This is a genomic window from Streptomyces lateritius (genome assembly GCF_014649715.1).
In the GTDB taxonomy this organism is placed as follows: Bacteria; Actinomycetota; Actinomycetes; order Streptomycetales; family Streptomycetaceae; genus Streptomyces; species Streptomyces lateritius.
In genome coordinates this window covers 290,129-337,261 of record NZ_BMTO01000010.1, presented here as the reverse complement: position 1 = coordinate 337,261, position 47,133 = coordinate 290,129, and the positions used below count along the sequence as shown (strand labels likewise).

The following is a 47,133-nucleotide window of genomic DNA, read 5'->3' as shown; positions in this document are numbered from 1 at the left end:
TTAGGGAAACGCCCGGTTACATTCCGAACCCGGAAGCTAAGCCTTTCAGCGCCGATGGTACTGCAGGGGGGACCCTGTGGGAGAGTAGGACGCCGCCGAACAATTTTTAGCCTCAACCCCCGGACTCCGTCCGGGGGTTGAGGCATTTTTGCGTTCACGGGCGAGTGGTCGACCCCTGTGCAGCCCTCCCTCATGACGGAAGGTAAGGTCAGGGGGCATCGTTGGCACGTTCCCACAGGAGGCCCCCGGGTGGAGGTCCAGGAGACTCGCGTTCAGACGGACCGGGTGCTCACCATCCCCAACATCCTCAGCATGGCTCGCCTCTTGGGCGTGCCCCTCTTCCTGTGGCTGATTCTCCGTCCCGAGTTCGGTGGCCCCAAGAGCGATGGCTGGGCGCTGTTGGTGCTGATGCTGAGCGGTGTCAGCGACTATCTCGACGGCAAGCTGGCCCGGCGCTGGAACCAGATCAGCAAGCTCGGCCGGCTCCTCGATCCCGCCGCCGACCGGCTCTACATCCTTTCCACCCTCGTCGGGCTCACCTGGCGGGAGATCCTGCCGCTCTGGCTCGCCCTGGCCCTTTTGGCGCGCGAGCTGATGTTGCTTGTGATGGTGGGAATCCTCCGTCGGCACGGCTATCCGCCGCCGCAGGTGAACTTCCTCGGGAAAGCCGCGACATTCAACTTGATGTACGCCTTCCCCCTCCTGCTGCTCAGTGACGGAACGGGCTGGCTTGCGTCACTCGCTGAAGTTTTCGGGTGGGCCTTCGCCGGATGGGGTACAACTCTGTATTGGTGGGCAGGGATCCTCTACGTGGTCCAGGTCCGCCGACTCGTCAAGGCGGATACCGAGGCCGATTGAGCCCGTCCGTTCCCGTGCCTGCAACGTCGCCGGCATGAAAGAGGACGCCGCAGGGGTCACTGAGCGGACAGGGTGAAGTCGGCAGGACCGTCGTCTCTTGAAGGAGGACGCTTCCGACATGAAGGCCGTCGTGATGGCCGGTGGCGAAGGAACCCGACTTCGCCCCATGACCTCAAGCATGCCCAAGCCTCTTCTGCCGGTGGCAAACCGGCCGATCATGGAGCATGTCTTGCGACTGCTCAAGAGGCACGGTCTCAACGAGACCGTTGTCACCGTGCAGTTTCTCGCCTCGCTCGTCAAGAACTACTTCGGTGACGGCGAGGAGCTCGGTATGGAGCTCACGTACGCCAACGAGGAGAAACCGCTCGGTACCGCGGGGAGCGTCAAGAACGCCGAGGAGGCACTGAAGGACGATGCCTTCCTCGTCATCTCGGGCGACGCGCTCACCGACTTCGACCTCACCGACCTGATCGCCTTCCACAAGGAGAAGGGCGCCCTGGTCACCGTCTGCCTGACCCGTGTGCCGAATCCGCTGGAATTCGGCATCACGATCGTGGACGGGGAAGGGAAGGTCGAGCGCTTCCTCGAGAAGCCGACCTGGGGGCAGGTCTTCTCGGACACGGTGAATACGGGCATCTACGTCATGGAGCCCGAGGTCTTCGACTATGTCGAGGCCGACGTTCCGGTCGACTGGTCCGGTGACGTCTTTCCGCAGCTCATGAAGGAAGGCAAGCCGATCTACGGCTATGTCGCCGAGGGCTACTGGGAGGACGTCGGCACCCACGAGAGCTACGTCAAGGCGCAGGCCGACGTGCTCGAGGGAAAGGTGCAGGTCGAACTCGACGGCTTCGAGATCTCGCCGGGTGTCTGGGTCGCGGAGGGGGCCGAGGTCCACCCCGACGCCGTTCTCCGCGGGCCGCTCTACATCGGCGACTACGCCAAGGTCGAGGCCGGCGCGGAGATCCGAGAACACTCCGTGATCGGCTCGAACGTGGTCGTCAAGACCGGCGCCTTCCTTCACAAGGCGGTCATCCACGACAATGTCTACATCGGCCCGCAGAGCAATCTGCGCGGCTGCGTCGTCGGGAAGAACACCGATGTCATGCGGGCCGCCCGGATCGAGGACGGCGCTGTCATCGGGGACGAGTGCCTCGTCGGTGAAGAATCGATCGTGCAGGGGAACGTACGCGTCTACCCCTTCAAGACGATCGAGGCGGGCGCCTTCGTCAACACCTCCGTCATCTGGGAGTCGCGCGGCCAGGCGCATCTCTTCGGAGCACGCGGGGTCTCCGGCATCCTCAACGTGGAGATCACGCCAGAGCTGGCCGTGCGGCTGGCGGGCGCGTACGCGACCACGCTGAAGAAGGGGTCCACGGTCACCACCGCGCGTGACCACTCCAGAGGTGCCCGCGCGCTGAAGCGTGCGGTGATCTCGGCGCTGCAGGCCAGCGCCATCGACGTACGCGACCTGGAGAACGTACCGCTGCCCGTGGCGAGGCAGCAGACCGCGAGAGGCAGCGCGGGCGGGATCATGCTGCGGACCTCGCCCGGTGTTCCCGACTCCGTCGACATCATGTTCTTCGACGAACGGGGAGCGGATCTCTCGCAGGCAGGACAGCGGAAGCTGGACCGGGTCTTCGCGCGTCAGGAGTACCGGCGGGCGTTCCCGGGCGAGATCGGGGACCTGTCCTTCCCGGCGAGCGTCTTCGACTCGTACACGGGATCGCTGCTGCGGAACGTCGACACCTCCGGCATCGCGGAGGCGGGCCTCAAGGTGGTCGTCGACGCCTCCAACGGCAGTGCCGGGCTCGTCCTTCCCAGCCTGCTCGGCCGACTGCAGGTCGACTCGCTGACGATCAACCCGGGGCTCGACGAGTCGCGGCCCACCGAGTCGATCGAGACGCGGCGGGCAGGACTCGTGCGGCTCGGGGAGATCGTGGCCTCGGCGCGGGCGGCGTTCGGTGTGCGGTTCGACCCGGTGGGTGAGCGGCTCTCGCTCGTCGACGAGCGGGGAAGGATCATCGAGGACGACCGTTCGCTGCTCGTCATGCTGGATCTGGTGGCCGCCGAGCGGCGCTCCGGGCGGGTGGCACTGCCCGTGACCACCACGAGGATCGCCGAGCAGGTCGCCGCGTACCACGGCACTCAGGTGGAGTGGACGACGACCTCTCCGGACGATCTGACCCGGGTCGGCCGCGAGGAGTCCACCATCTTCGGCGGTGACGGTCGCGGTGGCTTCATCATCCCCGAGTTCAGCAGCGTCTTCGACGGTGCGGCCGCCTTCGTCCGGCTGATCGGTCTGGTGGCACGGACGCAGCTCACGCTGAGCCAGATCGACGCCCGTATTCCGCGGGCCCATGTGCTCAAGCGGGATGTCGCCACGCCGTGGGCGGTCAAGGGTCTGGTGATGCGCAGGGTGGTGGAGGCGGCCGGCGACCGGTCCGTGGACACCACCGACGGGGTGCGGGTGGTGGAGGCCGACGGGCGCTGGGTGATGGTGCTGCCCGACCCGGCCGAGGCCGTCACCCACCTGTGGGCGGAGGGTCCGGACGACACCTCGGCCCAAGCCCTGCTCGACGAGTGGTCGAGTGTGGTGGACAGCGCAGGTCACTGACGGTCCGAGCCGATGAGCGGGGAGGCGCCCCCAGCGCGCCTCCCCGCTCATCGGTGGGGCCATTCGGCGGTAGCCCCGCCGACGTGCGACGATGTGCGGCATGTCGCAGCAGCACCCCGTTCGGAGCACCGGAACACCGCCCGCGCGTCCGGACGCGTCCATGTCGCTGCTGAACAACGTGATGGACCACGCTCTCGACGACGGTTACGCGGAGGCGTCGGCCCGGCGTGCGGCGGAGGGCGGCGGACTGCCGCGTACCCTGCGCGCCAAGCTGGGACTCGCCGCCGGCCTCGTCCTCGCCGCGGCCGTGGTCACCGTGGGCGCGGCCGAGGCGAGGATCTCCGCGCCGGTCGTGGCCAAGGAGCGGCAGGAGCTCATCGACCGGATCGAGGCGGAGACGACGGCGGCCGACAGGCTGGAGCAGGACGTCGAGAAGATCCGCGACGAGGTCGGGGAGCGGCAGCGCAAGGTGCTGGAGCAGCACGGCGGCGACCAGACCGAGCTCGTGGCACTCCTCTCGGGTGCGACGCCCGTACGCGGGCCGGGCGTGAAGCTCGTCGTCGACGACGCCAAGGACACCGAGCAGGGCGGCGGGGGGCCGCGCGAGAGCAGCGGGTTCTCCGACACCGGCCGGGTGCGCGACCGGGACATGCAGCGGATCGTCAACGGTCTGTGGGAATCCGGCGCGGAGGCTGTGGCGATCAACGGCCAGCGGCTGACGTCGCTCTCCGCGATCCGGGCGGCGGGCGACGCCATACTGGTCGACAACAAGCCGCTGGTGCCGCCGTACACCGTGCTCGCCGTGGGGGACGGCCGGCGGCTGAGCACCGCGTTCCAGGACAGCGCCGACGGACAGTACCTGCACGCGCTGCAGGAGAACTTCGGGATCCGCACCAGCATCTCGGCCGAGGCCGAGGTGCGGCTGCCGGCCGCGCCGAGCCTGATCGTACGTACAGCAGTGCCGAGGGGAGCCGGGGCGGCCAAGGCCACCGGACAGGCCACGGCCGACACAGGGAAGGGCACATCGTGATCGCCGTACTGGGCCTGATCGTGGGAGTGGTGGTCGGACTGTTCGTCCGGCCCGAGGTGCCGGCGGTGGTCGAGCCCTATCTTCCGATCGCCGTGGTCGCCGCCCTCGACGCGGTCTTCGGCGGCCTGCGGGCCATGCTCGACGGGATCTTCGTCGACAAGGTCTTCGTGGTCTCCTTCCTGTCGAACGTGGTCGTGGCGGCGCTGATCGTCTTCCTCGGCGACAAGCTGGGCGTGGGCGCGCAGCTGTCGACCGGCGTCGTCGTCGTGCTCGGCATCCGGATCTTCTCCAACGCGGCCGCCATCCGGCGGCACGTCTTCCGGGCGTGAGGCCGATGAGCGACGACGACACGCCTCAGAACGAGAACGCCCAGAACGAGAACGCTCGGAACGGCACGCCTCAGAACGAGGTGCCCGCGAACGGGACGCCGACGAGCGGTGAGACGCCCGTGGGCGAGAAGCAGGAGCTGACCGGACGGCAGCGGCTCGCCGCCGGGCTGTGGCCGCCGCGGGTGAGCAGGGCCCAACTCATCGTCGCCGTCCTGCTGTTCGTCCTCGGTCTCGGTCTCGCCATCCAGGTCCGCTCCACCAGCGACAACAGCGCGCTGCGCGGAGCCCGGCAGGAGGACCTGGTGCGGATCCTCGACGAGCTCGACGACCGCACGCAGCGCCTGGAGGACGAGAAGACGCGGCTCGGGACCCAGCGCTCGGAGCTGGAGACCAGCTCCGACCAGGCCGAAGAGGCGCGCAAGCAGACCCAGGAGAAGGAGCGGCAGCTCGGCATCCTGGCCGGCACGGTAGCCGCCGAGGGTCCCGGCATCACCCTGACCATCTCGGACGGCGCGGGAGCGGTCGAGTCCGACATGCTGCTCGACGCGATCCAGGAGCTCAGGGCGGCAGGCGCCGAGGCGATCCAGGTCAACGACGTACGAGTGGTCGCGGACAGTTATTTCTCCGGCGGCGACGGTTCGATAGAGATCGATGGAACGAAGGTGGCCGCTCCGTACGTCTTCAAGGTCATCGGCAAGCCCGAGGATCTCGAGCCCGCGCTCAACATCCCCGGTGGAGTCGTCCAGACCCTGGAGAAGGAGCAGGCCACGGCCTCCGTGGCCCGTTCCCAGAAGATCGTTGTGGACGCCTTGCGACCTGCGAAGCGGCCTGACTACGCTCAGTCGTCCTCGCAGTGACGCGGGGGCGCATGGCGGTCCCGCGACAAGGGCAAGACGTTGCGGGGGGTCGCCGCACCACAAGCGTGGTGCGTGGTGGAAACTGTCGGGAGGATACGGACGTTGTGAGGATGTCCGGGTCGGCAGGTGTGTTCATTCAGGGTTCGTCCTGCCCCACGGGCGGGTCTGTTTCGGTCAAGGGGAATCGCCCGTGAGTTTTTTTGCGAAGTTGTTCGGCAAGAGCGCACGCGAGGACGGCGGCAACGCCAAGCACCGCGCGCCGCGCCATGCCCAGAGCGAGGAGCCGGGCGGCGAGCGCCCGCTCTTCCGCGACGAGGTCGGTGAACAGGGTGGCGGTGACATTCCGGGCACACAGGGCGCGTCGTCTGTTGACCCTGCCGGTGCCGGCCGCATAGGTTTCGGAGAACCATCAACCTCAAGTGCGGGTGGAGGGTTCACCCCCGACCCGTATGCGACCCAAACCTCCGCGGGTCAGCCGCGGCAGGAGGATGCGTCCATGCCGGTGTGTACGAGGTGCGGTCACCGCAACACCGCGGACAGCCGTTTCTGCTCTCACTGCGGTACGCCGCTGCGGGGCGGGGCGCCCTCGGAGCGCGCGTCCGAGACGACGTCGACGATCTCGATCTCCGGTCTCGAGGCCTACGACGCCGAGGTCACCGGCCAGACCTCGCTGCCGTCCCTCTCTCCCGAGGCGCTCGCGGCGGTCGAGGCGCTGCCGGCCGGTTCGGCGCTGCTCGTGGTGCGGCGCGGTCCGAACTCGGGCAGCCGTTTCCTGCTGGACGGTGAGCTGACCACGGCCGGCCGTCACCCGCAGAGCGACATCTTCCTGGACGACTTCACCGTCTCCCGCCGCCATGTGGAATTCCGCCGGGCGCAGGACGGCAGCTTCACCGTCGCCGATGTCGGCAGCCTCAACGGCACGTACGTCAACCGCGAGCCGATCGACTCGGTCGTCCTGTCCAACGGCGACGAGGTGCAGATCGGCAAGTACCGCCTGGTCTTCTACTCGAGCCAGCGGGGCGTGTAACGCCTCGGAGAAGCCTTCAGGGAAGGTCCATGCTGCGATCACCGACGGGCGGTGCCGGACACGGCACCGCCACCGCGGGCGACCGGCTGGTCAGCATCGGTACGGTGCTGGGCCAGCTGCGCGACGAGTTTCCCGAAGTGACCATCTCCAAGATCCGTTTCCTGGAGGCCGAGGGGCTCGTCGAGCCCCGGCGTACGGCCTCCGGGTACCGGAAGTTCAGCCCGCAGGACGTGGAGCGGCTCGCTCAGATCCTGCGGATGCAGCGGGACCACTATCTTCCGCTGAAGGTCATCCGTGAGCATCTCGACGCCATGGCCCGGGGCGAGCAGGTCAAGCTGCCGTCCCCGAGCCCGCAGCGGGATCTTCTCGACGGCGCCTGGGACCCCGAGAGCGACCGTCCCACCGCCGCACGGGTGGGCCGGGCCGAGCTGCTCGCGGCCGCGGAGGTGACGGAGGAGGAGCTCGCGGAGTGGGAGTCGTACGGGCTCCTGGCCCCGGGAGCCGAGGGCGGCTACGACGCCGAGGCGATCACTGTCGCCCGTCTGGTCGCGGATCTGGGGAGATTCGGTCTGGAACCGCGGCATCTGCGGGCGGTCAAAGCGGCCGCAGACCGGGAGGCGGGACTGGTCGAACAGATGGTCGCGCCGCTGCGTCGGCACCGTAATCCGCAGACCAGGGCCCATGCGGAGGCCACGGCCAAGGAGCTCGCGGGGCTCTCCGTACGGCTCCACGCGGCACTGGTCCAGACCGCGCTGGGACTCCGGGTGCAGTGACCTTGAGGGGGCCCGACTACCCAAACCGGCCGAGCACGTCCTAGGGTTGCTGTGTGAACGAGCTCGACGTTGTGGGTGTCCGGGTGGAAATGCCCTCCAACCAACCGATCGTGCTCCTGCGTGAAGTGGGAGGCGATCGGTACCTCCCCATCTGGATCGGACCAGGTGAGGCGACCGCGATCGCCTTCGCCCAGCAGGGAATGGCGCCTGCCAGGCCGCTGACGCACGACCTCTTCAAGGACGTCCTTGAAGCCGTGGGCCAAGAGCTCACCGAGGTCCGCATCACGGATCTCCGTGAAGGTGTCTTCTACGCGGAGCTGGTCTTCGCCAGCGGTGTCGAGGTGAGCGCCAGGCCGTCCGACGCCATAGCGCTTGCCCTGCGCACCGGCACGCCGATCTTCGGCAGTGACGGTGTCCTGGACGACGCCGGTATCGCGATTCCAGACGAGCAGGAGGACGAGGTGGAGAAGTTCCGCGAATTCCTCGACCAGATCTCTCCGGAGGACTTCGGTTCCAGCAGCCAGTGATTTCAAGCCGCCCGTGACACGCTCTCCGAGGGTGCGTCAGCGCATTCGAGCAGCCTTTCCCCGAAGAGGGATACGGGAAACCACTCTCAGGGTGATTATCACTCGGCGTGCCGAGTGTGGCGATCGTTGACGCACCCCGAGTGACTGCCTACCTTCGTGTGGGCAGGTCAAGGACGGAGGGTCGGCGTGATGAGCAGCGGCGACGGTACGGCAGGGGGCTCCCTCGGGCGAGCGCCCGGGGAGAGCGGTCCGTATCCGCTCCACGGCAGTGTGGGCGACCTCGGGACGAACGCGGGCGAGGGCGCGGAAGCCGGCACGGACACGGTGGGGTACCGCGGCCCGACCGCGTGTGCGGCGGCGGGGATCACGTACCGCCAGTTGGACTACTGGGCGCGTACCGGGCTCGTGGAGCCGAGCGTCCGGCCGGCGTACGGATCGGGGACGCAGCGGCTGTACAGCTTTCACGACGTCGTCGTCCTCAAGATCGTCAAGCGTTTCCTGGACACGGGTGTCGCGTTGCAGAACATCCGGGCAGCGGTACAGCACCTGCGTGCCCGCGGTTTCCGTGATCTGGAACGGATGACGCTGATGAGCGACGGGGCGACGGTCTACGAGTGCTCCTCGCCGGACGAGGTCGTCGACCTGCTCCAGGGTGGGCAGGGGGTGTTCGGCATCGCCGTGGGCGTGGTCTGGCGGGATGTCGAGGCGGCCCTCTCCCAGCTGCACGGCGAGCGCATCGACACCGGCGAGACGCTGATCGGGCACAACCCGGGGGACGAGCTGGCGCGACGGCGGCGGGACCGGGCGGTCTGAGGGGCGCGGGGTTCGTGGCGCCCAGGGGTGCGGGTCGCGGTCGTACGGGTGTGCTGGTCGATTGTCAGTGGCGTAGGGCAGCATCGGAGTTGTGAGAGCCGCGCCGACGATCCTGCATCTCGACATGGATGCCTTCTTCGCCGCCGCCGAGCAGGCGGCGAAGCCGAGTCTGCGCGGGAAGCCGGTGGTCGTCGGAGGCCTCGGTCCGCGGGGGGTCGTCGCCACCGCCTCGTACGAGGCTCGGCGCTTCGGGGTGCACTCAGCGATGCCGATGGGGCAGGCGCGGCGCCTGGCACCGAACGCGGCGTACCTCGTCCCGCGCTTCGCGTTCTACCGGGCGATCAGCGAGCAGGTCATGGAGCTCCTGGGGCGCCTGTCGCCGCTGGTGGAGCCACTGAGCCTGGACGAGGCGTTCGTGGACCTGGAGGCCGGGGGAGCGGCCGACGACGGTGCGAGCGCGCGTGCGACCGGCGAGCGGCTGCGCAGGGACATCCTGGCCGCGACGGGGCTGACCGGGTCGGTGGGACTGGCCGGGTCCAAGATGATCGCGAAGATCGCCTCGGAGGAGGCCAAACCCGACGGGCTCGTGCTCATAGAGCCCGGGACGGAGCGGGAGCTGCTCGGGCCGAAGTCCGTGCGCATCCTCCCCGGGGTCGGGCCGGCGACGGGCGAGCATCTGCGCCGAGCCGGGATGACCACGGTGTCGGACCTCGCGGAGGCGGGCGAGGACGAGCTCGTACGGCTCCTGGGGCGGTCGCACGGGGCCTCGCTGTACAGGATGGCCCAGGGATACGACGACAGAGCCGTGGTGGCCGAGAGGGACGCGAAATCGGTTTCCGTCGAGGACACGTTCGACGTGGACCTGCACGACCGCGTGCGGATCCGGACCGAGGTCGAGCGGCTGGCGGAACGGTGTGTGCGCAGGCTGCGGGGGTCCGGGCACTCGGGGCGGACGATCGTGCTGAAGGTGCGAAGGTTCGACTTCTCGACGCTCACCCGCTCGGAGACGCTGCGGGGGCCGACGGACGATCCCGTGGTGGTGCGGGAGGCGGCGGCGCGGCTGCTCGAGGCGGTGGACACGACGGGCGGGGTGCGGCTGCTGGGAGTGGGTGTGAGCGGCCTCGCGGACTACACGCAGGAGGATCTGTTCGCCCAGGCGGCGGAGCCTTCGTCTGGCGCCCACGTGGAGGTGGAAGCGCCCGAGGCGGAGGCCCCGGCGCCGGAGGCGCCCGCCGAGCGGCGGTGGGTGCCCGGGCACGACGTACGGCATGCCGTGTACGGCGCCGGGTGGGTGCAGGGGAGCGGGGTGGGGCGGGTCACCGTCCGTTTCGAGGTGCCGGGGTCGGCGCCGGGTCGGGTGCGGACGTTTCTCGTGGACGATCCGGAGCTGGAGGTGGGGGAGCCGCTGCCATTGGTGGGGCGTGCGGACGGTGCGGCGGCGGTCGCCCAGCAGGGCTGCGCCCGGCCTTCGGCCGGGCTGGGGGTCCCGTAGCGGCACAGCGCCATCGGCGGCAGCGCCGACGGCGCTCGGGGGCGGGGAAACGGCGGAAGGCCCTCAGGCCTCTTCCCGGCCTGCCAGGCGGCCGAAGTCGTGGTCCGGGGGTGGGGGCGCGGGGAGGGCGATGTCGTAGTGGCGGTACAGCTGGAGTTCCTGTTCCGGGGACAGATGGCGGCCCACACCGAAGTCCGGGGCGTCCTTGATCAAGGAGCGCTCGTACGGGACGTGAAGGCCGTCGTCGATCAGTTCGCTCGGCTCCAGCGGGACGAAGGCGTCCCTGCCGAACAGCCCCGTGCGGACCGCGGCCCACTCCGGTACGCCGGTCGCGTCGTCCAGATACACCTCGTCCACAGTGCCGATCTTGTTTCCGTCGCGGTCGTACGCCTTGCGGCCGATCAGGCTGCGCGGATCGATGTCGGTCTGCACGGTCCCTCCAACAGGTCGCGACTGCTTGTCAAAGACTACGAAAGTGCACATCTGGGATGTCGGCCACTTGAGCGATGGCAGCGGGAACCGCGCTGGTAGGCTGGTTGTGGCTGTCGACCCCGTGCGGGAGAGTCCTCCGGAGAAACCTTTCGGAGGCGCCGAAGGAGCAAATCCTCCCCGGAATCTCTCAGGCCCCCGTACCGCACGGACGAGGTCACTCTGGAAAGCAGGGCGGACGCTGCGACGGCATCCGCTCTCACCGACGGTGAAAGTCGGCGTGCCCTCAGGCGTGCGCCGGTGAAGCTCTCAGGTTGAGATGACAGAGGGGGAGGCCGTCCGGGCACCCGCGCCGTGGTGCCCCTCGCAGGTCGTGACGACCAGGAGGCCTCCGTACATGACCGCCAACCGCACCCCGCTCTCCGAACTCGAACAGGGCATCCCGTTCGAGCAGCGGCACATCGGGCCCGACGCCGAAGCACGGGCCAAGATGCTCGCGCAGGTCGGCTACGGCTCCCTCGACGAGCTCACGGCCGCCGCCGTGCCGGACGTGATCAAGAACGCCGAGGCGCTGGGTCTGCCCGCCGCCCGCACCGAGGCCGAGGTCCTCGCCGAGCTGCGTACGCTCGCCGACCGCAACCAGGTCCTCGCGCCGATGATCGGCCTCGGCTACTACGGCACCTTCACGCCGCCGGTCATCCTCCGGAACGTGATGGAGAACCCCGCCTGGTACACGGCGTACACGCCCTACCAGCCGGAGATCTCCCAGGGCCGTCTGGAGGCGCTGCTCAACTTCCAGACCATGGTCGCCGACCTCACCGGTCTGCCCACCTCCGGCGCCTCGCTCCTCGACGAGGGCACGGCGGCCGCCGAGGCCATGGCGCTGTCCCGCCGGGTCGGCAAGGTCAAGAACGGTGTGTACCTCGTCGACGCCGACGCCCTGCCCCAGACGATCGCCGTGATCGAGACCCGCGCCGAGCCGACCGGGGTCGAGGTCGTCGTCGCGGATCTGAGCGACGGCATTCCGGCCGATGTCGCCGAGCGCGGCGTCTTCGGCGTGCTGCTCCAGTACCCGGGCGCCTCCGGTGCCGTACGGGACATCAAGCCGGTCATCGACGCCGCCCACGAACTCGGGGCGATCGTCACCGTCGCCGCAGACCTGCTCGCGCTGACCCTGCTCACCTCGCCCGGTGAGCTCGGCGCCGACATCGCCGTCGGCACCACCCAGCGGTTCGGCGTGCCGATGGGCTTCGGCGGTCCGCACGCCGGCTACATGGCCGTCCAGGACAAGCACGCCCGCTCGCTGCCCGGCCGCCTGGTCGGCGTCTCGGTCGACGCCGACGGGAACCGGGCGTACCGCCTGGCGCTGCAGACCCGCGAACAGCACATCCGCCGGGAGAAGGCCACCAGCAACATCTGCACCGCTCAGGTGCTGCTCGCCGTCATGGCCGGTATGTACGCCGTCTACCACGGCCCCGACGGTCTGAAGCAGATCGCCCAGCGCGTCCACCGGTACGCCACCGTCCTCGCCGCGGGCCTCACCGCCGGTGGCGTCGAGGTCGTGCACGGTTCGTACTTCGACACCCTCACCGTCCGCGTGCCGGGCAAGGCCGCCGAGGCCGTCGCCGCCGCCCGTGAGGCGGGGGTCAACCTGTACCTCGTCGACGCCGACCACGTGTCGGTCTCCTGTGACGAGACCACCGGGCGTGCCCAGCTCCGTGCCGTCTGGGGCGCCTTCGGTGTCGACGCCGACATCGAGGCCCTGGACGCCGCCACCGAGGACGCGCTGCCCGCCGCGCTGCTGCGCTCCGACGCGTACCTGGCCCACCCGGTCTTCCACGCGCACCGCTCCGAGACGTCGATGCTGCGCTACCTGCGCAAGCTCGCCGACCGCGACTACGCGCTGGACCGCGGCATGATCCCGCTCGGCTCCTGCACGATGAAGCTGAACGCGACGACCGAGATGGAGCCGGTGACCTGGCCCGAGTTCGGCCAGATGCATCCCTTCGCCCCGGTCGACCAGGCGCAGGGCTACCTGACGCTCATCACCGAGCTGGAGGAGCGCCTCGCCGAGGTCACCGGCTACGACAAGGTGTCGATCCAGCCCAACGCCGGTTCGCAGGGCGAGCTGGCCGGTCTGCTCGCCGTCCGCGCGTACCACCGCGCCAACGGCGACCTGCAGCGCACGGTCTGCCTCATCCCGTCCTCCGCGCACGGCACCAACGCCGCGAGCGCCGTGATGGCCGGCATGAAGGTCGTCGTCGTCAAGACCGCCGACGACGGTGAGGTCGACGTCGCGGACCTGCGCGCCAAGATCGAGCAGTACCGCGACGAGCTGTCCGTGCTGATGATCACCTACCCGTCCACGCACGGTGTGTTCGAGGAGCACGTCGCCGACATCTGCGCCGAGGTCCACGAGGCCGGCGGTCAGGTGTACGTGGACGGCGCCAACCTCAACGCGCTGGTGGGCCTCGCCAAGCCGGGCAAGTTCGGCGGCGACGTCTCGCACCTCAACCTGCACAAGACCTTCTGCATCCCGCACGGGGGCGGCGGTCCGGGTGTCGGTCCGGTCGGCGTCCGCGCGCACCTCGCCCCGTACCTGCCGAACCACCCGCTCCAGCCCACCGCGGGCCCGGAGACAGGCGTGGGCCCGATCTCGGCGGCTCCGTGGGGTTCCGCCGGCATCCTGCCGATCTCGTGGTCGTACGTGCGTCTCATGGGTGGCGAGGGCCTCAAGCGCGCCACGCAGGTGGCCGTCCTCGCCGCGAACTACATCGCCAAGCGCCTGGAGCCGCACTATCCGGTGCTCTACACCGGGCCGGCCGGTCTGGTCGCCCACGAGTGCATCGTCGACCTGCGCCCGCTGTCCAAGGCGACCGGGGTCAGCGTCGACGACATCGCCAAGCGTCTGATCGACTACGGCTTCCACGCGCCGACGATGTCGTTCCCGGTGGCCGGCACGCTGATGATCGAGCCGACCGAGTCCGAGGACCTGACCGAGCTGGACCGCTTCTGCGACACGATGATCGCGATCCGCGGCGAGATCGAGAAGGTCGCGTCGGGCGAGTGGCCCGCCGAGGACAACCCGCTCCGCAACGCGCCGCACACCGCGGCCGCGCTGGGCGGCGAGTGGAACCACGCGTACAGCCGTGACGTGGCGGTCTTCCCGGCCGGTGTGTCGGCGGCGGACAAGTACTGGCCGCCGGTCCGCCGGATCGACGGGGCCTTCGGCGACCGCAACCTGGTCTGCTCCTGCCCGCCGCTGGACGAGTACGACAACTGAGCATGAACCGGGCATGAGTCAGGGCCGGTTCGGAGGTCTCCTCCGGGCCGGCCCTTTGTCGTGTACCTCGTACGTGCTCGCTCGTCGGTGCTCGCTCGTACCCTGATTCGCTCCGGCGCCTCCGCCTCAGGCGGCGGTCGTGACGCGTCCCGCCGTCAGAGGGCGGTGCGGGGCGATGATCTGGCCGTCGGGCAGCAGTTCACCGGTGTCCTCGAAGAGCAGGACCCCGTTGCACAGCAGGCTCCAGCCCTGCTCGGGGTGGTGTGCCATCAGACGGGCCGCCTCCCGGTCGGCGGAGTCGGCGGTGGGACAGGCTGGCTGGTGCTGGCACATGGGTGGGTTCTTTCGCTGCGTCGTGGTGAGTGGTGTCCTGCGGCTCGGTGTGGTGCTCATGGCCGCCCCCCGTTGTCGGTTCGGTTGGTCCAGTGTTCCCCCACGGACGTCGATCCGCAGGTATTTCGCGGCAGCTCTTCCTACTGCATGAAGACGTATCACCCGCGCGGGCGGTTCAGCTCAACTGGGCGGTCTCTTCGGGTGGTTCGGGGTAGCCCCAGTGGGCTAGTCCGTACGGGGCGGGGTGTTCGACGCGAGCGTTCGGACAGCATCGCGCCCCGCGGCCCGGTCGGCCGCGGGGCGGGAGGCGTGCGCGTGTCCGGGTGAGACGGATCAGGCCGGCGCCGGGGAGCCCAGCAGAGGCGGCGACGTGACGCGCAGGGTCAGGACGGGCAGGAGGTCCGCGACGCGGTGCGGGCGGTGGGCGGCGATGCCCGGCGGCGCGGGAGCGAGCGGGACGAGCAGGTCGGCCGGGTCCAGTGTGGCCGAGGCGCCGTCCGCCTCCGTGTCGCCGTGGAGCCAGAGCGTGAGCATGTACAGCTCCGGTACGGAGAGCAGACGCGGCTGGTACGGGGTGGGCAGCGCCTCCGCGTGGAGCAGGGCCCGCTCCGTGGCGGTGATGTAGGGACCCTCGAAGAAGTGCGAGAAGGACCAGCCGTCGGGGGTGAGCATCGTGTCGGCGGCCGCGACGGTCCGGTCGGTGCTCCGGATGAGGAATCGCCAGGCGGCGAGCCGTGTGCGCGGTGCCTGCCCCGGCGGCACGACCTGGTCCCGTACGTCGAGGACATGGACGGGCAGGGGCAGCTCGGGGCTCAGCGGCCCCTGGGCGGACCTGAGAGCGGGAGTTCGCGCCTCGCGGACGGCGGTGGGGGAACCGAGGGCCGCGAGAACACTGCGCAGGGCCGGCGCAGGGGCCGGGGAGGGTCGGAGCATGGTGGGTCGCCTCTCACTCAGGAGACACGGTGACGCGTGGGCAGGTACGACGGCGCTGTCAGCTGCCGGGCCGGAGGGGCCATGAGGCCATGGCCGGGCGCCAACACTCTGCCTCGTCAGCGGAGTTTATACGAGACGTGTTCACGCATTGTTTCCGCTAGCGGTCGCCGATATTGCGGGCAAGACCTCATCCGGCCTTGTTTATGGGGTGATTCGGTGGCTTCCGGGCGGGTGCGCCTCGTCTGCCTGCGGCGTCGTCACGGATGCGGACGGCCGAATAGCGATCCCACCCTTCCGGCAATTATGACTCTGGAATATGTCTTTAGCCAGGTGCCATCGGGATGTGCCGGGCGGGTGCTTCCTCCAGCCTATCGCTCGACGGGGTCGCCCCGCAGGCGTTATGGATCAATCGTGCTGGGCATCATCGTCCGAGACGCGCGCGGCCGTCGCCGCTGCCGAGAATCGGGAGGGACGCTTCGATGGGCGAGAAGGTCGTGGCAGACGGGTTCGGCCTGTCCGATCGCCAGCGATACCGGAGAAAGCTCCAGCAGTGTCTGGCGGGGCTCGCGAGGCTCTTGGCGGACAAGAGGTTCGACCGGCCGAGGAATCTGATGGGCCTGGAGATCGAACTCAATCTGGCGGGAGCCGACGGCATGCCCCGGATGGTGAATGGGGAGGTGCTCGACCGGATCGCGAGTCCGGATTTCCAGACGGAACTCGGAATGTTCAATCTCGAAGTGAACATCGCTCCGCACCGTCTCGGCGGCCGGGTTTTCGACCGGCTCGCGGAGGAGCTCAGAACCGGTCTGGGATATGCCGACCGCAAGGCCCGCGAAGTCGACGCGGGCGTGGTCATGATCGGAATTCTTCCCACGCTCGCGCAACGGGATCTCGTCTTCGAGAATCTCTCCGCCGTCGACCGCTACACCCTTCTCAACGACCAGATCGTCGCCGCGCGGGGCGAGGACTTCGTGCTCGACATCCAGGGCGTGGAGCGGCTGACGTGCACGTCGACGTCGATCGTTCCCGAGGCGGCGTGCACCTCCGTGCAGCTGCACCTCCAGGTCACGCCCGCCCGGTTCGCCGCGGTGTGGAACGCGGCGCAGGCCGTGGCGGCGGTCCAGATCGCCGTCGGCGCCAACTCACCGTTCCTCTTCGGTCACGAGCTGTGGCGGGAGTCGCGGCCGCCGCTCTTCCAGCAGGCCACGGACACCAGACCGCCCGAACTCCAGGCACAGGGCGTACGGCCCCGGACCTGGTTCGGGGAGCGGTGGGTGGACTCCGCGTACGACCTCTTCGAGGAGAACCTGCGGTACTTCCCCCCGCTGCTCCCGATCTGCGACGAGGAAGACCCGCTCCTCGTCCTCGACCGGGGCGGGGTGCCGCGGCTGCAGGAACTCGTCCTCCACAACGGCACGGTCTACCGCTGGAACCGCCCGGTGTACGGGTGGGTGGACGGCGTCCCGCACCTGCGGGTCGAGAACAGGGTGCTGCCGGCCGGGCCGACCGTCACCGACGTCGTCGCCAACGCGGCCTTCTACTACGGGCTCGTCAGGGCGCTCGCCGAGGAAACGCGACCGGTGTGGAAGCGGCTGCCGTTCGAGGACGCCGCCGCGAACTTCGACGCCGCCTGCCGCCACGGGATCGAGTCGGAGCTGCGCTGGCCGCGCCCGGGCCGGTCGGGCGGGGTGGCGAGCATCCCCGCCGTACGCCTCGTCCTCGACGAACTGCTGCCGCTGGCCGCGGCGGGGCTCGACGCCTGGCACGTCGAGGCCGCCGACCGGGACTTCTACCTCGGGGTGATCGAGGAGCGCTGCCGGGCGCGGGTGAACGGCGCCTCCTGGCAGGCCGACACCTTCCACAAGGCGCTGGAGGCCGGCCTCGACCGTGACGCGGCCCTCGCGGCGACGACCCGCCGGTACGCCGAGCTGATGCACGCGGGGGAGCCGGTGCACACCTGGCCGGTGGGGATCGACTGAGGCGGCGCGAGGGGGGCGGGAGCGGCACCCCTTGCCGGGGAACGGCGGCCGGGCACCGGAATGGCGTCCGCACAGGCTCGTCGCGCATGATCTCCGTACCCGGAAAGCGATGGGGAAGTGGAGACAGGTGTGGTGTCGGATCAACGAGTGGTCGCCGATTCTCTTCCCCCCGAGGGCATGCCGCGCAGGATCCTGCGCTCCGAGACGGTGCTCGTGCTCGCGCTCTCGCTCGGGGCCAGCGGCGTCTCGGCGCTCATCAGCTTCCTCGGCTCGCTGACCAAGCCGGGCGGTCTCAAGGATCAGGCGGCGACGCTGAACGGCTCGTACGCGCCCGGCCGGCCGTGGCTCGACCTCGCCTGGCAGCTCTTCGGGATCGCCTCGGCACTGATCCCCGTCCTGCTCGTCGCGCATCTGCTGGTGCGTGAGGGGGCGGGGCTCAAGGTCATCGGCTTCGACCGGTCCAGGCCGTGGCCGGACCTGGCGCGCGGCGCGCTCGTCGCCGCCGGGATCGGCAGCGCCGGCCTCGCCTTCTACCTGGTGGCGCGAGCGGCGGGCTTCAACCTGACCGTGGTGCCCGAGTCGCTGCCGGATGTGTGGTGGAAGTACCCCGTCCTGATCCTGTCGGCGGTGCAGAACTCCGTACTGGAGGAGGTCATCGTCGTCGGCTACCTGCTGCGCAGGCTGGGGCAGTTGGGGTGGACGCCGATGGCCGCCCTGGTCGCGAGCTCGGTGCTGCGCGGCTCGTACCACCTCTACCAGGGGATCGGCGGCTTCATCGGGAACGTCGTCATGGGCGTCGTCTTCGTATGGCTCTACCGCAGGTGGGGGCGGGTGGGGCCGCTGGTGGTGGCGCACGCGCTGCTCGACATCGTGGCCTTCGTCGGATACGGGCTGCTGGCCGGGAAGGTCGGCTGGCTGCCCACCGCGTAGGCGGGAGCGAGAGCGGGAGTGCGAAGCGAAGGGGCGTACGGCGACGGCCGTACGCCCCTTCGTCGTGTGCGGGGTGCGGGGGGTGGGGGTGCGGGCCGGGTCAGGCGTGCAGCTCGCCGTCGATGACTGTGACCGCGTGGCCGGTCAGCAGGGTGCGGTCGCCGTGCAGGCGGGTGCGGACGATGCCGGTGCGGGCGCCGCCCTGGAAGCCGGTGAGCTCGTCGCGGCCGAGGCGCGCCGACCAGAACGGGGCGAGGGCGGTGTGGGCGCTGCCGGTGACCGGGTCCTCGTCGATGCCGACGCGGGGAAAGAAGCAACGGGAGGCGAAGTCGTAGCCGCGCTCGGGCCGTTCGGCGGCGGCGGTGGTTATGACGCCCCGCTCCGAGAGGTGCGTGAGGGCGGCGAAGTCCGGGTCGAGGGAGCGGACGGCGGCCTCGTCGCGCAGCTCGACGACGAGGTCGCCGATGTGGGCCGCGGTGCCGTGGACGGACACGACCTCCGTGCCCAGCGCCTCCGCCAGGCCGTCCGGAGCCGTGACAGGCGTCAGCGACGAGGTCGGGAAGTCCATGGTGATGGTGGAGTCGTCCTCGGCGGTGGCGCCGAGGATGCCGCAGCGGGCGGCGAACCGGACCGTCCCGGTGGCGAGCCCGGTGGTGTGCAGGACGTGCGCGGTGGCGAGCGTGGCGTGGCCGCACATGTCGACCTCGGTGGACGGGGTGAACCAGCGCAGGGCCCAGTCGGCCTCGCCGCCCGCCGGGAGGGGGTGGGCGAAGGCGGTCTCGGAGAGGTTGACCTCGGCGGCCACCTTCTGGAGCCAGTGGTCGTCCGGGAAGGAGTCGAGGAGGAGAACCCCTGCCGGGTTGCCGGAGAAGGGACGGTCGGTGAAGGCGTCGACGATTCGGATCCGCATGTCAGGGACCGTACCGGCGGGGCGAAGCCGCAGGCCAAGGCCAATTCCGGGGGAGTGGACCCGGTCCGGGGTCGGCTCGTCTCTGGACCGGTCCGGGGGCCGTCTCTGGGTCGCTCCTGAGGTCGATCCCGTGGTGCGGGACACTTGGCACAAGAAGTGTTCCGATATATCGTTGAGGCATCGCGACAGTTCGACGATGTACCCGATGGAAGGAGCGTTGCGATGCGTTCACATGGACACGAACACGGACATGGAGACTGCGGACCCGGCCCTCGCGGTCGGGGCGACTTCGGACGCGGCGCGTTCGGCCGCGGGGAGTTCGACCGCGGTGACTTCGAGCGGCGGCGCGCCGCCTTCGGCCCCTTCGGGCCGGGCTTCGGCGGCGGACCCTTCGGGGGAGGCCCCTTCGGGGGCGGGCGTGGCCGCGGCGGGGGCAGGGCGCGACGCGGAGATGTGCGCGCCTCGATCCTCGCCCTGCTGAAGGATCGCCCGATGCACGGTTACGAGATGATCCGGGAGATCGGCGAGCGCAGCGGCGGGGCGTGGAAGCCCAGCCCGGGCTCCGTCTACCCGACCCTGCAGCTCCTCGAGGACGAGGGCCTCATCGCCAGCGAGAGTGAGGGCGGCAAGAAGCTGTTCACGCTCACCGACGCCGGCCGCGCCGAGGCCGAGTCGGGGCCGGAGGCCCCCTGGGAGGACGCCGGGCGCGGTGTCGACTGGGAGGCGCTGAACGAGATCCGACAGGCCGGCTTCGGTCTGATGGAGGCGTTCGGGCAGGTCTGGAAGACCGGCAGTGCCGACCAGCGGCGGAAGGCGGTCGAGGTCATCAACGAGGCCCGCAAGAAGCTGTACCTGATCCTGGCCGACGAGCACTGACCGGACGGGACGAGACGGCGAGGAGGGGCCCTGCGGCGACGCGCCGCAGGGCCCCTCCTCGTACGGAGCCGGTCGTCGCTCGCGCGCGGGGGTCAGGTCACCAGGCCGGCCAGTTTGCGCAGCGACTCGTTCAGCGCCGCGGTGGCGGAGTCCTTCAGCTTGCCCGCCATCAGCGAGACGGCCGCGCCGGTGAACTCCCCGTCGATCCGGAGGGTCGTGGCCTCCCCGTCCGCCGCGAGCGAGTAGCGGGTACCGACGTTGACGCCCATCGGGCCCTTGCCGCGGATCGCCAGCACCCGGGTCGTCTCGAGTTCCTCGACCGTCCACGTCACCTCCGCGGGGAACCCCATCAGCTTCATGTTCTCGGCGAAGGTGGCGCCCTCCTCCAGCGTGGCGGGGCCGCCGTTCGGGAAGTTCGTGTGGGTGGCGTTCCACTCGCCGTACGAGGTGAAGTCCGTCAGCTGGGCCCAGACCTTCTCGGTCGGCGCGTCGATCCGCGCCTCGGCACTGACTTCGGCCATGCGACCACCCCTCCACGCGTTCACGTGTCGTCGTCGGGATCCGGTGTCGCGGAACGTAGCCGGGTGGTCGTCAACATTCAATACTGATGAACCGTCAGTTCTTCTGTGTCACCGATCCACCACATCCGCGCGGCGTCGAACCGGTCGGAGGCCCGGGGCCCGCCGGTCTCCTCGTGGCAGTGGAACGCGGCCCAGAAGAGGTCGGCCGGCAGCGCTTCCCGCGGCGCGTACACGCGGTAGACGTACTGCCGCCCGTCGAATGCGAGCAGCGCGACCATCCAGAACATACCCGGGAGGCGAAACGGGAGGGGGCGTGGTTGCGGCCGGGGTGTGAAGCAAGGCGGCGCGCGCCCCGAGGCCGAAGCCCCCCGATCTCCTCCGCGAGGAGGAGAACCGCACGTCCGTGCCCGACTCCGGTGGGATGCGCACGTGCTTCTCCACGGTGATGTTCCGGCCGCCCCGACCTGATGAGGTGGGAGGGTGCAAAGTCCCGTCCCCTGTCCCGCCCCTCTTCCCGGCGGCGCGCCTGCCGCGGCAGACCGTCGCCGCCCGGCGCGCGGACGTCGAGGGGGCCCGGCCGCTACCGCCGCGCTCGCCACCGCCGCTCTCGCCGTGGTCGCGGCCGGTGCGCGCCGCAGAGCGCTGCGGGGCGGGGACCGGCAGATCGACACCGCCCACCTGCTGCACTCCCTCGTCGAGTCCGACCCCGAGGTCGGCCCCGCCTTCGGTGGCCAGGCCCAGCCGGCGCGCGTGCTCGGCTACCTCGTCCAGCGGTCCATCGGATACGGGCTGCGCTGGCAGCGCTCGGTCGAGGACTCAGGGGCCCGCTGCGTCGTACGGGAAGCGGAGGCGGCCGCGGCCGGCTGGTCGCCCTCGGCGGCCACGGCGCTGGCCCGCGCGCGGGAGCGAGCCGCGCTGCGCGGTGACCCACGCGTCCGCGGTCTCGATCTGCTCGCCGCACTCACGGCCGATCCGGACTGTCGCGCCGTCGAAGTCCTGCGCCGCGCGGGCGTCGACCCGCTCGTCCTGGCCGATCGGATCGGCGAGCTGTCTCAACAGGTGTAACGGGGGTTACGCACCTGACGGCGCCCTGCCATCATGTCCGGATGCACGCGCAGGGAAGAAGCGCCGGCCTGGGACTAGCCCTGGCCTCGGCCTTCGCATTCGGTGGTTCAGGTGTGGCGGCCAAGCCGCTCATCGAGGCGGGCCTCGACCCGCTCCATGTCGTATGGCTCCGGGTGGCCGGAGCCGCCCTCGTCATGCTGCCCGTGGCCTGGCGCCACCGGGACCTGCCGCGGCGCAAGCCCGCACTTCTCGCCGGCTTCGGCCTGCTCGCCGTCGCGGGCGTCCAGGCCTGCTACTTCGCGTCGATCTCCCGGATCCCGGTCGGCGTCGCCCTGCTCATCGAGTACCTCGCCCCCGCCCTCGTCCTCGGCTGGGTCCGCTTCGTCCAGCGCCGGCCCGTGACGCGCGCCGCCGCGCTCGGTGTCGTGCTCGCCGTCGGCGGCCTCGCCTGCGTCGTGCAGGTGTGGTCGGGGCTGAGTTTCGATCTGATCGGGCTGCTGCTCGCGCTCGGCGCCGCCTGCTGCCAGGTCGGCTACTTCGTCCTCTCCGACCACGGTGGCGACGAGTCCGACCCGGCCGACCCGCTGGGCGTCATCGCGTACGGACTGCTCATCGGCGCCCTCGTGCTCACCGTCGTGGCCCGGCCGTGGGGGATGGACTTCTCGGTGCTCGCCGGCGACGCCGCCATGAACGCTACGGGCGTACCCGCCTGGCTCCTGCTCGGCTGGATCGTGCTGATCGCCACCGTCCTCGCCTACGTCACCGGCATCGTCTCGGTGCGGCGGCTCTCACCCCAGGTGGCCGGTGTCGTGGCGTGCCTGGAGGCGGTGATCGCCACCGTGCTGGCGTGGGTGCTCCTCGGGGAGCACCTCGCGGCCCCGCAGATCCTGGGTGGCGCCGTGGTCCTGATCGGTGCGTTCATCGCCCAGTCGTCGGCGCCGAAGGTGGCGGTGGCGGAGCCGGTGGCGGGCTCGGAGGCGCTTTCGGGGCCCGCGGCCGGGCGTGGCGGGTCAGTATCCGAGTTGTCCGGAGACCGGGCCGCCCCCTAGGGTGACGATCATGCCTTCGACCGTACTCCCGCCTCCCGTCGCCTAGCGCGGGCGGCCACTCTCCCTGACGAAGACCGGGCTCGGGCAGTTCCCCGAGCGGTTCGTCGCTGCCCGCCTGCGGAGTCGAGCGACCACATCACCCCGTCTTCACACGGAGAAGCACGTGTCGAATTCCTCCTCCGCGTCCGCGGCAGCCATGCCTGCCGTCGGGCGGAGTCTCCTTTATCTGATCGTCGCCGGAATCGCCTGGGGCACGGCCGGTGCCGCGGCCTCGCTGATGTTCCGGATCAGCGACATGGGTCCGCTGGCGCTGTCCTTCTGGCGCTGCGCCGGTGGCCTGGTGCTGCTGCTCGGGGCGCGGGCGCTGCGGCCCCGCAGGGTCGTCGTGACCCTGGAACCGCGCCGGCGGCGGCTCCTCCGGATCCTCGGTACGGGGACCGGGCTGACCCTCTTCCAAAGCGCGTACTTCGCCGCCGTCCAGGCGACGGGGCTGGCCGTCGCCACCGTCGTCACGCTCGGTGCCGGACCCGTCCTGATCGCGCTCGGCGCCCGGCTCACCATGGGCGAACGGCTCGGGCGCGGCGGCGCGGCCGCCGTCATCGGCGCGCTCGCCGGACTCGCCGTCCTCGTCCTGGGCGGGGAGTCCGGCGACGTCCGGCCGCTCGGCGTGGCCCTCGCGGTGGTCTCCGCGGCCGGGTACGCGGCGATCACGCTGCTCACCCGGTGGCTGGGGCGGGACGGCGGGGCGTCCGACGCGCTGTCGACGACGACGTGGGCCTTCGCGATCGGCTCCGTCGGGCTGCTGCCGATGGCGGCGGTGGAGGGGATCCTGCCGCACACGGCGGAGCCGATGCAGGTCGTCGGACTGCTGGTCTACGTGGCGGCGGTGCCGACGGCGCTCGCGTACGCCCTGTACTTCGCGGGCGCGGCCGTGGTCCGCGCGGCGACCGTCTCCGTGATCATGCTCCTCGAGCCGGTGAGCGCGGCGGCCATCGCCGTCACGCTCCTGGGCGAACAGCTCACCGGCGCCACGGTGACCGGCACGCTCCTGCTCCTGGCGGCAGTGTCCGGCCTCGCCACGGCCGAGGCCCGCGGGGCGGCGGAGCGGCGGAGAGAGGCGGTCGTGGCGGTGTAGAGGGCGGTTCGGGGACGCGCTCGGCTCCGCGGCGGGGCCGCGGGGCCGGGGGCGCGGGCGCCGGTGTGGGTGGCCCTCGGGGCCCCGCCCGGCTTGCGCGGGTCGCCGCCCCTCGGGGCCCCTCCGGCCCGGCGGGGCACTTCGGGCGCCGCCGCACCCTTGCGGGGCGTCGCCGATCTGCGGGGCCATCAGCTCGTGCGGCCGGCCGGTCGTGTGGGGGCGCGGGCCTGTGGGGCGCTGGCCTGTAGGTCTTTGGCCAGTGTGGCGGCCTCGGCCCTGCGGGGGTCAGCAGCTCGTGCGGCCAGCCGGTCCTGTGGGGCGCGGGCCTGTGGGCCCTTGGCCCGTGTGGCGGTCCCGGCCCCGTGGGGTCACAGCTCGCGCGGCCACCCGGTTCTCCAGGGCTGGTCTGGGCGGGCACCGGGCCGTGTGGGCGCCCCGGCACTGCGGGGCGGCGGGCCGTGTGGCCGCTGCTGCCGTCCTGCACCCCTCGCGGGGGCGGACAGCTGGGGGGGAGGGGCGGACGCGCGCTGCCGGAGGCGGCCCAGGTCAGCGGGGTGGGCGGCGGCGGAGTTGGTGGGTGTGGGCTTGGAGGTCGCCGGGGGCGTTGCGGTGGGTGAGGGCCTCGGCGATTCGGTGCTGGACGAGCTCCGGCTTCTGGTTGGCGTACTTGAACTTGGCGCGGACGCCGGTCACGTCGAGGCGCAGGCCCCGCAGGCCCGGGAGGAGCCGGCCGAAGGGGGACTCCCCGGGCGTGACCGGGGCCGTACCGCCCTCGGGCTGGAAGTGGGCGACCTGGCGGTTCAAAAGTTCCGCCTTCTCCGCTGGGTCGTCCACCACGTGGGCCGTACAGACCAGTTGGACCGCCGCGTAGAAGGACGTCGGAGTCCCGTGTTCGGGCGGGGTCCCCTCGGGGGCCGACCACGGGCCCGGGATGAAGGCGTAGTCGTCGACCACGCTCAGGACGACCGCCCGGTTCTCCTCCAGCGCGCGCCACAGCGGGTTCGGGCGCGCGAGGTGGGCGAGCACGGTTCCGTACGGGCCGGGCCCGGAGTCGTAGCGGAAGTGCATCGGCTGGACCCACGGCGGTTCGCCGGGCAGTCCGTTGACGGCGAGCTGGCCGAAGTCGTGGCGGGCCAGCCAGTCGCGCCACTCGCCGGCGTCATGGGCGGCGTCCCAGGGATGGATCAGCACGGCGGGGCCTCAGACGGCGGAGAGGTAGGCGGGCAGGGCGACGGACGGGTCCAGGTCGTCGGCCGGGATCGGCGTGCCGTAACCCTTGCGTACGGGGACGACACCGGTCCAGTGGGGCAGCGCAGCGTCCTCCGGGTCGTCGTTGGGGCCGCCGGTGCGGACCTTCGCCGAGACCTCCTCCAGGTCCAGGCGCAGCACCGCGGTGGCGGCGAGCTCCTTGGCATTGGCCGGGCGGGAGTCGGAGGACCGGCCGGGGACGACGTGGTCCACCAGGGCGTCGAGGGCGGTGCGCCGCTCCTCGGGGTCGGTGACCTGGTGGGCGGTCCCGTGGACCACCACCGAGCGGTAGTTGATCGAGTGGTGGAACGCCGAGCGGGCGAGCACGAGACCGTCGACATGGGTCACGGTCAGGCAGACGGGGAGGCCCGGCGCCTCGGTGCCCGTGCCCGCCGTCCGCAGGGGGCGCGAGCCGGTGGAGCCGTGCACGTAGAGGCGGTCGCCGGCCCGGGCGTACAGGGTCGGAAGCACGACGGGAGCTCCGTCGCGGACGAAGCCGAGGTGGCAGACGTATGTCTCGTCGAGTATCGAGTGCACCAACGCGCGGTCGTAGGCGGCGCGTTCGCGGGAGCGGGTGGGGATGGTCCGCTCGGTCGGCTCGTAGAAGTCCGTCATTTGCCCTTCCTATTGCACTAGTGCATAATGTCGTTTGTGCTAGGAGAGTATCGGATCGAAGGGCGTCGCGCATCGGAGATCGCCGCGAGCGTGGAGCGAGGGGTCGGCGCGGGTGAGCTGGTACCGGGGCAAGTGCTGCCGCCCATGCGGGAGTTGGCGCTGACCCTCGGAGTGAACCCGAACACGGTCGCCGCCGCGTACCGGACCCTGCGGGAGCGCGGGGTCATCGAGACGGACGGGCGGCGCGGCAGCCGGGTGCGCCCGAGGCCCGCCACCACCGCGCGCGGGTCCATCCTCGTGGACGCTCCGGCCGGTGTACGGGACGTGAGCAAGGGCAACCCGGACCCCGGCCTGCTGCCCCCGCTCGGCCCGGCGCTCGCCGAGGCCGCGCGGCGCGAGGCGGAGCGGCCCGGGCTGTACGGAGAGGCCCCCGTCGACGAGGGCTTCGCCCGGATCGCCCGTGCCGCCCTGGATGCGGACGGCGTCCCGGACGGGCCGGTCGCCGTCGCCTCCGGGTCGCTGGACGCGGTGGAACGGGTCCTCGCCGTCCACCTCAGGCCGGGGGACGCCGTCGCCGTCGAGGACCCTGGGTGGGGGAGCCTCCTCGACCTGATTCCGGCGCTGGGACTGCGGCCGGTGCCGATGACGGTCGACGACGAAGGTCCGCTGCCGGAGGCGATGGCGCGGGCGCTCCGGAGCGGCGTACGGGCGGTGATCGTCACCGACCGCGCGCAGAACCCGACCGGCGCGGCGATCGGCGCCGCCCGGGCGGAGGAACTGCGCCAGGTCCTGGCCGCCCACCCGGACGTTCTGCTCATCGAGGACGACCACGGCCACGGCATCGTCGACCTTCCCCTCCACCCGCTGGCGGGGGTGACCGACCGCTGGGCGATGGTGCGCTCTGTCGCCAAGGCACACGGGCCGGACCTCCGGATCGCCGCGCTGACCGGCGACGCGGTGACGGTCGACCGGGTGCTCGGGCGGCAGCGGCTGGGCCCCGGGTGGGTCAGCCGACTGCTGCAGCGCGCGGTCGCACACCTGTGGGCGACGGGGGCGGTGGACGCGGCGGCCGTCGCCGGCGCGTACGCGGAGCCTCGTGACGGGCTCGTACGGGCCCTGGAACGGCGCGGCGTCGAGGCGCACGGGCGAAGCGGGATGAACGTGTGGGTGCCGGTGGCCGACGAGACGGGTGCGGTGACGCGGCTGCTGGGGGCGGGCTGGGCGGTGGCGCCGGGCGCACGCTTCCGTATGAACGCGGGGCCGGCGGTGCGGGTGACCGTCTCGGGGCTGACGGCGAGCGACATCGAGCCGCTGGCCGACGCGCTCGCGGCGGCGGCGGGCCCGGCACCGGCGCGGAGTTACGGCTGAGGACGAGAGCGGGGGTGGCGGAGGAGGGAGCCGATTCGGAACGGCCGCCCCCTCCGGTGCCTACGGGTGGCGGGCCGGTGCCGGCTGCTTCGCCCCGGGGAGATCCGCCGCGGGAGGCTCCGCCGGGGCGGCGGTGCGGCGGACGGGGCCGTTGGTCTGGGTCAGAGCCGCGCCGGCCAGGACGATCGCGGCGCCGACAGGGGTGTTCCAGCTGAGCTGCTCGTCCAGGAGGGCGACACCCGCCGCCGTCGCGATCACCGGGATGAAGTACGTGACCATCGCCGCCGTCGTCGGGCCGACCTCCGCGACCACGCCGTACTGGAGCAGCATCGCGTACCCCGTCCCCAGCGCACCGAGGGCGATCACGGCGAGCAGCGGAACGAGTTCGATCGAGGACGGCATGGAGGTGAACAGAGGGGTCACCACCGCCAGTTGCACCGCCCCCAGGCCTACCTGGGAACCCGCGAGGGAGAGGTGCGAGGCGCCCGTCCCGGTCAGCGTGCGACGGACGTAGATCCAGCCGACGGCGTAGCTGAAGGAGGCGAGCAGTGCCATCGCCGTCCCCGTGACGTCGAGCCCCGTGAAGCCCTGCCAGGCGCCCAGTACGGTCAGGACCCCGATGAAGCCGACGCCCAGGCCGGCCGCGCGCACCCGGGTCGGGCGGTCCTCGGAGAGGGCGACCAGTGAGAACAGCATGCCCCACAGCGGCGTCGTGGCGTTGCAGATGCCCGCGAGCGTCGAGGGGATGGTCAGCTCGGAGTACGCGAACAGAGAGAACGGCAAGGCGTTGAGCAGGAACGCCGCGACCGCGAGATGGCCCCAGGTGCGGGCGCCCCGCGGCAGCCGTTCGCGCCTGACCACCATGGCCACGGCCAGCACCGCCGTACCGAACAGAAGGCGGCCCAGGGTCACCTGGAACGGTGCGAACCCCGCCGTGCCGACCTTGATGAGGAGGAAGCTGAAACCCCAGATCAGGGCCAGCACGCCGAACCGGATGCGCCAGTCGAGCGCACGGCGGCGGGGGGCTGCGGTGGTCGCGGCGGGAGGGGCGACGGACGGGGTGGCGGGCGTGGGGGTCGGCAGGTCCCTGGACGGGGCGGCGGAGCTCATGCCCTTCAGCGTGACGGCTGCTATCTCGTAGAACAAGCGAGATTAATTGGAGCCGTTCGCTTAGTATCGCTTACATGTTGAACCTGGAGCGCCTGCGTACCCTCGACGCCGTCGCGCGGCACGGCTCGGTCAGCGGCGCGGCCGACGGCCTGCACGTCACCACCTCGGCCGTCTCGCAGCAACTGTCCAAGCTCGAGCGCGAGATCGGCCAGCAACTGCTCGCCAAGAACGGCAGAGGCGTGCGGCTCACCGACGCCGGACTGCTCCTGGCCGAGCACGCCGCGCGCATCCTCTCCCAGGTCGAGCTCGCCCAGGCGGACATCGAGGCGCAACGCGGCCAGGTGGTGGGCGAGGTGCGGATCGCGGCCTTCCCCACGGCCGCGCGCGGGTTGCTCCCCGGAGCCCTCGGCGCGCTGCGCACCGCCCACCCCGAACTGCGGGTGAAGACCGTCGAGCTGGAACCGGAGCAGGGCATCCGCGAGGTGCTGCGGGGCGACGCCGATCTCGCGATCGTCCTGGACTGGAGCAACAAGCGGGCGCCGGTGCCGGGCGGACTGGAACGGGCCCACCTCCTGGACGACGCCGCGGACGTCGCCGTGCCCGCCGATCATCCGCTGGCGGGGCGGGACGAGGTGGACCTGGTGGACTTCGGCGACGAGGAGTGGGTCTCCTGGCCGGAGGGCGAGTTCTGCCATGACTGGCTGATGTTCACCCTGCGCTCCCATGGCATCGAGCCGCGCATCGCCCACCTCGCCGGTGAGCACCACACCCAGCTCGCGCTGATCGCGGCGGGGCTCGGTGTCTGCGTCACCCCGCGGCTCGGGCGGGGACAGGCCCTGGAAGGGATCGCCTACGTGCCCGTACGGCAGAAGATGCGGCGGCACATCTACGCGACATGGCGCACCGACGCCGACCGGAGACCGTCCATCCGAGCGGCGGTCGAGGCGCTGCGGGGCGTCGGGGAGCGGCTGAACAGCTGAACCGGTGACCGGCCGGGAAGCGCAAGCGGCGGGCCGGAGTTCAGCCGCCCAGCGTGGCCAGCTTGCGGAAGTCCCAGGACACGACGGCGTCCGGGGTCAGCTTCAGCCAGGCGTGCCGGCCGTCGTGCGGCATCGTGTCCAGGCCGAAGTTCTTCGTGGCGAAGAGCCGCTCCGGGATTTCGAGTTCGGGGCAGGGCTCGCCGGTGCGCGGGGCTTCCCCGACGAAGACCGCGGTCCCCGACAGCTCCACGCCGCGCAGCTCTCCGTACTCCTCGCCGTCGTCCACCACCACGGCGATCCGGGGGTCGGCGCGCAGCTCCGCCCAACGGCGGCTCCGGATGATCGAGTAGAGCCACAGCGAGGCCCCGTCCCAGGCGAACCAGAGCGCGCCGACGTGCGGCCGGCCGTCGTCGGAGACGGTCGCGACCCGGCAGGTGCGCTGTTCGCCGAGGAAGGTGTCCAGCTCGGCCGGGGTCATCATGATCCGGCGCCCACGGCGCTGTGTGACGGTCATCGCCTGCCCTCTTCCGGTAATCCCGACATCTCTGATGGGGTGTCAGGAATCATGGAGGCTCTTCCCTCCTGGGGCAAGGGTGGCTAGCCTCGCCCGCCCGGAGTGGACCTGGCGGCTGGAGGGGGATGAGGGGATGACGACGACGAGTCGGTGGGGGCGGCTTCAGGAGGAGCTCGACCCGGTCGGCACGGTGCTGCTCACCGTCGAGTGCCAGGAGGGGGTCGTCGGCCGCGACAGCGCGCTGCCCGAGCTGGCCGCCGCGGCCCGTTCGTCCGGCGCCCTGCGCAACGTCGCCCGGCTGGTCGCGGCCGCGCACGAGGCCGGAGTGCAGGTGCTGCACGCGGTCGCCGAGCGGCGGCCCGACGGTCGCGGCGCCAACGGCAACGCCCGGCTGTTCCGGGCCGCCGCCCGGCTTCCCGTGCAGCAGCACAGCGGCAGCGCGGCGGTACGGATCGCCGAGCCCATCGAGGTCGCGGACCAGGACCTCGTCGTACGGCGCCTGCACGGCCTTTCGCCCCTCGCCGGGACCGACGTGGACCCGCTGCTGCGCAACCTCGGCTGCCGCACCCTCGTCGTCACCGGCGTCTCGGCCAACGTCGCCGTCCCGAACGCGGTCTTCGACGCGGTGAACCTCGGCTACACCGTGGTCGTGCCGAGCGATGCCATCGCGGGGGTGCCCGCCGACTACACCCCCGCGATGATCCGCCACACGCTCGCGCTCGTCTCGACCGTCACCACCACCGAGGAGGTGCTGGGCTGCTGGAAGAGCACGCGGCGCGTCACGCGAGCGTGATCGCGTCTCCGTCGACCTTGATCGGAGTGGGCGGCAGGGGAGTGGTGGCGGGGCCGCCCTTCACGCTGCCGTCGGACGCGTCGAAGAGGCTCTGGTGACAGGGGCAGGTGATGACCCCGTCGCTGACTCCGCTGACGGCGCAGCCCTGGTGGGTGCACTTGGACGAGAAGGCCTTGAACTGGCCGGCCGTCGGCTGGGTGATGACCACGCCCTGGTCGGCGAGCACCTTGCCGCCGCCGACCGGGATGTCCGCGGTCTTGGCGAGGGGCGCGCCCGCCTCCCCGGTCGCCGGGGCCGAACCGCCCCCGCTGCCGCTGCTGCCCGCCTTGCCGTCCGAGCCGCCGCCACAGGCGGCGAGAACCGCCACCAGACCCGCGCCGCCCGCCGCCGATACCACCGTCCGGCGTGCCACTTCACTCATAGCGCTCCCCTTGAGGTTCCGGTCGCATCGACCCGGCCACTGTGTCAGGGATGAGTACGGGAGGGCGGCGCGAAACGTTCAAACACCCGGCGGCGTCCACACCGCCGCCCATGCCCGGTGAACCGGCCCCGCAACGAAGACCGTCTGCACCTGGTCGTTCGCCGGCTCGCCAACGGGCGCCCTTCACCATGGTCGCGGCCAGCACAAACACCGGAGTCACTCATCCAGCCGGGTGACCGGGTCCCGCCGGGGGTATGTCCGGGGCGGTCGCCGACTGGAACTCACCGAATTCTCCTGAGGAGTCCTGGCTGCCAAGTCAGGGGTTAAAGGGGAGAGTCGGGCCTCTTCGATCGTAAGGCTGGATGAATGGATAGCCTGGGACGATGCTTACAGAAGTGACAGCGACCCGCTATGTCACGCCTCTGCGTGAGGGCGGCTCGCTCCCCGGGATCGTCGAGGCCGACGATCTCGGCACCTACGTCATGAAGTTCACCGGCGCGGGGCAGGGACGCAAGACCCTCGTCGCCGAGGTGATCTGCGGACAGCTCGCCCGGCGGCTCGGGCTGCGGGTGCCCGAGTTGGTCACCATTCAGCTCGACCCGGTCATCGGGCTCTCCGAGCCCGACCAGGAGGTGCAGGAGCTGCTCAAGGCGAGCGGTGGTCTCAACCTCGGGATGGACTATCTGCCCGGCTCGCTGGGGTTCGACCCGCTCGCCTACGAGGTGGACCCGAAGGAGGCGGGGAGGGTCGTCTGGTTCGACGCGGTGATCAACAACGTCGACCGGTCGTGGCGCAATCCGAACATGCTGGTCTGGCACGGCGACCTGTGGCTGATCGACCACGGCGCCACCATGATCTGGCACCACAACTGGCCGGGCGTCCAGGCGTCCGCTGCCAAGCCGTACGACGCCTCCGACCATGCCCTCGCCCCGTTCGGCCCGGACGTCGCGTCCGCCTCCGCCGAACTGGCGCCGCTGGTGACGCGGGAGCTGCTCGACGAGGTCGCCGCCGACGTCCCCGACGAGTGGCTGGTCGACGAGCCCGGCTTCGAGACGACCGACGCGCTGCGCGATGCCTACGTGCAGGCGCTGCTCTCGCGCGCCGCGACGATCCACGAACGGATCACCCTGGGGCCGCGCACCGAGCGCCAGCCCGCGCAGCCGCCCGGCTGGCTCGCCGACCGCCTGGCCCCCCGGCAGCACTCCACCCAGAAGGACCGCACCGCGTGACCGACCGTGACGTCTTCGAGTACGCGCTCCTGCGCGTCGTGCCGCGCGTCGAGCGCGGCGAGTTCTTCAACGCGGGCGTGGTGGTCTACTGCCGGGCCAAGTCCTTCGTCGCCGCCCGCACCCATCTGGACGAGGCCAAGCTGACGGCGCTCGACCCCGGCGCGGACGTGGTGGGGGTACGGGCCGCGCTCAGGGCCGTCGAGGGCGTCTGCCTCGGCGGCGACGACGCCGGACAAGCGGCCCGGGACGACGCGGGACGGCGTTTTCGCTGGCTGATCGCGCCCCGCTCCACGGTCGTCCAGCCCGGCCCGGTGCACACCGGTCTCACCGCGGATCCGGAGGCCGAGGTCGAAAGGCTGCTCGATCTGCTGGTGCGCTGAGCCCGCCACTGCGGCGCGGAGTGATCGGGTGCACCCGGCGGGCCGTTGACACCGGGTGCCAGGGCTTCTAGCGTCTCGTCTGCGGAAGGTACTAAGCGGTCGCTCATGTGCGGGACGTACCGTGTGGGCCGCATTCAGGGATGATCCAAGGGCGAGGAGAACCAGCATGTCCACCACCGAGCAGCGCGTAGCCGTCGTCACCGGCGCGGCGCGGGGCATTGGCGCCGCGACCGCGGTACGGCTGGCAGCGGAGGGCCGCGCCGTCGCCGTACTCGACCTCGACGAGGCTGCCTGCAAGGACACCGTCGAGAAGATCACCAACGCCGGTGGCACCGCCATCGCCGTCGGCTGCGACGTCTCCGACAGCGCCCAGGTGGAGGCCGCGGTCGCCCGCGTCGCCACCGAGCTCGGCGCTCCGACGATCCTCGTCAACAACGCGGGCGTGCTCCGTGACAACCTGCTCTTCAAGATGAGCGAGTCCGACTGGGACACGGTCATGAACGTGCACCTCAAGGGTGCCTTCCTGATGGCCAAGGCCTGTCAGAAGCACATGGTCGACGCGGGCTTCGGCCGGATCGTCTCCCTCTCCTCCTCGTCGGCGCTCGGCAACCGCGGCCAGGCCAACTACTCCGCCGTCAAGGCGGGCCTCCAGGGCTTCACCAAGACGCTCGCCAAGGAGCTCGGCAAGTTCGGCATCACGGCCAACGCCGTCGCCCCGGGCTTCATCGTCACCGAGATGACCGCCCAGACCGCCGAGCGCGTCGGCATGGGCTTCGAGGACTTCCAGGCCGCGGCCGCCTCCATGATCCCGGTCCAGCGGGTCGGCAAGCCGGAGGACATCGCCAACGCCATCGCCTTCTTCACGGGCGACGACGCCGGCTTCGTCTCCGGCCAGGTCCTGTACGTGGCCGGCGGACCGCTCAACTGACGCGAGAGCGGACAAGGGGAAGGATACGGACATGAGCACGCAGGAACCGCCCGAGCTGTCGGGCAAGGTCGCTCTGGTCACCGGCGCCAGCCGGGGCATCGGCTACGGCATCGCCGAGGCGCTCGTCGCCCGGGGCGACCGGGTGTGCATCACCGGGCGCGGCGAGGAGGCCCTCAAGGAGGCCGTCGAGCAGCTCGGCTCCGACCGGGTCATCGGCGTGGCAGGCAAGGCCCACGACGAGGTCCACCAGGCCGCCGCGGTCACCGCGACGATGGAGGCTTTCGGACGGGTCGACTTCCTGGTGAACAACGCCGGGACCAACCCCGTCTTCGGACCGATCGCGGAACTCGACCTGAATGTCGCCCGCAAGGTCTACGAGACGAACGTGATCTCCGCGCTCGGTTTCGCCCAGCAGACCTGGCGCGCCTGGCAGAAGGACCACGGCGGCGCGATCGTGAACATCGCCTCGGTCGCCGGCATCTCCGCCTCGCCGTTCATCGGCGCGTACGGGATGAGCAAGGCCGCCATGGTCAATCTGACCCTTCAGCTGGCGCACGAATTCGCACCGGTGGTCCGGGTCAACGCCATCGCTCCGGCGGTCGTTAAGACCAAGTTCGCCCAGGCGCTCTACGAGGGCCGCGAGGCCGAGGCGGCGGCCGCGTACCCGCTCGGCCGGCTCGGCGTCCCGCAGGACATCGGCGGGGCGGCGGCCTTCCTCACCTCCGACCAGTCGGACTGGATCACAGGCCAGACCCTCGTGGTCGACGGGGGGATTTTCCTCAACGCCGGTGTCGGGTGACCGATATCCGGACACTTTCCTGAATTCCTGACCGGTTTGCACCCGGTTATACGCCGATTGCGCCAAGTGCCCCGCCAGGGTCGAACATTGACCTGGCGGGGCGCTGCGGTATGGTCGGCCGACCCATGGCTGAACGAGGAGCGTGCACGTGTTCAACCGGACCAGTCTGCAGGCCGCTGCAGCCCTTGCGTCCATATCCCTGGTGTCCGGATGTGGCGTGTTTTCGGACGCCGAATCCGCTGGGGAGCAGAGAATCGTCGTCGGCACGACGAGTTCTCCGACCACGCTCGATCCGGCAGCCGCTTGGGACAATTCCTGGGAGCTGTTCCGAAATGTCTTCCAGACGCTGGTGAGCTTCCCGACCGGAAGCACCACCCCGCAGTCGGACGCCGCCGACTGTAAATTCAAGGACACCTCCAGCCGGATCTTCGAGTGCCGGCTCGTCGAGGGCCTGCAATTCTCGAACGGGCACAAGCTGGACGCCAAGGCCGTCCAGTACTCCATCGAGCGCATTCGCAAGATCGACGTCGACGGCGGACCCAACGGCATGCTGGGCTCCCTCGACACGATCGAGACCGTCGGCGACCGCACGATCGTCTTCCGGCTGAACAAGCCCGACGCCACCTTCCCGTTCGTCCTCGCCACCCCGGCCATGTCGCTCGTGGACCCGGCCGAGTACCCGGAGGACAAGCTCCGTGAGGACGGCAAGCTCGTCGGCTCCGGCCCGTACGTCCTCGACGAGTACACCGAGGGCGAGAAGGCCGAGCTGACGAAGAACCCCACTTACAAGGGGTTCGCCGACCGCAAGAACGGCGGCGTGACCATTCGGTACTTCAAGGAGTCCGAGGCGATGGTCACCGCGCTGAAGAAGAAGGAGATCGACGCCACCTACCGCGGTCTCACCGCCGAGGAGGTCGTCGACCTCCAGGCGGACAAGGAGGAGAACAAGGGACTCCAGCTCGTCGAGTCCACCGGCGCCGACATCCGCTACCTCGTCTTCAACGCCGAGGACTCCTCCGTCTCCAAGTCCGCCGTCCGCAAGGCGATCGCCCAGGTCGTCGACCGCGAGGCGCTGGTCGCCAAGGTGTACCAGGGCACGGCGGAGCCGCTGTACTCGATGGTCCCCAAGGGCATCGCCGGCCACACCACCGAGTTCTTCGACCGCTTCGGCACGCCGGACGCCGCCAAGGCCCGCACGATCCTGCGCGACGCGGGGATCACCGACCCCGTCGAGCTGACCTTCTGGTTCACCACCGACCGGTACGGCTCGGCCACCGCCCTCGAGTTCGCCGAGCTCAAGCGGCAGCTCGAGGCGTCGGGGCTCTTCAAGATCACCCTGCGCGGCAAGCCGTGGAAGGACTTCCAGGCCGGCTACCAGAAGGGCGAGTACCCGGTCTTCGGCCGAGGCTGGTTCCCCGACTTCCCGGACGCCGAGAACTTCGTCGCCCCGTTCGTCGGCAAGCAGAACGTGCTGGGCACGCCGTACGTGCGTCCCGAGATCACCGACCAGCTGCTCCCGAAGTCCCGGCGCGAGAGCGACCGCGGCGCGGCCACCGACGAGTTCGAGAAGGCCCAGGAACTCATGGTGCAGGACGTCCGGCTGCTCCCCCTGTGGCAGGGCAAGCTCTACATCGCGGCAAGCGAGGACATCGGCGGCGCGGAGCGCGCCCTCGACCCGCAGACCGTCATGCAGATGTGGGAGCTCAACCGCCGGGCCAGCTGGTAGAAGAACCGGCTCCTCCGTTGTCAGTGGCCCCCGGTAGGTTCTGTGATCGTACGAACGAAGGCCTACCGGAGGTTGTTGACGTGACCGACACCGACATGCTGCCCGAATCCTGGCGCGGCGTCCTCGGCGACGAGCTGCAGAAGCCGTACTTCAAGCAGCTCACCGAGTTCGTCGAGGAGGAGCGGGCCAAGGGGCCGGTGTACCCGCCGCGTGAGGAGGTCTTCGCCGCCCTCGCGGCGACGCCCTACGACAGGGTGAAGGTCCTGGTCCTCGGCCAGGACCCGTACCACGGAGAGGGCCAGGGGCACGGCCTCTGCTTCTCCGTGCGGCCGGGCGTCAAGACCCCGCCCTCCCTCCGCAACATCTACAAGGAGATGCAGGAGGAGCTCGGGCACCCGGTGCCGGACAACGGCTATCTCATGCCGTGGGCCGAGCAGGGCGTCCTGCTGCTCAACGCGGTCCTCACCGTCCGCGCCGGCGAGGCCAACTCCCACAAGGGCAAGGGCTGGGAGAAGTTCACGGACGCCGTGATCAGCGCGGTGGCCTCGCGGCCCGACCCCGCGGTCTTCGTGCTGTGGGGGAACTACGCGCAGAAGAAGCTGCCGCTGATCGACGAGGAGCGGCACGTCGTGGTGAAGGGCGCGCACCCCTCGCCGCTGTCGGCGAAGAAGTTCTTCGGATCCCGCCCCTTCACGCAGATCGACACGGCGATCGCGGCCCAGGGCCACGAGCCGATCGACTGGCGCATCCCGAACCTGGGCTGAGCCCGCCCGGCTGACAGGAGCGGGGCGCCGCCCGAGCCTGTGCCGGATCGGAGGTCGCTGCGGCTAGCGTCGGCTCTCTGGACGACAGAGTGCGTGGAGGCCGCAGTGACCGAGCAGCAGCAGGTGTCGGACGACGGCGTCATGACCCGGATCGGGCAGGCGATGATGCTCCTCCACGGAGGGGACCGCGAAGAGGCGCGCAACCGCTTCGGGGAGCTGTGGGAGCAGATCGGCCCGGACGGAGACCCTCTGCACCGCTGCACGCTCGCGCACTGCATGGCCGACGTGCAGGACGACCCGGACGCCGAGCTGGCCTGGGATCTGCGGGCCCTGCTGGCGGCCGAGGGGGTGGACGAGGACCGGCTCGCCGCGCACGGCTCGGCGGTGGCGCTGCGTGCCCTCTACCCCTCGCTGCATCTCAACCTCGCCGCCGACTACGTGAAACTGCAGCGGCCCGACGCGGCGCGGACCCATCTTGACCGCGCCCGCGCCGCGTCGGACGTGCTGGAGGACGACGGGTACGGCAACGGGGTGCGCGCCGCCATCGAGCGCCTGGAGGTACGGCTCCGGGCGCGGTGACACCGGCACCGCGGCCGGACGGGGGCGTCCCGGCGGGGCTCATTTCTTGTACGCGTCCCGGCAGATCTTCGCCTGGTCGCTGTCGCGACCCCACCCTCCGTACCGCTCGCCCAGGTCGCAGACGTCGGCCCACGCGGGCGGCTTGGCTCCCGGACCGCGCCGGTGTCCGTGCGGAACGGACGACGGCCGCTCCTCGGCCGTCCGCGCGGTGTCCTTGTCCTTGCCCCTCGCCTTCCCCTTGCCGCTCTGCCGCTTCTGTTCCTGATCCCGCTTCTCCTGCTCCGTCGTGACGCGGGGCGACGGGGGAGGGGGCGCGGGGAGCGCCGCTTCGAGCGCCTCACGGGCCGGGCCCTCGACGATCTGCGGTGCCACGTCCTGGATGGGCCGGCTGACCTCGTTGGGATACGTGGGGGCTGCCGGAGGCGCCGTCTCCACCGACACGCAGCCGGAGAGCGTGGCAACCGCCACCCCGACCAGGATCTTCACTGTGGTTCTCGTTCCATGCACCCGCGCAACTCTGCTGCTCCGTCGGTGATCTTCGCGCCCCTACCGACGGGGAATGCCCCACACGGGTGATGCCCGAGATCAGGGTGACAGCCGGCGTTCATGTGCCGAGCATGCCGCGCAGCAACTCCGCGAAGCCCGTGCGCAGTTCGGTGAGACTTGGCACGGAGGAGTGGAACGAGCCCGCCACGCAGGAGAACATCAGGCCCTCGCTCCAGGCGATCAGGGAGAGGGCGTGGCGCTCGGGGGCAGGGGAGCCCGCGTTCGTCATCATCGCGATCAGAGGGCCGTGGAACGCCGAACCCGCCGCGTCGAAGAAGGTGCGCAGTTCGGGGCGGCGGGTGGCTTCGAGGGCGAGTTCGTAGCGCGAGACGAGCAGCGCCCGGTGGTCGGTGAGGTAGCGGTACAGGGCCAGGGCGAGGGCGTCCACCAGGGCCCCGGCGTCGCTGCCGGGGCCCGGCATCTCGTGCGGGGTGAGGACTCGGGACTCCAGCTCGACCTGGCGCCGGACCGCCGTCTCGAGCAGTGCCTGGCGGGTGCGGGCGTGGTTGGAGGTCGACCCCTGCGGCAGTCCCGCCCGCTCGTCGACAGCCCGGTGCGTGAGGCCGCGCATCCCGCGTTCGACGAGGAGGTCGAGCGCGGCGTCGCCGATCCGCTCGGCCCGGGAGGCGGTCGGGGTGGCCGGGGTGGCCGCGCCGGAGGAGGCCGGTTCAGGGGTGCGTGCGGTCATGGAGGACAACCTACTACCCAGCCGACTACGCCTGTAGTACTGTCGCTGTGTCACTACAGATGTAGTCGCCGAGGGAGCAGTCATGGACCAGCACCGTGCCGTCGTCGTCGGAGCCGGAATCGGCGGGCTCACCGCCGCCGTCGCCCTACACCAGCAGGGCTGGGACGTGACCGTTCTGGAGCGCGCCGCCGCCCTCACCCCCGTCGGAGCCGGCATCGGCCTCGCCCCCAACTCCCAGCGCGCCCTCGACGTCATCGGTCTCGGTGACCGCGTCCGCGAACTGTCCGCCTGGCAGGGGGACGGCGGTATGCGCGCCCCCGACGGCCGCTGGCTCGCCCGTACCAGCGCCAAGGCCGCCGCGGCCCGCTTCGGCGGACCGCTCGTGCTGCTGCACCGCGCCACCCTCGTCGACCTGCTCATCTCCGCCCTCCCCGCCGGAGTCGTACGGACCGGCCTGACCGCCTCCCTCGCCGACCCCGGCGACGACCGACGGCCCGCCGTCGTCGCCACCCCCGACGGGCAGATCGAGGCCGCACTCGTCCTGGGCGCGGACGGCATCCACTCGACGGTCCGCCGCGCCCTGTTCCCCCACCACCCGGGGCCGCGCTACTCCGGCTTCACCACCTGGCGCGTCGTCGTCCCCTCCCCCGACCGGCCCTTCGCCCCGCACGAGACGTGGGGAGCCGGCCGCCTCTGGGGCACCCAGCCGCTCAAGGACGGCAGGATCTACGCCTACGCGATGGCCGCCGCCCCCGCCGGTGCCCACGCGCCCGACGACGAGAAGGCCGAACTCCTGCGCCTCTTCGGCGACTGGCACCACCCGGTCCCCGACATCCTCGCCGCCACCGACCCGGCCGGCGTCCTGCGCCACGACGTCCACCACATGCCGGAACCGCTGCCCGCCTTCCACCGCGGCCGGGTCGCCCTGCTCGGCGACGCCGTCCACGCCATGCAGCCCACCCTCGGCCAGGGCGGCAATCAGGCCATCGAGGACGCCGTCGTCCTCGCCCACCACGCGGGGCGCGAACCGCTGCCGAGCCGCGCCCTCGCCGCGTACACCGCCGACCGGCTCCCGCGCACCACGGCGATCGTCCGCAAGGCGGCCCGCGTCGGCCGGCTCACGCTCCTCTCCGCCCGTCCCGCCGTCGCCCTGCGCGACGGGCTGATCGCCGCCGTCTCCCGCTTCGGCCCCGGTCTGGTGCTGCGCGGTTTCGACGGCATCGCCGACTGGCGGCCCCCGACGGCCGCCGAACGGCCCCGCGTAAGCTGACCAGCCGAGCAGGGCGGACGTAGAGCGAAGGAGACCCCGTGAAGGTTGGCTGTATCGGACTCGGCGACATCGCGCGGAAGGCCTATCTCCCCGTCCTCACCGCCCTTCCCGGCGTCGAACTCCATCTGCAGACGCGCACGCGGACCACTCTCGACCGGATCGCCGAGACCCACCACGTGCCGGCCGCGCGGCGCCACGGCGACCTCGACTCGCTGCTCTCCGCCGGCCTCGACGCCGCCTTCGTGCACGCTCCGACCGCCGCTCACGCCGAGATCGTCGCCCGGCTCCTCGAAGCCGGCGTGGCGACGTATGTCGACAAGCCGCTCGCCTACGAATACGCCGAGTCCGAGCGGCTCGTGGCGCTCGCGGAGGAGCGCGGGGTGAGCCTCGCCGTCGGTTTCAACCGCCGCCTGGCACCGGGGTACGCGCAGTGCCTGGAGCACCCGCGCGACCTGATCCTCATGCAGAAGAACCGGATCGGCCTCCCCGAGGACCCGCGCACCCTCGTCCTCGACGACTTCATCCACGTCGTGGACACCCTGCGCTTCCTGCTGCCGGGAGAGGTCGAGCACACGGACGTACGGGCGCGGATCCGCGACGGTCTCATGCACCACGTGGTACTCCAGCTCTCCGGCGACGGTTTCACCGCCATCGGCATGATGAACCGGATGAACGGCTCCACCGAGGAGATCCTGGAGGTCTCCGGCCGGGACACCAAGCGCCAGGTCCTCAACCTCGCGGACGTCGTGGACCACAAGGGACAGCCGACCGTCCGGCGGCGTGGGGACTGGGTGCCGGTCGCCCGCCAGCGCGGCATCGAGCAGGCGGTCCTCGCCTTCCTCGACGCCGTACGGGCCGGCCGGCGGCTCAGCGCTCGGGACGCGCTGACGACCCACGAACTCTGCGAGCGCGTGGTGCGTGAGGCCCTGACCCAGGCCTCCTGAGCGCCCCCATGCCCTCGGCGGCGCACAGGGCCGCCAGGACGGTCAGGGCTCCGTGCAACGGCCAGTCGCCGTACCGGACATAGCCGGTTGTCCCTCCGGCGAGCGGCAGCTCGTAGACGCTCGCCGCACTCCGATCGGTGCCGAGCGGAGTCCCGATCCGTGTGCCGTCCGGGCCGTACACCGCGCTGACGCCGGTCAGCGTCGCGTGCACCACCGGGCGGCCGGACTCCGCCGCGCGCAGCGCCCCCAACGAGGCGTGCTGCGCGGGCGCCCAGCTGTCCTGGAAGGTCGAGGTCGCCGACTGGGCGATCACCAGATCGGCGCCGTCGCGGGCGAGCCGCCGGGTCATGTCCGGAAACGCCGACTCGAAGCAGACCAGCGGCCCGATCCGCAGCTCCGGGACGCCCTCCTCGATCGGCGGCAGGTTCATCACCACCGGCTGCGTACCCCGCCGCCGGTCCTCGCTCGCCGCCTTGCCCACCGACGTCACCCAGCCCAGGACCGTACGCGCCGGCACGTACTCGCCGAACGGCACCAGCCGCATCTTGTCGTACCGCTCTCCCGTCGGACCCCGCTCCCCGATCAGCACGCTGCTCTTGAAGATGCCCGGCCGGTCGGAGCGGCGGGCGTCCACATTGACCAGGACCGGCGCGTCCACCGTGCGCGCGAGGGCGGCCAGCCGGGCGGTGAGGTCGGGACGGGCCGTCAGATCGGAACCGACACTGCTCTCGCCCCAGACGACCAGGTCCAGGTCCTGGCCGGCGAGCCCACGCGTCAGCTGCTCACCACGGGCGAACCTCCGCTCCGCGCCGCCCGGTCCGTCGAACACACCGGGCTGGACGACCGCGATCCGAGCCGTCCCCTGCTCACGCGGGGGACCCACCCCCCACCACACGACGCCCACGGTGAGCGCGCACACGACGAGTCCGACGAGAGCGGTGAGCCGTACGGCCGCCGCCGACACCACCAGCAGGGTCAGGGCCGTGTTGACCGCCACCACCAGCAGGCTCACCAGCCACACACCGCCGACGGAGGCGAGCCGCATCGCCGGCGGCACCTGCCACTGGCTGGCGCCGACCAGACCCCAGGGGCCGCCCAAGCCCTCCCAGGAGCGGGCCAGTTCGACGAGCAGCCAGCCGGAGGGGACGACGAGGAGCGCAGCGACGGCGCGCGCACCGGAGGGACCGTCGCCGAGCATCGCCCGTACCAGCCACCCCCAGGGCACCCACAACAGCCCGAGCAGCCCCGCCAGTACGAGGATGAAGACGTGCAGGCTCGGCATCAGCCAGTGGTGTACGGCCAGCATGAAGCCGAGGCCGCCCAGCCACCCTTCGAGGGCGGCCCGGCGGGCGGTCGGGGCGCTGCGGAGCAGCAGCATCCACGGGACGAGCGCGACGTAGGCGAACCACCAGAGGGCGGGGGCGGGGAAGGCCAGCGCGGGCAGCGCCCCGGCGGCGACGGCGAGCGCGGCGCGGACGGCGGGTCGGTGGAACGGGGCCTTGGGACCGGCCGCATCGGCGGCCAGGGGGCCAGGGCTCGGCTCAGCGCCGGCCTCGTCGCCGGCACGGGGGCTCGTACGAGCCCGCGTACCGCCGTCCGTGCCGGCGGCCGCGTCCGTGGCCCTGCCGCGTCGGCCGAACGGAAACCGCATTCCGCGCCTCCAGGTGTCGCCTCCAGTGTGCGCGCGGCCGGCTACGAGCGGCGCCATTTCTCCCGTACGACGACGGACCGGAGCCGCCAGCCGGCGTCGGTCCGCACCGCGGCGAAGCTGTACCGCCCGCCGCAGACGAAGTCCTCGCCCGACTCGAACCGCATCGGGTTGACGTAGTCGGCGTGCACCTCGGCGCTGTCGCCCGGGTACCCGCCGTGGAGGGTCACACGCCGGTTGACGATGAGGTGCTGGCGTACGGGGAAGAGCCGCATCGTCTCCGCCAGCCAGTCGGCGGCCTCCGCCGCCGGTCCCTCGGTGCCGCCGGAGCCGCTGTAGTCGGCCCTGCCGTCGTCGGTGAAGAGCGCGCGGTAGGCCGCCCAGTCGGAGTCGTCCACGGCCACCGCGTACCCGGTGACGAGGTCGTCGATGGCCATCCGGTCCATCACGGTCGCGAGATCCACGCGCTGCGTCATCGGCTCAGTGTCGGGCAGGAGAGGCGTGGGGCCAAGAGCCGTGCGGGCGGGGCGCCGCCGTTCACCGGTCATACTTTTGGCCATGCGTATCGACTTCGATCCCGACCAGAGCGACCGGAACACCTTCTACCGGCTGCTGACCGCCACCGTCGTCCCCCGGCCGATCGCCTGGATCTCCACGACCTCGGCCGACGGGACCGACAACCTCGCCCCGCACTCCTTCTTCACCATCTCGTCGGTGACTCCGCCGGTGGTGCAGTTCACCTCGGTCGGCCGCAAGGACTCGCTGCGCAACATCGAGGACACGGGGGCGTTCGTGGTGAACCTGGCGCCCGAGCCGCTGTTCGAGCAGATCAACGCGACGGCGACGGACTTCCCGCGCGGTATCGGAGAGTTCGACGCCTGCGGGGTGGAGCGGGAGCCGAGTCTGCGGGTGAAGCCGCCGCGGGTGGCGCAGTCGCCCGTGGCACTCGAGTGCGAGCTGCACAGCACCCTGAGGATCGGCGACTCGACCGTCGTCTTCGGACGCGTGGTGCACGCGGCGGTGGACGAGTCCGTGATGGCCGACGGCCACCCCGAGATCACCCGGATGCGGCCGCTCACCCGGCTCGGCGGGAACGAGTGGGGGACGCTGGGCGGCATCCGTGAGATAGCGCGTGTGCCGTACGTCCCCGAGGACTGAGCCGAGGCCCGAGCCGGGGCGGGTGGCCGGTCCCGGTGGCCGGGACGTCGCCGCCCGGCGTCGCGTGGGCGTTGCCTAGGCGGCCTCCCAGCGGTGCGGCCGGCCGCCGCGCCACTCCACCAGGTGGGGGTCGTCGAGGATCATGTCGGCGTCCTCGAGACCGGCGCGGCGCAGGAACTCGACGAGGTCGGTGTCGTTGTGCGCGAGGCCCACGATCTGCCCGCGGACGGTGACGCGTCGCCCGCCGCCGGGGGAGGGGCGGTGAACGACGATGGGTGCTTGCCAGGCCATGGTTCCAGGGTGCGACGGCCGTCGGTGCCCCGCCTGCCGGATGCGCCCATACCCCGGAGATCGAAGGTCACACGATCACACGGGGTGTGAACGGGATGCGCCGGCCGGCACCGTACGCGCCCTCGCGGCCCGATGGTCCCGGCGGGAGGATCGTCCCGTCCCTTCGGGTGAGGCGCACCTGAGAGGAGTCGCCGGAGAGTCCCCGAGTCCGGCACCCGTCCCGCTCCGGCGCGAAACCCGGTTCCCGCCCGAACGGTCACGAGCCCGTCCGCCGGCCGGTGTGCGCGACCCCCGCCCGCCGACCGCGGACGGGCTCCGCCGCAGACCCGCCCGCAGGATCAGTGGCCCGACTCGCCCGCGTGCGGGCTGAGGGTGTCGGTGCCGACGAGGACGAAGAGGACGATGCCGAGCAGGACGCGGTAGATCACGAACGGCATGAAGCTCTTGGTCGTGATGAACTTCATGAACCAGGCGATCACGGCGTAACCGACACCGAAGGCGATGATCGTGGCGAAGATCGTCGGTCCCCAGGACACGTGTCCTCCCTCGCCGGCGTCCTTCAGCTCGAAGAGGCCCGAGGCGAGGACGGCGGGGATGGCGAGCAGGAACGAGTACCGGGCCGCCGCCTCGCGGGTGTAGCCCATGAGCAGGCCGCCGGAGATGGTCGCGCCGGAGCGGGAGACGCCCGGGATCAGGGCCATGGCCTGGCAGACGCCGAAGATGAGGCCGTCCTTCACGCCGAGGTCCTTGAGCGTCTTGCGCTCGCGGATGGCGCGGTGCCGGCCGCCGATCTCGTCGCGGGCCGCCAGGCGGTCCGCGACGCCGAGGACGATGCCCATCACGATGAGAGTCGTGGCGATCAGCCTCAGATCACGGAAGGGGCCCTCGATCTGGTCCTTGAGCGTGACGCCGAGGACGCCGATCGGGATCGATCCGACGATGACCAGCCAGCCCATCTGGGCGTCGTGGTCGGCGCGCATCGACCTGTCGCGCAGCGAGCGGAACCAGGCCGAGACGATCCGCGCGATGTCCTTCCGGAAGTAGATCAGGACGGCGGTCTCCGTGCCGATCTGGGTGATCGCGGTGAAGGCCGCGCCCGGGTCCTGCCAGCCCGCGAAGGCGGCCGTGAGGCGGAGGTGAGCGCTGGAGGAGATGGGAAGGAACTCCGTCAGCCCCTGGACGAGTCCGAGGATGAATGATTCGAACCAACTCATGGGGCTAGGGCCGTCCCGAATGTGCTCGTGCGGTCAGAAAAGGTCACGCGCGTCGCGCGGGTCGCGCAGCGGGCCTCACTCCGGGTTCCGTCGATGGACCCGCTCGCGGTGCGCCGATGCTCACGACTGCTCACGACGAAAGGCGGTCGGATCGGAGATCCACCGCCGTTCGTTTCGCAGCGTACCGTCCTTCGGTGACGGCCCCGTTCCCAGGTCTCCACGGGGCCGCGGTCCGCCAGGGCCTCAGGTCTCCACGGGCCCTGTCGTCGTCCAGCCGGGCGCCCGGACGTGGGGGGTCAGGCTCGCGGTGTCGGCCTCGTCGCCGCAGCACGCGCACACGACCCGGGGGCTGAGCACCTCGCCGCAGCTGTGCTCCAGGAGCACCGGGCGGTCCGCCGGATTCACGTGCCGGTCGCCCCAGGCCATCAGCGTCAGCAGGACGGGCTGCAGCTCCTCGCCGGCCGTGGTGGCCCGGTACTCGTACCGCCGCGGACGCTCGCTGTACGGCACCTTCTCGAGAATCCCGGCCTCCACCAGCCGCTTCAGCCGCGTGGTGAGGATGTCGCGGGGGGCTCCGGTGTTGCGGGCGATCCGGTCGAAGCGGCGCACACCGAGCGAGATCTCGCGCAGCACCAGCAGCGAGTACTTCTCGCCGACGAGGGCGAGGGTGTCGGCGATGGAGCAGGGGCGGGGAGCGGCCTTCATGGGCCCAGCCTAAGGGAGTCGGGCACGGAAGGGTTTGAGATTCAAACCCACTGGGCTATGTTACTGACAGGTGTTAGTCCAGTTCTCCCACTCACCAGGTGATCGAGGAGCCGTCATCATGCGCGACGCCGTCATCGTCGAAGCGGTCCGCACGCCCATCGGCAGGGGCAGGGCGACCGGCGCCCTGTCCCAGGTCCACCCCGTCGCCCTGCTCTCCCACACTCTCGGCGCTCTCGTCGAGCGCAGCGGCATCGATCCCGCACTCGTCGACGACGTGATCGGCGGCACCGTCGACCAGGTCGGCGAGCAGGCCATGAACACCACGCGGTACGCGTGGCTCGGCGCCGGTCTCCCGGAGTCCGTCCCCGCCACCACCGTCGACCGGCAGTGCGGCTCCTCGCAGCAGGCCGTGCACTTCGCCGCCCAGGGCGTCCTCTCGGGTGCGTACGACATCGCCGTCGCCTGCGGAGTCGAGTCGATGAGCCGCGTCCCGATGTGGTCGAACGTGCCGCCGGGCGCGGACCCGTTCGGCCCCGGGGTCGCCGAGCGGTACCCCCAGGGCCTGGTGCCACAGGGCATCAGCGCGGAGCTGATCGCCGCCAAGTGGTCCCTCGGGCGCGAGGCCATGGACGCGTTCGCCGCCGCCTCGCACGCCAAGGCGGCACGCGCCTGGGAGGCCGGGCTCTTCGACGCCGAGGTCGTCCCGTACGGAGACGTCCGGCGCGACGAGTCGGTACGGCCCTCGACCACGACCGAGATCCTGGCCGGACTACGGCCCGCCTTCCAGGACCCGGTCTTCGCCGAGCGCTTCCCGCAGATCGACTGGTCGGTGACGGCGGGCAACAGCAGCCCCACCAACGACGGCGCCTCGGCCGTCCTCGTCATGGCGGCGGAGACGGCCCGGCGGCTCGGCCTGCGCCCGCTCGCCCGGCTGCACAGCTTCGCGGTGACCGGCTCCGACCCGCTGCTCATGCTCACCGGCGTCATCCCCGCGACCGAGAAGGTGTTGCGGAGGGCGGGACTCGACCTCGGCGACATCGATCTCTTCGAGATCAACGAGGCGTTCGCGAGCGTGGTGCTCGCCTGGCAGCAGGAGACGGGCGCCGACCCGGCCAAGGTCAACGTCCACGGCGGCGCGATCGCCCTCGGCCACCCGCTGGGCGCCAGCGGCACCCGCCTGACGACCACGCTGGTCCATGCCCTGCGCGCCCGCGGCGGCCGGTACGGCCTGCAGGCCATGTGCGAGGCGGGCGGACTGGCGAACGCGATGATCGTCGAGGCACTCTGAGGCGCTGGGGGCCGGGGCGCCTGCTTCGGTCGGAGCGGCGGACCGAGGGGGCGGTGACCGCCACCGTCGCGAGAGCCCGTCGGTGGGGGAGGCCCCGCCCGTGTTCCCCCTCCCGGCGAAGCACGCGGCCGCTCGCCTTCTCCGGCGGCCTACGGCTTCCGCGC

Annotated in this window: 50 protein-coding genes, 1 rRNA gene and 1 riboswitch (1 of these 52 running past the window's edge); of the genes, 32 read left to right on the top strand and 19 right to left on the bottom strand. The window is 71.2% G+C overall.

Translation table 11 applies throughout. The annotated features are described in order from the left end of the window. The 11 genes from rrf to IE136_RS22395 form a co-directional block, all read left to right on the top strand. Positions 1 to 101, top strand: a 5S ribosomal RNA gene (gene rrf / locus IE136_RS22445); the annotation flags it as partial. Between the two features lie 148 nt (positions 102 to 249). Then, positions 250 to 858, top strand: a complete 609-nt coding sequence (gene clsA, locus IE136_RS22440; RefSeq protein WP_158985237.1) for a cardiolipin synthase ClsA — start codon at positions 250 to 252, stop codon at positions 856 to 858. Between the two features lie 118 nt (positions 859 to 976). Continuing rightward, positions 977 to 3,472: a mannose-1-phosphate guanyltransferase gene (locus tag IE136_RS22435; RefSeq protein ID WP_158994043.1), complete on the top strand. Its 2,496-nt coding sequence runs from the start codon at positions 977 to 979 to the stop codon at positions 3,470 to 3,472. 100 nt (positions 3,473 to 3,572) lie between these two features. Beyond that, positions 3,573 to 4,502: a DUF881 domain-containing protein gene (locus IE136_RS22430; RefSeq protein WP_158985235.1), complete on the top strand. Its 930-nt coding sequence runs from the start codon at positions 3,573 to 3,575 to the stop codon at positions 4,500 to 4,502. Further along, on the top strand, positions 4,499 to 4,831 hold the full coding sequence (locus IE136_RS22425) for a small basic family protein (RefSeq protein WP_158985233.1): 333 nt from the start codon (positions 4,499 to 4,501) through the stop codon (positions 4,829 to 4,831). The genes IE136_RS22430 and IE136_RS22425 overlap by 4 nt, the downstream gene beginning before the upstream one ends. A gap of 5 nt (positions 4,832 to 4,836) precedes the next feature. Beyond that, positions 4,837 to 5,688: a DUF881 domain-containing protein gene (locus IE136_RS22420; RefSeq protein WP_158985231.1), complete on the top strand. Its 852-nt coding sequence runs from the start codon at positions 4,837 to 4,839 to the stop codon at positions 5,686 to 5,688. Positions 5,689 to 5,770: 82 nt separating this feature from the next. Continuing rightward, positions 5,771 to 6,715 carry an FHA domain-containing protein gene (locus tag IE136_RS22415; RefSeq protein WP_189601230.1) on the top strand — a complete coding sequence of 315 codons (945 nt, stop codon included), beginning with the start codon at positions 5,771 to 5,773 and terminating at the stop codon, positions 6,713 to 6,715. A 29-nt stretch (positions 6,716 to 6,744) separates the two neighbouring features. Further along, complete coding sequence (ftsR, locus tag IE136_RS22410; protein ID WP_158985226.1) at positions 6,745 to 7,488, top strand: transcriptional regulator FtsR; 744 nt, start codon at positions 6,745 to 6,747, stop codon at positions 7,486 to 7,488. Between the two features lie 53 nt (positions 7,489 to 7,541). Beyond that, positions 7,542 to 8,015 (top strand): bifunctional nuclease family protein, encoded by a 474-nt coding sequence (locus IE136_RS22405; RefSeq protein ID WP_158985224.1) that lies wholly within the window; start codon positions 7,542 to 7,544, stop codon positions 8,013 to 8,015. A gap of 189 nt (positions 8,016 to 8,204) precedes the next feature. After that, complete coding sequence (locus IE136_RS22400) at positions 8,205 to 8,828, top strand: MerR family transcriptional regulator (protein WP_189601207.1); 624 nt, start codon at positions 8,205 to 8,207, stop codon at positions 8,826 to 8,828. A gap of 91 nt (positions 8,829 to 8,919) precedes the next feature. Further along, entirely contained in the window at positions 8,920 to 10,320 is a 1,401-nt protein-coding gene (locus tag IE136_RS22395; protein ID WP_229819021.1) for a DNA polymerase IV, read from the top strand. Between the two features lie 63 nt (positions 10,321 to 10,383). On the opposite strand, the gene IE136_RS22390 is transcribed toward IE136_RS22395, so the two are convergent. After that, positions 10,384 to 10,803, bottom strand: a complete 420-nt coding sequence (locus IE136_RS22390) for a PRC-barrel domain-containing protein (protein ID WP_158985221.1) — start codon at positions 10,801 to 10,803, stop codon at positions 10,384 to 10,386. Between the two features lie 63 nt (positions 10,804 to 10,866). Then, a riboswitch (glycine riboswitch) is annotated at positions 10,867 to 10,965 on the top strand. A 181-nt stretch (positions 10,966 to 11,146) separates the two neighbouring features. On the opposite strand from IE136_RS22390, the gene gcvP reads away from it, so the two are divergent. After that, positions 11,147 to 14,032: an aminomethyl-transferring glycine dehydrogenase gene (gene gcvP / locus IE136_RS22385; protein ID WP_158985219.1), complete on the top strand. Its 2,886-nt coding sequence runs from the start codon at positions 11,147 to 11,149 to the stop codon at positions 14,030 to 14,032. Between the two features lie 126 nt (positions 14,033 to 14,158). Here gcvP and IE136_RS22380 read toward each other — a convergent pair whose 3' ends face one another. Next, positions 14,159 to 14,365 carry a DUF5999 family protein gene (locus tag IE136_RS22380; RefSeq protein ID WP_137990635.1) on the bottom strand — a complete coding sequence of 69 codons (207 nt, stop codon included), beginning with the start codon at positions 14,363 to 14,365 and terminating at the stop codon, positions 14,159 to 14,161. Between the two features lie 333 nt (positions 14,366 to 14,698). Further along, the gene (locus tag IE136_RS22375) at positions 14,699 to 15,298 is read right to left on the bottom strand and encodes a hypothetical protein (protein ID WP_158985217.1); all 600 of its coding nucleotides are present in this window, start codon (positions 15,296 to 15,298) and stop codon (positions 14,699 to 14,701) included. Between the two features lie 479 nt (positions 15,299 to 15,777). Here IE136_RS22375 and IE136_RS22370 point away from each other — a divergent pair, with 479 nt between their 5' ends. Both IE136_RS22370 and IE136_RS22365 read left to right on the top strand, forming a co-directional pair. Further along, positions 15,778 to 17,277, top strand: coding sequence for a glutamate-cysteine ligase family protein (locus IE136_RS22370; protein ID WP_158985215.1), 1,500 nt, complete (start codon positions 15,778 to 15,780; stop codon positions 17,275 to 17,277). A 177-nt stretch (positions 17,278 to 17,454) separates the two neighbouring features. Then, positions 17,455 to 18,207: a CPBP family intramembrane glutamic endopeptidase gene (locus tag IE136_RS22365; protein WP_189601206.1), complete on the top strand. Its 753-nt coding sequence runs from the start codon at positions 17,455 to 17,457 to the stop codon at positions 18,205 to 18,207. Positions 18,208 to 18,307: 100 nt separating this feature from the next. On the opposite strand, the gene IE136_RS22360 is transcribed toward IE136_RS22365, so the two are convergent. Continuing rightward, positions 18,308 to 19,117 (bottom strand): PhzF family phenazine biosynthesis protein, encoded by an 810-nt coding sequence (locus IE136_RS22360; protein WP_189601205.1) that lies wholly within the window; start codon positions 19,115 to 19,117, stop codon positions 18,308 to 18,310. Between the two features lie 222 nt (positions 19,118 to 19,339). On the opposite strand from IE136_RS22360, the gene IE136_RS22355 reads away from it, so the two are divergent. After that, positions 19,340 to 19,993, top strand: a complete 654-nt coding sequence (locus tag IE136_RS22355; RefSeq protein ID WP_189601204.1) for a PadR family transcriptional regulator — start codon at positions 19,340 to 19,342, stop codon at positions 19,991 to 19,993. 92 nt (positions 19,994 to 20,085) lie between these two features. Here IE136_RS22355 and IE136_RS22350 read toward each other — a convergent pair whose 3' ends face one another. Both IE136_RS22350 and IE136_RS22345 read right to left on the bottom strand, forming a co-directional pair. Next, positions 20,086 to 20,514, bottom strand: coding sequence for a type II toxin-antitoxin system Rv0910 family toxin (locus IE136_RS22350; RefSeq protein ID WP_158985209.1), 429 nt, complete (start codon positions 20,512 to 20,514; stop codon positions 20,086 to 20,088). A 77-nt stretch (positions 20,515 to 20,591) separates the two neighbouring features. Continuing rightward, on the bottom strand, positions 20,592 to 20,801 hold the full coding sequence (locus tag IE136_RS22345) for a hypothetical protein (protein ID WP_158985207.1): 210 nt from the start codon (positions 20,799 to 20,801) through the stop codon (positions 20,592 to 20,594). Positions 20,802 to 20,994: 193 nt separating this feature from the next. Here IE136_RS22345 and IE136_RS22340 point away from each other — a divergent pair, with 193 nt between their 5' ends. The 3 genes from IE136_RS22340 to IE136_RS22330 all read left to right on the top strand — a co-directional run bounded on the left by IE136_RS22340 (position 20,995) and on the right by IE136_RS22330 (position 23,763). Continuing rightward, the gene (locus IE136_RS22340; RefSeq protein WP_229819019.1) at positions 20,995 to 21,579 is read left to right on the top strand and encodes a Clp protease N-terminal domain-containing protein; all 585 of its coding nucleotides are present in this window, start codon (positions 20,995 to 20,997) and stop codon (positions 21,577 to 21,579) included. Between the two features lie 41 nt (positions 21,580 to 21,620). Then, positions 21,621 to 22,628: an EamA family transporter gene (locus tag IE136_RS22335; RefSeq protein ID WP_189601203.1), complete on the top strand. Its 1,008-nt coding sequence runs from the start codon at positions 21,621 to 21,623 to the stop codon at positions 22,626 to 22,628. A gap of 196 nt (positions 22,629 to 22,824) precedes the next feature. Beyond that, positions 22,825 to 23,763 carry a DMT family transporter gene (locus IE136_RS22330; RefSeq protein ID WP_189601228.1) on the top strand — a complete coding sequence of 313 codons (939 nt, stop codon included), beginning with the start codon at positions 22,825 to 22,827 and terminating at the stop codon, positions 23,761 to 23,763. A gap of 546 nt (positions 23,764 to 24,309) precedes the next feature. On the opposite strand, the gene IE136_RS22325 is transcribed toward IE136_RS22330, so the two are convergent. Continuing rightward, complete coding sequence (locus IE136_RS22325) at positions 24,310 to 24,954, bottom strand: FMN-binding negative transcriptional regulator (RefSeq protein ID WP_189601202.1); 645 nt, start codon at positions 24,952 to 24,954, stop codon at positions 24,310 to 24,312. 9 nt (positions 24,955 to 24,963) lie between these two features. Continuing rightward, positions 24,964 to 25,626 (bottom strand): pyridoxamine 5'-phosphate oxidase family protein, encoded by a 663-nt coding sequence (locus IE136_RS22320; protein WP_189601201.1) that lies wholly within the window; start codon positions 25,624 to 25,626, stop codon positions 24,964 to 24,966. 36 nt (positions 25,627 to 25,662) lie between these two features. Between IE136_RS22320 and IE136_RS22315 the strand changes: the two genes are divergently transcribed. Then, on the top strand, positions 25,663 to 26,994 hold the full coding sequence (locus IE136_RS22315; RefSeq protein ID WP_189601200.1) for an aminotransferase class I/II-fold pyridoxal phosphate-dependent enzyme: 1,332 nt from the start codon (positions 25,663 to 25,665) through the stop codon (positions 26,992 to 26,994). Between the two features lie 60 nt (positions 26,995 to 27,054). Here IE136_RS22315 and IE136_RS22310 read toward each other — a convergent pair whose 3' ends face one another. Then, the gene (locus tag IE136_RS22310) at positions 27,055 to 28,104 is read right to left on the bottom strand and encodes a DMT family transporter (protein WP_189601199.1); all 1,050 of its coding nucleotides are present in this window, start codon (positions 28,102 to 28,104) and stop codon (positions 27,055 to 27,057) included. Between the two features lie 74 nt (positions 28,105 to 28,178). Between IE136_RS22310 and IE136_RS22305 the strand changes: the two genes are divergently transcribed. After that, positions 28,179 to 29,084, top strand: a complete 906-nt coding sequence (locus IE136_RS22305; protein ID WP_189601198.1) for a LysR family transcriptional regulator — start codon at positions 28,179 to 28,181, stop codon at positions 29,082 to 29,084. A gap of 40 nt (positions 29,085 to 29,124) precedes the next feature. Here the strand turns inward: IE136_RS22305 and IE136_RS22300 are convergent, their stop codons facing one another. Beyond that, on the bottom strand, positions 29,125 to 29,598 hold the full coding sequence (locus tag IE136_RS22300; RefSeq protein ID WP_158985193.1) for a pyridoxamine 5'-phosphate oxidase family protein: 474 nt from the start codon (positions 29,596 to 29,598) through the stop codon (positions 29,125 to 29,127). 133 nt (positions 29,599 to 29,731) lie between these two features. Between IE136_RS22300 and IE136_RS22295 the strand changes: the two genes are divergently transcribed. Further along, positions 29,732 to 30,391 carry a cysteine hydrolase family protein gene (locus IE136_RS22295; protein ID WP_158985191.1) on the top strand — a complete coding sequence of 220 codons (660 nt, stop codon included), beginning with the start codon at positions 29,732 to 29,734 and terminating at the stop codon, positions 30,389 to 30,391. Here IE136_RS22295 and IE136_RS22290 read toward each other — a convergent pair. Then, positions 30,378 to 30,812: a Rieske (2Fe-2S) protein gene (locus IE136_RS22290; RefSeq protein WP_158985189.1), complete on the bottom strand. Its 435-nt coding sequence runs from the start codon at positions 30,810 to 30,812 to the stop codon at positions 30,378 to 30,380. The genes IE136_RS22295 and IE136_RS22290 overlap by 14 nt on opposite strands. A 383-nt stretch (positions 30,813 to 31,195) precedes the next feature. Here IE136_RS22290 and IE136_RS22285 point away from each other — a divergent pair, with 383 nt between their 5' ends. The 7 genes from IE136_RS22285 (at position 31,196) to IE136_RS22255 (ending at position 37,217) form a co-directional block, all read left to right on the top strand. Next, the gene (locus tag IE136_RS22285) at positions 31,196 to 32,041 is read left to right on the top strand and encodes a HipA family kinase (protein WP_158985187.1); all 846 of its coding nucleotides are present in this window, start codon (positions 31,196 to 31,198) and stop codon (positions 32,039 to 32,041) included. Continuing rightward, the gene (locus IE136_RS22280) at positions 32,038 to 32,421 is read left to right on the top strand and encodes a DUF3037 domain-containing protein (RefSeq protein ID WP_158985185.1); all 384 of its coding nucleotides are present in this window, start codon (positions 32,038 to 32,040) and stop codon (positions 32,419 to 32,421) included. Before IE136_RS22285 ends, IE136_RS22280 begins: the two co-directional genes overlap by 4 nt. 166 nt (positions 32,422 to 32,587) lie before the next feature. Further along, a complete protein-coding gene (gene fabG / locus IE136_RS22275; RefSeq protein ID WP_158985183.1) occupies positions 32,588 to 33,349 on the top strand; it encodes a 3-oxoacyl-ACP reductase FabG in 762 nt (253 codons plus the stop codon). Positions 33,350 to 33,380: 31 nt separating this feature from the next. Then, positions 33,381 to 34,148: an SDR family oxidoreductase gene (locus IE136_RS22270; protein WP_158985181.1), complete on the top strand. Its 768-nt coding sequence runs from the start codon at positions 33,381 to 33,383 to the stop codon at positions 34,146 to 34,148. A 148-nt stretch (positions 34,149 to 34,296) separates the two neighbouring features. Beyond that, a complete protein-coding gene (locus IE136_RS22265; RefSeq protein WP_158985179.1) occupies positions 34,297 to 35,874 on the top strand; it encodes an ABC transporter substrate-binding protein in 1,578 nt (525 codons plus the stop codon). A gap of 80 nt (positions 35,875 to 35,954) precedes the next feature. Then, positions 35,955 to 36,638: a uracil-DNA glycosylase gene (gene ung / locus IE136_RS22260; RefSeq protein WP_158985177.1), complete on the top strand. Its 684-nt coding sequence runs from the start codon at positions 35,955 to 35,957 to the stop codon at positions 36,636 to 36,638. Between the two features lie 105 nt (positions 36,639 to 36,743). Beyond that, positions 36,744 to 37,217, top strand: a complete 474-nt coding sequence (locus IE136_RS22255) for a tetratricopeptide repeat protein (RefSeq protein WP_158985175.1) — start codon at positions 36,744 to 36,746, stop codon at positions 37,215 to 37,217. A 39-nt stretch (positions 37,218 to 37,256) separates the two neighbouring features. On the opposite strand, the gene IE136_RS22250 is transcribed toward IE136_RS22255, so the two are convergent. Together IE136_RS22250 and IE136_RS22245 are read right to left on the bottom strand one after the other, a co-directional pair. Next, positions 37,257 to 37,724, bottom strand: a complete 468-nt coding sequence (locus IE136_RS22250) for a hypothetical protein (RefSeq protein ID WP_158985173.1) — start codon at positions 37,722 to 37,724, stop codon at positions 37,257 to 37,259. A gap of 97 nt (positions 37,725 to 37,821) precedes the next feature. Further along, positions 37,822 to 38,451 (bottom strand): TetR/AcrR family transcriptional regulator, encoded by a 630-nt coding sequence (locus IE136_RS22245; RefSeq protein ID WP_189601197.1) that lies wholly within the window; start codon positions 38,449 to 38,451, stop codon positions 37,822 to 37,824. Positions 38,452 to 38,533: 82 nt separating this feature from the next. On the opposite strand from IE136_RS22245, the gene IE136_RS22240 reads away from it, so the two are divergent. Further along, entirely contained in the window at positions 38,534 to 39,721 is a 1,188-nt protein-coding gene (locus IE136_RS22240) for an FAD-dependent monooxygenase (protein ID WP_158985169.1), read from the top strand. Between the two features lie 38 nt (positions 39,722 to 39,759). Continuing rightward, positions 39,760 to 40,665 carry a Gfo/Idh/MocA family protein gene (locus tag IE136_RS22235; protein ID WP_158985167.1) on the top strand — a complete coding sequence of 302 codons (906 nt, stop codon included), beginning with the start codon at positions 39,760 to 39,762 and terminating at the stop codon, positions 40,663 to 40,665. Here IE136_RS22235 and lnt read toward each other — a convergent pair. Together lnt and IE136_RS22225 are read right to left on the bottom strand one after the other, a co-directional pair. Next, the gene (gene lnt, locus IE136_RS22230) at positions 40,589 to 42,316 is read right to left on the bottom strand and encodes an apolipoprotein N-acyltransferase (protein ID WP_189601196.1); all 1,728 of its coding nucleotides are present in this window, start codon (positions 42,314 to 42,316) and stop codon (positions 40,589 to 40,591) included. The genes IE136_RS22235 and lnt overlap by 77 nt on opposite strands. Positions 42,317 to 42,357: 41 nt before the next feature. Continuing rightward, positions 42,358 to 42,789 (bottom strand): nuclear transport factor 2 family protein, encoded by a 432-nt coding sequence (locus IE136_RS22225; protein WP_189601195.1) that lies wholly within the window; start codon positions 42,787 to 42,789, stop codon positions 42,358 to 42,360. A gap of 82 nt (positions 42,790 to 42,871) precedes the next feature. Here IE136_RS22225 and IE136_RS22220 point away from each other — a divergent pair, with 82 nt between their 5' ends. After that, positions 42,872 to 43,471 (top strand): flavin reductase family protein, encoded by a 600-nt coding sequence (locus tag IE136_RS22220; RefSeq protein WP_158985163.1) that lies wholly within the window; start codon positions 42,872 to 42,874, stop codon positions 43,469 to 43,471. Between the two features lie 75 nt (positions 43,472 to 43,546). Here the strand turns inward: IE136_RS22220 and IE136_RS22215 are convergent, their stop codons facing one another. The 3 genes from IE136_RS22215 to IE136_RS22205 form a co-directional block, all read right to left on the bottom strand. Beyond that, positions 43,547 to 43,762 carry a hypothetical protein gene (locus tag IE136_RS22215; protein WP_137990668.1) on the bottom strand — a complete coding sequence of 72 codons (216 nt, stop codon included), beginning with the start codon at positions 43,760 to 43,762 and terminating at the stop codon, positions 43,547 to 43,549. A gap of 338 nt (positions 43,763 to 44,100) precedes the next feature. Then, on the bottom strand, positions 44,101 to 44,976 hold the full coding sequence (locus IE136_RS22210; protein ID WP_158985161.1) for an undecaprenyl-diphosphate phosphatase: 876 nt from the start codon (positions 44,974 to 44,976) through the stop codon (positions 44,101 to 44,103). A gap of 243 nt (positions 44,977 to 45,219) precedes the next feature. After that, entirely contained in the window at positions 45,220 to 45,681 is a 462-nt protein-coding gene (locus tag IE136_RS22205; RefSeq protein WP_158985159.1) for a winged helix-turn-helix transcriptional regulator, read from the bottom strand. Between the two features lie 118 nt (positions 45,682 to 45,799). On the opposite strand from IE136_RS22205, the gene IE136_RS22200 reads away from it, so the two are divergent. Further along, complete coding sequence (locus IE136_RS22200) at positions 45,800 to 46,969, top strand: thiolase family protein (protein ID WP_158985157.1); 1,170 nt, start codon at positions 45,800 to 45,802, stop codon at positions 46,967 to 46,969. Between the two features lie 149 nt (positions 46,970 to 47,118). On the opposite strand, the gene IE136_RS22195 is transcribed toward IE136_RS22200, so the two are convergent. Next, positions 47,119 to 47,133, bottom strand: the 3' portion of a protein-coding gene (locus IE136_RS22195) for a TVP38/TMEM64 family protein (RefSeq protein WP_189601194.1). Its footprint extends 780 nt past the window's final position; the window shows 15 of its 795 coding nt (coding positions 781-795); its start codon lies beyond the right edge, outside the window; it ends in the stop codon at positions 47,119 to 47,121.

Bases quoted from the DNA above. Each gene is read 5' to 3' on its own strand.
- IE136_RS22435 (WP_158994043.1), top strand. From the start codon at position 977: ATGAAGGCCGTCGTGATGGCCGGTGGCGAAGGAACCCGACTTCGCCCC.
- IE136_RS22215 (WP_137990668.1), bottom strand. From the start codon at position 43,762: ATGGCCTGGCAAGCACCCATCGTCGTTCACCGCCCCTCCCCCGGCGGC.
- IE136_RS22220 (WP_158985163.1), top strand. From the start codon at position 42,872: ATGCGTATCGACTTCGATCCCGACCAGAGCGACCGGAACACCTTCTAC.
- IE136_RS22320 (WP_189601201.1), bottom strand. From the start codon at position 25,626: ATGACGGACTTCTACGAGCCGACCGAGCGGACCATCCCCACCCGCTCC.
- IE136_RS22350 (WP_158985209.1), bottom strand. From the start codon at position 20,514: ATGGCCGAAGTCAGTGCCGAGGCGCGGATCGACGCGCCGACCGAGAAG.
- IE136_RS22305 (WP_189601198.1), top strand. From the start codon at position 28,179: ATGTTGAACCTGGAGCGCCTGCGTACCCTCGACGCCGTCGCGCGGCAC.
- IE136_RS22210 (WP_158985161.1), bottom strand. From the start codon at position 44,976: ATGAGTTGGTTCGAATCATTCATCCTCGGACTCGTCCAGGGGCTGACG.
- lnt (WP_189601196.1), bottom strand. From the start codon at position 42,316: ATGCGGTTTCCGTTCGGCCGACGCGGCAGGGCCACGGACGCGGCCGCC.
- ftsR (WP_158985226.1), top strand. From the start codon at position 6,745: ATGCTGCGATCACCGACGGGCGGTGCCGGACACGGCACCGCCACCGCG.
- IE136_RS22400 (WP_189601207.1), top strand. From the start codon at position 8,205: ATGAGCAGCGGCGACGGTACGGCAGGGGGCTCCCTCGGGCGAGCGCCC.
- IE136_RS22290 (WP_158985189.1), bottom strand. From the start codon at position 30,812: ATGAGTGAAGTGGCACGCCGGACGGTGGTATCGGCGGCGGGCGGCGCG.
- IE136_RS22360 (WP_189601205.1), bottom strand. From the start codon at position 19,117: ATGCGGATCCGAATCGTCGACGCCTTCACCGACCGTCCCTTCTCCGGC.
- IE136_RS22200 (WP_158985157.1), top strand. From the start codon at position 45,800: ATGCGCGACGCCGTCATCGTCGAAGCGGTCCGCACGCCCATCGGCAGG.
- IE136_RS22420 (WP_158985231.1), top strand. From the start codon at position 4,837: ATGAGCGACGACGACACGCCTCAGAACGAGAACGCCCAGAACGAGAAC.
- IE136_RS22310 (WP_189601199.1), bottom strand. From the start codon at position 28,104: ATGAGCTCCGCCGCCCCGTCCAGGGACCTGCCGACCCCCACGCCCGCC.
- IE136_RS22355 (WP_189601204.1), top strand. From the start codon at position 19,340: ATGCGTTCACATGGACACGAACACGGACATGGAGACTGCGGACCCGGC.
- IE136_RS22285 (WP_158985187.1), top strand. From the start codon at position 31,196: ATGCTTACAGAAGTGACAGCGACCCGCTATGTCACGCCTCTGCGTGAG.
- IE136_RS22270 (WP_158985181.1), top strand. From the start codon at position 33,381: ATGAGCACGCAGGAACCGCCCGAGCTGTCGGGCAAGGTCGCTCTGGTC.
- IE136_RS22365 (WP_189601206.1), top strand. From the start codon at position 17,455: ATGCCGCGCAGGATCCTGCGCTCCGAGACGGTGCTCGTGCTCGCGCTC.
- IE136_RS22375 (WP_158985217.1), bottom strand. From the start codon at position 15,298: ATGCTCCGACCCTCCCCGGCCCCTGCGCCGGCCCTGCGCAGTGTTCTC.
- IE136_RS22300 (WP_158985193.1), bottom strand. From the start codon at position 29,598: ATGACCGTCACACAGCGCCGTGGGCGCCGGATCATGATGACCCCGGCC.
- IE136_RS22345 (WP_158985207.1), bottom strand. From the start codon at position 20,801: ATGTTCTGGATGGTCGCGCTGCTCGCATTCGACGGGCGGCAGTACGTC.
- IE136_RS22430 (WP_158985235.1), top strand. From the start codon at position 3,573: ATGTCGCAGCAGCACCCCGTTCGGAGCACCGGAACACCGCCCGCGCGT.
- IE136_RS22380 (WP_137990635.1), bottom strand. From the start codon at position 14,365: ATGTGCCAGCACCAGCCAGCCTGTCCCACCGCCGACTCCGCCGACCGG.
- gcvP (WP_158985219.1), top strand. From the start codon at position 11,147: ATGACCGCCAACCGCACCCCGCTCTCCGAACTCGAACAGGGCATCCCG.
- IE136_RS22225 (WP_189601195.1), bottom strand. From the start codon at position 42,789: ATGACGCAGCGCGTGGATCTCGCGACCGTGATGGACCGGATGGCCATC.
- IE136_RS22390 (WP_158985221.1), bottom strand. From the start codon at position 10,803: ATGTGCACTTTCGTAGTCTTTGACAAGCAGTCGCGACCTGTTGGAGGG.
- IE136_RS22335 (WP_189601203.1), top strand. From the start codon at position 21,621: ATGCACGCGCAGGGAAGAAGCGCCGGCCTGGGACTAGCCCTGGCCTCG.
- IE136_RS22295 (WP_158985191.1), top strand. From the start codon at position 29,732: ATGACGACGACGAGTCGGTGGGGGCGGCTTCAGGAGGAGCTCGACCCG.
- IE136_RS22245 (WP_189601197.1), bottom strand. From the start codon at position 38,451: ATGACCGCACGCACCCCTGAACCGGCCTCCTCCGGCGCGGCCACCCCG.
- fabG (WP_158985183.1), top strand. From the start codon at position 32,588: ATGTCCACCACCGAGCAGCGCGTAGCCGTCGTCACCGGCGCGGCGCGG.
- IE136_RS22205 (WP_158985159.1), bottom strand. From the start codon at position 45,681: ATGAAGGCCGCTCCCCGCCCCTGCTCCATCGCCGACACCCTCGCCCTC.
- IE136_RS22330 (WP_189601228.1), top strand. From the start codon at position 22,825: ATGCCTGCCGTCGGGCGGAGTCTCCTTTATCTGATCGTCGCCGGAATC.
- IE136_RS22240 (WP_158985169.1), top strand. From the start codon at position 38,534: ATGGACCAGCACCGTGCCGTCGTCGTCGGAGCCGGAATCGGCGGGCTC.
- IE136_RS22370 (WP_158985215.1), top strand. From the start codon at position 15,778: ATGGGCGAGAAGGTCGTGGCAGACGGGTTCGGCCTGTCCGATCGCCAG.